Origin of the sequence: Halovivax sp., assembly GCA_007119345.1 — an archaeon.
In the GTDB taxonomy this organism is placed as follows: domain Archaea; phylum Halobacteriota; class Halobacteria; order Halobacteriales; family Natrialbaceae; genus Halovivax.
In genome coordinates this window covers 1-56416 of the sequence record SKPV01000010.1, presented here as the reverse complement: position 1 = coordinate 56416, position 56416 = coordinate 1, and the positions used below count along the sequence as shown (strand labels likewise).

The window sequence follows — 56416 nt, the reverse complement described above, 5'->3', positions numbered from 1 at the left end:
CGATCGCGTGGTTCTCGCGCTTGAGGTCGCTCACGCCCAGCGCTTTCGCCAGCGGCGCGCTCGGCCCCGTCGCGTCGACCGTGATCTCGCCCCTGACCTCCTCGCCGCCGTTGTACTCGACGCCGACGATCTCGCCGTCCTCCATCACGGGGCCGGTCACGCGCGCGTCGAAGCGGTACTCGGCACCCTCCTCGCGACCCGCCTCGACGAGCCAGCGCTTGAAGTCGGCGAACTCCAGGACTGCGCCGGGGTGATGGCGCGTATAGTGGTTGTTCGGGGACTCCAGGACGACCTTGTCGGTGAAGTTCATCACCACGTCGTCGGGCACGCCGAACGAGGTTATCATCGACGGGAACGTACCCGCGGTCGACTTGTTGCTGGTCTTCGGGAAGACGTCCTCTGATTCCGTCTCGAGGACGACCACGTCGTAGCCTCTGGTCGCCAGGTCACGCGCACACTGGGCACCCGCCGGCCCCGCGCCAGCGATGACCACGTCGTAGGTCTCGGTCATTGAACCGGTGTAGTTTCGGGAACGTTATGAGTGTTGATGTATGCGATCGCGTTTCGACCGAATTCGACGGTCAGATTCCTCCGTTCGAACGGACGTACGCCGTCGTTCGGCTTATCACTTGAGCAGGCGTTCGTCGAACGCGCCACCAGTCGACGGTCACCCGCTGGATCACCGGTCGACGCTCCCTCGCCGGATCACGGTAGGTTCGCGACCGGTCTCGCGACCCGTCACTCGAGCAATCGATCGCCGATCGTGTTCCGCAGGACTTCGCTGGTGCCCTCGTAGATCTCGTTGAGCTTCGCGTCGCGGTAGAACCGCTCGGCGGGGAAGTCCGTCGTGTAGCCGTAGCCGCCGTGGATCTGGATCCCCTCGTTGGCCACCTCGCGCGAGACCTCGCTCGCGTAGAGTTTCGCCTGTGCGGCCTCCGTGATGTAGTCTTCCCCGCGGATCTTGTTGTCGGCGGCTCTGTGCATCAGGAGCTTCGCGGCCTGGATCTCGGTGTCCATGTCCGCGAGCTTGTGCTTGATCGCCTGGAACTCGCCGATGGGCTGGCCGAACTGTTCTCGCTCTTTGGCGTAGTCGCGGGCGGCCTCGAACGCGGCTCGGGCGATGCCAACGCCGCGGGCGGCGATGGTGATCCGGCCGCCGTTAAGCGTCTTCAGCGCCTGGACGAAGCCGCGACCCTCCTCGCCGAGCCGGCGATCTTCGGGGATACGGAGGTCGGAAAACCGGAGTTCGGCAGTCGGACAGCCCTTGTCGCCGAGTTTGTGCTCGGTCCCCTCGACCGAGAAGCCGTCGTCCTCCCCGGGACGCACGACGAACGAGGAGATGCCGCGGTTGCCGGCCTCGGGGTCGGTCTTCGCGAAGACGATCACGGTCTCGGCGACCGAGCCGTTCGAGATCCAGAGCTTGTTTCCGTTCAGGACGTACTCGTCCCCGTCGCGCTCGGCGCGGGTGTCCATCGCGGGGACGTCGCTGCCGGCCTGGGGCTCCGAAAGAGCGAACGCGCCGACGTCCGTCCCCTCGGCCACCGGCGTCAGGTAGGTCTCCTTCTGGCTCTCGTCGCCGAACTCGTAGAGCATGTTCCCCGCCAGCGAGGTGTGGGCCGCGACGACGGTGCCGAGCCCGCCGGAACCCCGGGAGATCTCCTCCAGGCCGATCGCGTACGAGTGATAGTCGAGGCCGGCGCCGCCGTACTCCTCCGGGAACGGCATCCCCATCAGTCCGAGTTCGCCCATCTCGGCGACCAGGTCGCGGGGGAACTCGTCCTCGCGATCGATCTCGTCGGCGACGGGCACCACCTCCTCGTCGACGAATTCGGCGACCATCTCCCGAATCTGGCGCTGTTCGGGCGAGAGCGTGAAATCCATGCGCGGAAGAACGGTCGGTCGACCCTTTACTGTTCGCATTCGGAGACGTCTCCCGCCGCGGCGCCCCCTCGCTACCGTCGGCCGCGCCTTTTTTGTATCGGCCGCCGTACCCCCGGGTACTGGATGATGCCCTCGGAACCGACCGGCCCCCGCTCGGCCGACCTCGACTGGTGCCGGTCGGCGATGGCCGACGTGTCGCGCACCTTCGCGATCACGGTCGATCGTCTCGCCGAACCGATGGCGAGTCACGTCTGCGTCGGCTACCTCTGCTGTCGCGTCGCCGATACGATCGAGGACGCCGGCCACCTCTCGCTTTCTGAGCGCGCGGCCGCGCTAGCGCGCTACGACAGGGTCCTCGATCCGACGGACGGCTACGACGGTGCGGACTTTCTGACCGCGGTTTCTCCCCTGATTCCGACCGACCCCGACGGGAAGCGATCGCCCGACTGGGTTTCGGTGGCCGAGAGTCCGCGGGTGATCCGAACGTTCGAAGCGCTCGCCCGGGAACCGCGCGAGCGGATGCGGCCGCCGATTCGGGAACTCGTCGGCGGGATGGCGATGTTCGCGGATCGGTACGCGGACGACGGTTCCGTCAGGCTCCGCACGATCGCGGAGTTAGAAGAGTACTGCTGGTACGTCGCCGGGACCGTCGGCACGCTCGTGACCGAGCTGGTGACCCGCGACGTCGAGGAGTGGAGGGCGCGCGCACTCGCGGCGAACGCGCGCTCGTTCTCCATGCTCCTCCAGCTCGTCAACGTCGCGAAAGACGCCGCGTCCGATTACCGCGACAGGGGCGACGTCTACCTCCCGGCGGCGTGGCTCGCCGACGAAGGGATCGACCCGTCGGACATCGCCGCGGAGTCGAACCGCCTCGCCGTGGCGCGGGTCGTGCGCCGACTGGCCGACCACGCCGCCGACTACCTGGACGACGCCCAGCGGTACCTGGAACTGCTTCCCGAGCGTCACGGTAACCGGCTCGCGGCGTGGGCGATTCCGTACCTCCTGGCGGTCGGGACGATCCGCGAGCTGCGCCGCCGGCCGTCGGACGGAGTGCGCGACGGCGACCTCAAGGTCTCCCGGGAGGAGGTGTACGCGCTCATCCGGCGGTTCGACGAGGGCGTCGACCGGGCGGAGCTCGCCGACCTCCGCGCGGAGATGGCCGAACATCCGCTCCACCGCTGACCCGGCCGTTGGAGCGTCGACGGACGGTGGATGGCCCGACTCGACTCTCGAGCGCCCCGACCTCGGCCAACACGATCGAGACGCGTGCACAATCTGTCGCCCGCGCCGACCCGTCGAGTCGGTCGATGATCTCCGGGGACGTGAGCTCGAGTCGTGGGTCTATGATCTCCGGGGACGTGAGCTCGAGTCGTCGGTCGCCGAGTTCGGCACGGACGTCCCACTCGGCGGAATCTTTCATTTAGCGGTCGTGGATCTCGCGCCGTGATTCGCCGTCCGTGGCCGGTACGAGGCGTTCCGTGCGCGCGAGAACGGTATCGTCGCTCTCGACCGTCACCCCTAGCGTGACGGCCTCGGTCGACTCGTTGACGATCTCGAAGTGCCAGAACCGGCGGTTTTGGTGCCTCTCGTAGCGAGTCACGGCGTGGCCGCCGGCGAGGAGTGCCCCGGCGCTCCAGAGGACCCCGGCGACGATCTTGTATCGGTGATAGCGGAGGCGCACTGCTGGCGGACCGCCGAAATTGGCAAATAATCTATCACTCTACGTCCGGTCTGTGCCTCAATCGTGCTCGTAGAAGCCTTCGCCCGACTTCTTGCCGAGGTCGCCCGCCTCGACCTTCCGCTTGAGGAGGTAGGCGGGTTTGTACCGGTCGCCGAGCTCCTCGTGGAGCGTTTCGGAGGCGTGCAGACAGACGTCGAGTCCGATGTGGTCGGCCAGCGTGAGCGGGCCCATGGGGACGTTGGTCCCGAGCGTCATGCCGCGGTCGATGTCTTCCTTCGAGGCGACGCCTTCGTCGTATGCGCGGATTCCCTCGTTGATCCAGGGCATCAGGATCCGGTTGGTGACGAAGCCCGGCTTGTCGTCGGACTCCCAGGTGGTCTTGCCCAGCTCCTCGGCGAGGTCGTGGGCGAGCGCGACGACGTCGTCGGTCGTCTTCTCGCCGACGACGACCTCGACGCCCTCCATGATCGGGACCGGATTCATGAAGTGGAGGCCGACGACCCGCTCGGGACGGTCGAGGGGCGCGGCGATCGAGGTGATCGAGAGGGTGCTCGTGTTCGTCGCGAGGAGGACGTCGTCGTCACAGACGCGCTCGAGCTCCTGGAACACGTCCTTCTTCACGTCCAGGTTTTCGATCACCGCCTCGACGACCGCGTCGCAGTCGGCGAGGTCGTCGTAGTCGGTCGTGCCCGCGATCCGCTCGCGGATCGTCGCGGGATCGTCCTCCAGCGCGTCCTTCCCGGCGAATCGGTCGAGGCTGTCCTCGATCGAGTCGAAGCCGGACTCGACGAACGACTCCTCGACGTCCCGCATGACGACGTCGTAGCCGGCGGTGGCGGCGACCTGGGCGATGCCGGCGCCCATCGTGCCTGCGCCGACGACGCCGATCGTGTCGATATCGTCTCGTACCATGCGTCGGAGTTTCCGTGAGAGCGTCGTTAAGGTGGCGATCCGTGACGGATCGGTCGAGCGGGTTCGGGTTCCGTGACGCGGACTATGCGACGGCGTGAAATGCGTGTCGCGAAAAGCCGTCTCACGATTCTCGGAATCGGTACCGGGAGGGCAACGTTCAAGACGGCCGACTTCCACCTTCAGATAACTCAGGGTGATGGCGTGAGCGAGAAAGACGTCGTCGAAGAGGTGGGACAACCGGTCCGCGAGCTCGACTCGGACGAGCTGTCGGCCCTCGAGGAGGCCGAGGTGGATGCGGCGACCCTCGAGGACGCCGGGATCGACCCGGCGGGCGTCGTCGAGAAGGATTACTCCTACCGGATGCTGCTCGACGACGGGCTGGAGGAGTCCGTGGCCGACCGACTCAGGCGCCGATTCTCGCTGCCGTGGTCGTTCGACGCGGACGGCGATCTCGACCGCCGGTCGGCGACGGTCGCCGGTCTCGGCGACGCCGAGCGGGAGTGGATCGCCGCCAGCGCCGGCGAAGACTGGCAAGGCTTCGAGGCCGCTCGCGAACGTTCGAGCACGATCGGGCGAGACGAACCCGATGAGCGACCGTACCCGAAACCGACGCCGGTGACGGCCGTGACGGGCGTCAGCCGAGCGAACGCCGACCGACTCGCGGAGGCGGGGGTCGGTTCCGCAGAGCGGTTGGCGACGATCCACGCCGGCGAAGTCGCGTCGGTCCTCGATCTGAACGTCCTGCACGTCCGTACGTGGCGACACAACGCGCGCGAGCTCGTCGACGACTGAGTTGCCCTCGCTCGGTTCCGGCGACTACGTTTCCTTCACTCGGCTCCGACGTCTGAGCCGCCCTCACTCGGCTCCGACGACTGAGTTGCCCGTGCGTCTAGGAGAACCCGTCGCCCGCGTCGGCACGGATGCGGCGGTCGATCGGAACCGTCCCGGACCGACGACGATTAGTCGACGCGTCCGTGTCGTCTCACCATGATCACGCTCACGTCCGATTTCGGGTCGCCGTACCCCGCGGCGATGAAGGGCGTCATCCTGCAGCGGACGGACGCGAGGCTCGTCGACGTCGCGCACGACCTGCCTCGACAGGACGTTCGGGCGGCAGCCTTCTGGCTGCGGGAGGTGCTTCCGCACTTTCCGCCGGCGGTCCACCTCGTCGTGGTGGATCCGGGCGTCGGGACGGACCGCGACGCCCTGGTGGGCCGGTCGGGCGAGCACGTCCTCGTGGGGCCCGACAACGGGGTGTTGGGACCGGTGGGACGTTCGCTGTCCGGTGACGGTCCGGTCGAGTGGTTCGTCGTCGACGACGCCGACGCCGAGAGCGCGACGTTCCACGGCCGGGACGTCTTCGCGCCGACCGCGGCGCTCGTCCACGACGCCGATCGTGACGAGCTCGGGAACCTCGATCGGCTGACGCCGGCGGAAGAGCCGGTCGAATTGCGGCTCCCGAAGGCGGACGTCAGCGAGGACCGGGCTCGCGGGGAGGTACTGGTCGTCGACGCCTTCGGAAACGTGATCACGAACGTGCCGGGCTCGTTTCTCGCGGACCGCGAACGTGTTCGCGTCGACGGCGCGCGGGTCCCGGTCGGAGAGACGTTCGCGGCGGTCGAACCGGGCGAACGAGTGGTGGTGGTCGGCAGCCACGGCAACGTCGAACTCGCCGCCAACCGGGGACGAGGCGACGACGCGTTCGGCCTGGTCGCGGGAGATCCCGTGGTCTTCGAGGGACGCTGATCAATCGAACCGACCGGTCTCGGACGCGGGGTCGACCAGGACGTAGCCGTCGCCGCTCGCGGTAATCGTACGCTCCGCGTCGGCGAATGCGAGCAAACGCGGTCGTCGGCCTCCGACCGGCGTACACGGTGTGCTACCAGCGATTCCAGAGCGTCCGGATCGATCGTCGACGCGAGCGATTCCAGTCGGAACGGTTCGTCGCCGACGGCTGCCGCGACCGTCACCACGATCGTCGGCACCACCGCATCGTCGGTCGACGGTCCCCTCGGGTGTGGTACGTTCCCGTTTCGAAGGTAAGTATCCCGTTTCGAAGGTCAGTATCCCGTTTCGAGATTCAACATCGCCGCCCTGACGCCGGCGGTTTCGATTCGCCGCGTCCGGTCTCGCGTCCACTCGTTCGTCATCCCGGGACATATTGACACGTGTGAACAAATGGTACCGGTGACCGTCGGGGCTCCCCGGCGCGGCGAGCGGCTTCGGCGAGGTCGACCGCTCGAAACCGGGACGGTTCGGGAGGAACGGTGACGGACGGATCCGTCCTACTCGGCGGCGATGACGTCGTCGATGCGGGCGATCATCGTCGCGGCCTCGGCCGCGCTCTCGATCGCTTCGCGCTTGACGTCGGCGGGGTCGACGACGCCGAAGTCGACGGGATCGTCGATGGTGACGGTCTCGCCGTCGGTGATCAGACCGGCGCGACCCTCGGCCTCGTGGGCGGCGCGCAGGTCGACGAGCGCGTCGATCGGGTCGCGGCCGGTGTTTGCGGCGAGCGTGCGCGGGACGACGTCGATCGCGTCGGCGAAGGCGGTGACCGCGAGCTGCTTGCGGCCCTCGATGCCGGCGGCCTCGGCGCGGATCTTGTCCGCGATGGCGATCTCGCTGGCGCCGGCGCCGGGGACGACTTCGCCGGAGTCGCGGGCCGTGGCGACGACGTCCAGGGCGTCGCCGACCGCGCGCTCGAGTTCGTCGACGACGTGGTCGGTGCCGCCGCGGACGAAGACGGTGACGGCTTCGGCGGCCGCGCCGCCCTCGACGAACGCGAGTTCGTCGTCGCCGAAGGTATCGGTCCGCACGCGGTCGGCGTGACCGAAGTCGTCCGCGGTCAGGTCGGCGAGCGCGCCGACGCGCTTCGCCCCGGTCGCGGACGCGATCTTGCGGGCGTCCTTCTTCTTCAGGTCCGCGAAGACGAGGACGCCCTCGTTAGCGAGGAACGACGCGACGCGGTCGTCGACGTCGGCGGTGGTGAAGACGACGTCGGCGCCGGAGTCGACGATCTCCTCGGCGTAGCCCCGAAGCTCCTGCTCTTCGTGGTCGAGGGCGGCGTTGAGCTGGTCGATCGAGTCGATCGAGTACTCGGCGTCGATCTCGCCGGTGCGGACCTCGAGGGCGACGTCGAGAATCGCGATGTCCGCGTCCTCGACGGTCGACGGCATGGCCTCGTGGGCTGGCTCCTCGTCGATGACGATACCCTCGATCAGGTCGGTCGCGCTGGTGGAGGCGCCGATCTGCGTGTAGAGGGAGACGTCGTCCCGGCGCACGCCGTCGTCGTCGGCGACGTGGTCGATCGCCCTGACGACGGTCTCGGCGAGCTGGGCGGGGGTGAGACCGCCGGTGCCCTTCCCGGTCATGCTGGATTCTGCGACCTGACGGAGGAGCTCCTCGTCGACGTCAGCCTCGAGCACTTGCTCGTCGATCGCTTCGAGGGCGATGCGGGCGGCCTCGTGGTAGCCTTCGACGATCGTCGTCGCGTGGACGTCCTGATCGAGCAGGTCCTCGGCTTCGGCCAGAAGGTTCCCCGCGATGACCGCCGCCGTCGTCGTACCGTCGCCGACTTCTTCCTCCTGGGTGTCGGCGACCTCGACGATCATCTGGGCGGCGGGGTGCTCGATGTCCATCTCGTTGAGGATGGTCGCGCCGTCGTTGGTGATGACGACCTCGCCGCTGGAGTCGACGAGCATCTTGTCCATCCCGCGGGGACCGAGCGTCGTCCGTACGGCTTCGGCGACGGCCTTCCCGGCCATGATGTTCGACGACTGGGCGTCTCGGCCCTCGGTCCGCTGACTGTCCTCGCTGAGGATGAACATCGGCTGTCCACCCATGCGTCGCTGTTGTGCCATGATTGAATCCTCAGTAGATGTATCACCAGCACTTCTATATAACTGTTTCCCTAGGCGTTCGCTCCGTCTGGCGATTGCTAACCGTTAACGCACCGGGACGACCCCCTGCGGGCCCGACCGCCGGCGCTCGCTTCCGCATCGATCGCTGCGATTCCCGACGGTCGGTCGCTCGTCTCGGTGGCCATCCGCGGTCTCGAGTGACCCGTCCACGATCGATCGCCGACTCCCGATTCGCCGGCGCCTTCGCCGCCCGTCGGAGCGGACCCGCGGGCGGCGTCTATCGGGACGAGGCCGGTAGCACAATATGGGTCCGGTCGCTACGGGTGCACAGATGCTGGAGCTGGAACACGGGTTTCGGGTGGTGGACGTCAACGCGCGGTTGACGCCCGAAGAGGGGCCGGGAATCCGGGATCGCGGTCACCCGATCTCGCCCGAACGCCTCGAGCGGGAGATGCACCAGGCCGGGATCGTTCGCGCGGTCGTCAGCCCGGACCCCCTCCGGGAGACGAGCCACTTGCAGGCGAACAACGGCGTGGCGAGGCTGAGCGTCGACCGGCCGTTCGTCGCCTTCGCGCGCATAAACGGCCCGCGGTCGCTGGCAACCGGCCGCGCGAGCCGCGTTCGCAACGCCGTCTCTCGACGACGGGAGTGGCACACGACGCCGGCCGACGTCGAGCAATACGCCTACGACGACCGGTTTCACGGGTTCACGCTGGATCCCGCGATCGACGGCCTCCCCGACGAGGACGTGCTCGTCGCGCTCGAGGACGTCGACCTCCCGGTCATCGTCAGCGGCGGAGTCGACGCGCCCCCGTCCGTTCTGGCGGAGACCGTTCTCGAGCGTTCGTTTCCGGTCGTCGTGGGCCACTTCGGCGGCCACCCGCTGAACCGCGACCACATGGACGAGATGATCGACCTGCTCGAACGCTTCGACGACTGTTACCTCGACACCAGCTTCGTCCGGTACCGGGAACAACTCGAGCGCGCGCTGCTGGAGCATCCGGATCGCGTGTTCTTCGGGAGCGGGGCGCCCGCGAGTCACCCGAACGTCGCGGTCATGGAGATCCTCACCCTCGACGTCTCGGAAGACAAACTCTGGCGGGCGTTCTCGAAGAACGCCTGCCGCGTCATCGATGCGTTGGCCCGCGATTCGACGTGACCCGCACGAACCCGCGGGGGCGAACGCCGGCTCGCCGACGAATCGCTCCGGTCGTGCGTCCGGGAAATTCGTCGGTCGTTTCCCCGACGCAGGGGACTAAGTACCGGTAGCTGGAACGCATTCCCATGCAAACGGTCGGTAGCGGCCTGGCCAAGATCGATCGCGAGGGTCGACGGGCTGACGTCTACCTGTCGCGGCCGGGGAAACGAAACGCGATGACCGTCGACCTCATGAAGGACCTGACCGAGGCCTTCCGTCGACTCGACGCCGACGACGACATCTGGGCGATCACGCTGCTCGGCGAGGGGCCGGTGTTCTCCGCGGGGATGGACCTGGAGATGATGCGTAAACGGGTCGAGTCGACGAGTTTCGACGACGAGGCGTTCCCGACGCTGCTGTCGTCGATCGAGCGAGCGCGCCAGCCGGTCGTCGCCGGCATCAAGGGGGCGGCGCCGGCCGGCGCGTTCGAACTGACGCTACCGTGTGACCTCCGCGTCATCGGGAGCGACGCGAAGTACGGTCTGCTCGAGACCAGCCTCGGGACCTTTCCCCACGGCGGCGGGACCCAACGACTTCCGCGGTTGATCGGGCTATCGAAGGCCAAAGAACTCGTCCTGACCGCGGACTACGTCGATCCGGAGGAGGCCCACCGTATCGGTCTCGTCCACGAGGTCTGCGATCCCGAGGCGGTCGACGACCGGACGCGAGCCCTCGCCGATCGGCTCTGCGAGAACGCCCCGCTCGGGCTCCGAAACGGAAAGCGGGCGTTGAACGCGGCGCTCGACACGCCGCTGGAACGCGGGCTAGAGTACGAGCGGACGCTCGGACTGGAACTCGACGATACCGCCGATTACCGGGAGGGATTCGAGGCGCGACTCGAGGACCGTGATCCGGAGTTCGGCGGCGAGTGATCGATTCCGTCCGACGAATCGTCGATAACCGGGCTCGATCCGCCCGAGGTACCGTCCGCCGGCTTCCGTACCGCGAGCGTCCGTCAGCGGCGGTCGTATACCTGCACCGCCCGATCGTGCCGGCTCGAGACCCCGTTCGGATTCTTCCGACTCGACCGGTCTCGGTACCGGGCGACGACGCCATCTTTCAATCCGCCCAGCGAGTTGACGGCGACGTCGACGCCGTTGGCGAACCAGCTCGTCGGGGTCGTCCGGCCGCTGAGCAGCCCACGGGCGTCGCCGAGGCCGTCCGATAGGGCGCTGCCCGCGCTCCGGGCGAGCACGCTCGGGCGGGGGCCGTAGTTCTTCGCGAGTCGATAATTCAGCGATCGATACCGCCCGCCCCACTCGGGGTCGGCGCTCCCGCCGTCGGTGCCGACCTCGGATCGAACGGCCATGGCGCCGCTCCAGGTCACGTCGAAATCGAGTGCGGCGACCCGATGGGCGCAGTCGTCGGTGCTACCGGTCTCGAGGTACTCGTCGAACCCGTCGAGCGCCTCGATGACGTTCCGGTCGAACGCGACGTTGTCGCCCGCGAAGGTGGTGACCGATCGCCCGGCGATCCGCCGCGGTTCGGTCTCGGCGTCGCCCGACGGATGGTGTTTGACCGGGCCCGTCACGACGTCGGCGTCGGCCTCGACGGCGGCCTCGACCGCGTCGTACCAGGTGGGTTCGACCGCGTACTCGTCGCCGAGGAAGGCGATCGTCTCGCCCGTGGCGACCTCGATACCGGCGTTCCGGGAGACGCTCCGGTAGCGGTCGGAGATCTCGACCAGCACGTCAACCTCCGCTCGCTCCCGGACGGCGCCCGTCGTTCCGTCCGAGGACGGACCGTTGACCACGATCGTCTCCGTTTCGGACGGGAGTTGCTCGGCCAGCGCGTCGAGACAAGGCAGGAGTCGCTCCCGGTCGTTGAGCGTCGAGACCACCACCGAGAGCTTCATGTGCCGGAGTGTCGGCACGGAGCCGTATAAATTCGCCGTCCTTCCGTCACACTGCGTGTTCGTTGACACGACCCGCGGAGCGTCACTCGACCTGAGCGTTCCAGTACGAGACGGACGCGAGGTGATCGACCGCCGGGAGGCCGCCGACGGCCCGATCGACGCTGCGAAGCGGCGCCGCCAACGGGTTCGGCGTGATCCGATAGAGGCCGTACGGGAGCAGGAAGTCGTCTTCGACGTCGACGAGGGTCAGATCGGTCTTGGCGAGCAGAACCGACACCTCGCTCTTCGAGTACAACCGCGATCCCATCGGGAGCGCCCAGTTGTAGACGCTCCGCGTCGAGAACCGATTGAACGTATCGAAGACGATCCGTTCGCGGGCGACGCGTCGCATCTCCCGCAGGAACGACTCCGGATCGTCCGCCAGGTGGAAAAAGCGCATCGCGACGACGGTGTCGAAGTGATCGTCCGGAAACGGCAGCCGAGCGGCGTCGCCTCGAATGAACTCGAGGCGGTCTGAAACGCCGGCCCGACGGGCCTTCTCCCGGCCCCGCTGGAGCATGGCGGCCGAGATGTCGAGGCCGACGACGTCCGCTCCCTGCTCGGCGAGCATCACGGTGAATCGTCCGGTACCGCAGGCGATTTCCAGAACGCGTCGGTCGTCGACCGGCGATATGGCGTCGAGGACGGCCGCTTTCTCCCGGCGATCGATCAATTGTCCACCGCGAGAGAACCGCTTGTCGTCGTACTCGGCGGCGACGTCGTCGGCCTGATACCACTCCTGTCCCTTCACGCTACCCGATTGTACTTTCCCCCGGGGATAAAACAATACTGGACTCGAACGGCGTCCGCTCGTTCGAAACCGCCCTCGATAGGCGATCGACCGGAAGATGTCGTTGGTACCGTCGGTCCGGCCGAACGATATACGCAGGGATAGTCGAACGATGTCTCCGGGGACGGTCGAACGCTGTCTTCGGGGACGGTCGAACGATGCCCGCAGGGACGGTCGAACGACGATCGCGAGCCCCGACCCTCAATTTCCGACGACGCTGTCGGGCCGAATTCGAATGACGACGCGAGGGCCCCGCTCCTCGCCGTGGTGGGGATACTCCTCGACGTCCATGTACCGCCGCGCGAGCTCGTCGATGTGCTCGACGGCGCGGTCTTCGGTCACTTCGTGAACTTCGCCTCGGATGGACAGGTATCGGTACGGATCGGACGGATCGGTGATCGACAGGCCAACCCGGGGGTCCGCGCGGACGTTCCGCTCTTTCTGTCGACCGCGCGCCGTATTGACCAGTACGAACCCGTCCTCGTCCGCGTCGATCCACACCGGCGTGACCTGGGGCGTTCCGTCGGGCATCAGCGTCGCGAAGTGGGCGATCGTCTCGCGCTCGAAGAGGTCCCGGTATTCGTCGGGGATGGATTCCATGCGCCCTCTCTGCTCGCGATACGGTTATCCGCTCTGGTACGTCGCGACACGGTTATCCGCTCTGGTACGTCGCGACACGGTTATCCGCTCTGGTACGTCGCGACACGGTTATCCACGCCGGACACGTCGCGATACGGTTATCCGCTCCGGTACGACGGGAGTGCGGAACCGACCGTCTCGTCCGTCGATCGTTCGATCACCGCACGGCCGTGACCGAGTGAGATAATATGCCATTATATTCCTTCTATTAACTGGATTGTTTGTACGCCCATATAGGGAAGCTTTACCACCTTCGTCCGCCCCGTGGCATGCATGAGCACGAGTACCACCGACGAACCGTCCGCGCTCCCCGAGGAACCCCTCTCGGAAGCCGAGTACCGCGACCGCCTGCGCGACTTACCGCCCAGCGCGAAGCTGGTCGCCAAGGTGCTCGAATCCGACTCCCCGCTCTCGCAGGGACAGCTGGCCGAGGAGTCGCTCCTGCCCGACCGGACGGTCCGGTACGCGTTGAACCGCCTCCAGGAGGTCGACCTCGTCGGTTCGCGCTACAGCTTCCGCGACGCGCGCAAGCAGGTGTACTTCCTCAATCACTGATCGCGAGACGACACGCACTTTTTCCATCGGCGGATTGATCCGACATGGACGTCGTCAGACGCGCGCTGTCGACGGAGACGAGCGCTCCCCACGGCACCACGAACGCGTACGTCGTCGGTCGAGATCCGGCGCTGCTCGTCGACCCCGCCGCGCGAACGGACCAGCTAGACGAACTCGTTAGGGCCAGGGGCGTCGAACACATCCTCGTTACCCACACTCACCCCGACCACGTCGGCGCCGTGGCCGCCTACCGCGACGAGCTGGACGCGACGTGCTGGGCGCTTCGGAGCCACACCGACCGGTTCGAAGCGGCGACCGGGTTCGAACCGGACGACGCGTTCGGCGACGGCGATCGGCTCGAACTCGGGACCGGACGGGTACGGATCCTGGCGCTCCCCGGTCACGCCCCCGACCACCTCGGGGTGGACGTCGGCGGCGGTCCGGTCTGCTGTGGCGACTGTGCGGTTCGGGAGGGGAGCGTCGTCGTCGGCGGTCCGAACGCCGACATGCGCGCGTACCTGAACGCGCTCCGTCGCCTTCGCTCGCTGGACCCGCCGACTCTGCTGCCCGGCCACGGGCCGCCGATCGAGCGGCCGGCCGCGGTTCTCGACCGACTTATCGAACACCGTGAGCGTCGCGAACGCCGCGTCTACGAGGCGGTCGCGAGCGGCGCCCGCGCCCCGGACGAGATCGTCGATCGCGCCTACGAGAAGGATCTCTCGGGCGTCGAGGATCTCGCCCGGGCGACGGTGATCGCCCACCTCCGGAAGCTGGCCGCGGACGACCGGATCGAGTGGGACGGCGAGCGCGCTCGTCCGCGGTGACCGTCCGGATCGGTACGCTCCAGTTCGGGCCGAGAGCGGCGGGCTTTTCACCGCGGAGGCGTAGGACGATTCGTGAAGTCCCTCGAGGCGGAACTCGAACGCGCACGCGCGCTCGATCCGACCGATCTCGCCGACGCGATCGAGTCGATCGGATTCGAGTGCACGCGCTGCGGTGCGTGCTGTCGGGCCGATCCGGGATGCGGTGGCGGGGACGACGCGATCGAGTCGACCGAGCGACCGGATCGTGAGGATCACACCGCGACTGTCTTTCCGGACGAGGTTCGACGCCTCCGCGATGCGAGCGGGTCGGACGATTGGCGGGACGTCGCCCGACCGATGCCGTACGGACTGGCGTCGGACGAGGACGAAACTGTCGAGGGAGAGACGTTCGAGTGGGCCCTCCAGACGGACGCGTGCGGCGACTGCGTCTTCTACGAGGAGCGCGCCGGTACCGGCGCCTGCACGGTCCACCCCGACCGTCCGCTCATCTGTCGAACCTATCCGTTCAGCGTCGCCCTCGACGGGACGAGTCAACCCATGGGCGACGCGGTGGACGAAGCTGGGGTCGTCCGGGCTCACGAGTGTGAGGGATTGGGACGGGAGATTTCGCGGCTCAACGCCGAGTCGCTGGCCGAAACGCTGAAAGAACGGGCCGTCCGCGAACTCGCGGAGGCGATCGCGGTCAGAGACGCGTACGAGCCGGTCGAGCGTTCGCCCGGCGAGATCGTCGTCCACGACTCCGAGGGCGCGAAGCGACCCGACGGCACCGCCCGGGGGTCGGGCGCCGACCGGTCCGGTGACGGCGAGTGAGCCGCGACGTGGGCGGTTGATCAGTCTCGGACCGGTCCGGTGACGGCGAGTGAGCCTCGACGAGAGCGGACCGTCGGTCTCGGATCGGTGCGAGGAGCGATCCGAGACGCGGGCGGTACGTCGGTGTCGGTCCCGTTCCGATGTGGGATCGCCGATCCGAACGGCCCGTCCGGTACCTGTTATCCGGCCGCGGGACGTCTTCGACGTCCGTCGGGCGACCGGATCCGTCGACCGAACCCGATCTCAGAAGGTCTCTTCGATGATCTCGCCGACCGCGAAGTTCGACTTGACCTCGCTGACTTCGATCTTTACCCGTTCGCCGACTTCGGCGCCCGGGACGATGATCACGTAGCCGCGTTCGACGCGGGCGATGCCGTCACCCTGTTTGCCGATGTCTTCGATCTCGACGTACCGGGTTTCGCCGACCTCGACCGGCGGCTGGGGCTCCGACGGCCGCGTGCTCCGGCCCGCGGAGTCGTTCGAGGACTCCGTCTCCTCGCGTGCGATGAGTGCGACCCGATAGATGTTTCCGGGGTCGATGTCGCCGGTCTCGACTTCGCGTCGGGGCACCTCGATGACGTACCGGTCCTCCTCTTCGGTGACGTTCGTGCTGAACAGACACAGCAATTTCTCAGATATTTCCACAGTCAGACCCTCAATTCCCTGCATGCGGCCGAACCATAATAGAACTACCGACACGATCCGGATCTCCACCCGTTTTCGCGACGAGATCGCGGTCGGGTCTTCACCTCCGTCGATCCGTGAGACGTCGCGAGTTCGAGGGCGGGTCGGCGTCTCGCCGGGTCCCGGTCATCGGGACGGTTTCGAGGGCGGGTCGGCGGCTCGCCGTGCCGTCGCGATCGCGGCGAGGTCGAGGTCAGCCGACGGCTCCACGTCGACTTCGGCGACCGACTCGTAGGGTCGGTCGACGACGATGTCCCCCGCGCGGGACGTCCCGATGCCTGGCACCGCCGTGAGCTCGTCGATCGAGGCCTCGTTCACGTCGAGCGGGTACGGGACGCCGGTGACCGACCGGTATCCGTGGTCGACGACGGCGACGTCGATCGTCCGGCCGAGTTCGCGCTCGCCGGGCACCGCCACGAGCAGCGCGTAGGTGCCGAGCTGGCGGCCGAAGGTTTTGCCGTCCTGGTGGTACTCGAGGTGAACGTTCGGGAGCACGGTCACCGGCGGCGCGACCCGCTCGAGCATCGGATTGTCGATTTCTTCGCGGACCTCCCGCTTGTACCGTTTGAACAGCTTCTTGTGGTCGCGAGCGATCTCGGCCCCCGTGTCCGACATCTCGGTGCCGGCGAAGGCCATCACCTGTCGGATGTTGATCCGCCGGAGCATCAGCCCCTCGTCGTAGACGCGCTCGAGGAACGCCTTGTTGTGCTCGAAAGTCTCGCGGCGCTCGCCGTTCAGTCCGTGGACGAGGTTGATCCCGGGCAGTAGCTTCGGAAGCCGGTTCGCGGCCGATCGACCGAACGTCGGGGCGTCCTCGCGGTCCTCGCCGGGTCGCCAGCCGCCCTCCTCGTTGACGATTCGGACGGCCTCGAGACACTCCTCGGTGGAGACGGCGAGGCTGTTCGCTTCCTGGACGACCGGATCGGCCGATTCGAGGCCGAACGCGGCGGTGTCTCCGGCCGTGTTGTGCGCAGCGATGATTCGAATCCCCTCACGCGCCGCCTCCGGCCACTTCGCGATCGTGACCGGATTCATGTTGTCGAGGTGGAGCGTCTCCAGGTCGGGTGCGACCTCGCGGATGCCGCCGTACAGCTCCCGGAGGGCGTCCGGATTGGGCGCCTCGCCGTCGCCGCCGTAGGCGAGGATGTCGGCTTGGCGGCCGAGTCGAAAGTGAGCCACGCCGCGGTCGGCGAGCGCGTCGACCTCGTCGACGACGCTCTCGGGCGGCCGGAAGGACGGGTTGCCGTACAGCGGCTCGGTGCAGAACGAACAGCGGTAGGCACACCCCCGCGAGGTCTCGAGTTCGCAGATCAGGTACTCGGGGTGGTTCGGATGCTGTTCGACGACGAACGCGCCCCTCCGGGCCCACCGGGTCACTTCGGGGACGTCTCGCATTCGGTCGCCGAACCCCTCGAGGCCGCTCTCGACGAGATCGAAGGCGGCCGCCTCGACGTCGCCCTTCGCCACGAAGTCGAAGTCCAGGTCCTGACGCTCGGTCTCGATCGCCCCGGCGTTCTCGTCCCCGACGCCGAACTTGACCGGACCGCCCATCAGCGACGTCCCGCTCGCCGTCCAGGCGAGCTTTCGTACTTCGTCGGGCTCCGCGGGCGTCCCGCCGACGTACTTTCCCGGGACGGTCATCCCTCCGAGGTAGATCAGGAGGTCGGCCTCGTCGACGTCCCGCCACCGACCGGGTTCCTCGCGCAGCGCGTCGATCGTGTGGTAGGTGATCCGCTCCGGCGGGACACCCGCGTCGACCAGGGCGCCGGCCGTGTACCGCGGGTACGTCGAGAGGTACGGCGGAACCCCGAAGTGGGCGGGCTCGTCGACGTAGCCGTCGACGAGGGTCACCGATAGCGATTCGGGGTCTCTCATGCTCGCTCGTAGCCGCCCGACGCTGAAAACCCTGACTGACCGATCCCGTCGAACTCCCGCACCGATCGCGCCCGCGATCGTCGTTCGGTACGCCCTTCCGGTGCCCCAGCGTTCAAGGCGCCCGGTCGCTTCCTCATGCCCATGCCACCGACCGAAGAGCTCGAATGCACCGACGACGACTGCTACCTGGACATGTTCGAAAACCATTACACGTACGACGTGCCGGAAGATCACGGCGTCGAGGACCTCACCTGTCCGGTCTGTGGGGGGACCGACTGTCTCGAGCCGATCGAGCTCTGAGGAACCCGGGCGTCGAGGCACAAGGGCCCTCGGTGCGGCCCGCGCGGTGACCGACCTGCCGTTCGCGCGGTCCGTGCGGTGACCGATTGGCCGCCCCGTGCGGCCCTTGCGGTCATCGACCAGCCGTTCACGCCGTCCGATGTGAGGCTAACCGATCTCTTCGCACGAACCGACCGTGGGCTGGCGGGCGGCTACGTGCTTCGGGGGGAGTTGCGGACTACCCGTACCGGGATCCCGTCGTTCGTTCCCCATAGATCGCTTGAGAACTTTCGGGAGATGGTCGTCTCGGCGTGCGTGCGGGCCGAATAGGTTCGGCCGTCGGACCTCCGTCCGACGATTATTTTTACCGGTCAAAAGAGATATGAACGACCTCGTCGTATCCTGTTTTAGAATGGCGTACGTACTTTCTCGACCGCGCCCCGTGGCCTCCCCTCCGGCCCGGAATCGAGGTGCCGCCCCGTGAGCTTCCGCGGCGTCCGCGACGCGGTCGGCCGGCGTCTCTTCAGAGGTCTCGGGCGGACGAACGGACACATCCAGAAGACAAAGCCGGTGCCCGCGGACGTCCTCGAGAACGGTTCGGCGTATCTGGTGATCTTCGACACGCCGGGAACGGAACCGGACGACCTCGAGATCAGGTACCTGAACGGACGCGTCAAAATTCGCATCGATCGCTTTCGCGCGTACTACGATGGATTCGAGATGCGGTTTCCCGGACGGAGCACGGAGCTCGACGGGGCGGTGGAGCTCCCGGCCGACGCCATCGTCGACCCGGAGGCGGCGACGGCGCGGCTCAGCGAGGTCGGCACCGTCAAGATCGAAATTCCGAAGGAGTCGTCGGCGCCGATCGACGAATCGAACGGCGACGAACCCGAATCGGAAGCGGAAGAGATCCCGATCGACGACTAGTCCGCCGACCGCTCCGCCGACGCATATCGATTCGATGCCGTTCCGCAGTTGAACGTCCGACTCCGGTCGGACCGTCGCTTGTCCGTTTCTCCGATCCGTACTCGTCCGGACCGACGATCACCCGTCCGGATCGATCGTCATCCCCGCCTCGATCTCGAACGGTTCGTCGCCGTCGAACCTCGTCGGATCGAACGCCGCGATCCCGTCGCCCCCGACGACCTGTTCGGCCAGCCGGTCGCCGATCGCGGGCGCTCGCATGAAGCCGTGACCCTGGAACCCTGTCGCGACGAAGACGCCGTCGGCCACCTCCCCGACGAGCGGGTCTCGGTCGGGCGTCGCGGTGCACAACCCGGCCCACTCGCGATCGACGGTCGGCGAGAGCGAGGGGAACCGGTGGACGACGGCCTCCCGAAGGTCCGCCGCGAATCCGTCGTTCGCGGCGCGCTTCCAGTCGTCCGGGTCGGCTTCGACCCGTTCGGTCCCGTCGCCGGCGAGGAGCCCGTCGGGGTGCGGTCGGACGTAGCAGTCGGCGGTCGCGTCGAAGCACATCGGCTCGTCGTACGCGGCGTCGGCGACGAGGGCTTGCACGCGGTAGGGTTTCATCGCGATATCGATCCCCGCGTCGGCCAGCAGCGCCTTCGTGTGCGCGCCGGCGGTGACGACGACGGCGTCGACCTCGCGACGCTCCCCGCCGTCGCGTTCGACGATCATCGGCGGATCGACGCGCACGTCGACGGGCGTCTCCGGGCGGAGCGTCGCGCCCGCTCCGTTCGCCGCCGCGGCGAGGCAGGCCGCGTACCGCGCGGGTTCGGTGTAGCCGGCCGCGCCCGCGATGCCCGCGGCGGCGACGTCGTCGGTCCGCAGGGTGGGAAAGCGGTCGGCCAGCGCGTTCGGCTCCATCTCGGCGGCGACGACGCCGATTCGCTGCATCTCGACGACGTCCTCGCGGATCCGTTCCGCGCGGCGGTCGTCGCCCTCCCGGGCGAGCCAGACGTACGGGCATTCGACGAACGGGAACGTGTCGTCGCCCGAGAACCGCCTGAGTCGCTCGATCGCTTCCCGGCCGATCTCGGCGTCCAGCTCGCCGGCGAACGCGTCGTAGCAGACGCCCGCCGCCCGCCCGGTCGAGCCGCTGGCCACCGATCCCCGGTCGTACAGCGTCACCTCGGCGCCGCGGCGCGCGAGGTCGTAGGCGGTGGTCGCGCCGATCGCGCCCGCGCCGATCACCGCCACATTCAGTCCCGCGCCCGCGTCAACGAACGCGTCCGCACCGACGGCCAGCTCCGGTTCCCCATCCACCGTCGGCTCGTCGCCCGTCATCGGTGCGCTCGCGGCCAGCAGTCGGCCACCGGGCGCGCCGCCAGCCACTCGACGAGCGCGTCGAGCTCCTCGCGGCCCCGTTCGAACAGACGCTCGCCCTTCGCCGGATCGGCCTGGGTCGGCTTCCCGACCGCGCCGCTGTCGGTGAAGTCGATCGTGTCGAACCCGACGCTGGCTCCGTGAACCGATCGGCCCCAGGCGTCGCTCCCGCGCGTTTCGGCGTCGGCGAGCGCGTCCGGGTCGACCAGCTCCTCGTGGAGGTACCAGACGAGACTCGACTCGGCCGCGTCGGCGTGGCCGCCGACCTCCTCGAACAGTTCCTCGGCCAGGTCGTCGACCGCGTCCCACCAGTTCCAGGTCGGCGCGAACGCCGTCCGGGCGTCCCGCAAATCCCGCGCGGCCCGCCGGAGCGCCCCGGCGTTGCCGCCGTGACCGTTCACGACGACGGCTTTCCGCACGCCGTGTTCGGCGAGGCTCCCGATCGTCTCGCGGACGTAGGCCTCGAACGTCTCCGGCGAGACGGTGAGACTCCCGTCGAACTGCATGTGGTGCGGACTGACGCCGACGGGGATCGTCGGCAGGACGACCGTATCCTCGCGATCGGCGGTCGATCGAGCGAACGCCTCGGCCGCGAAGTGGTCCATCCCGAGCGGGAGCGCCGGTCCGTGTTGTTCGGTGCTCCCGGTCGGCACCACCGCTACCTCGGTCGTCTCGAGCGCGTCAGCGGCCGTCTCGGTCGTCAGGTTGGCGAGCTGCGTCATGGCTGGCACTGTGGCCGGGATCTACTTACGTGTAGGTGGTCCGCGATTGGAAGGCGAGCCGGCGACAGTTGACCCAGAAAGCCGTCTAGGCCCGGCGACAGTTGACCCAGAAAGCCGTCTAGGCCCGGCGACAGTTGACCCAGAAAGCCGTCTAGGCCCGGCGACGGTTAGCCCAGAAAGTCGCCCAGGCCCGCCGCCGGATAGCCGACGACCGCCGTCGCCCCGGCCTCGCGCAGTGCGCCGACTCGTTCCCGAACGGTCTCCGCACTCCCGACGAGCGCGTAGTCCTCGGCGGCCGCGAGCAGGGTCGTCCTGGCGGTTCCCTGTGCCGTCGCGTCCGTGGCCGCCCCCTCGGGGAGCGCGTCGGCGACCGGCCGGCGTCGGGCGACGTATCCGCCCACGGCGTCGAGGATCGCGTCGTGGTCGTCGGTGAGGACGGCTGGGGCGTAGACGGCGATATCGGCGTCGAAACCGGCCGCGCGCAGCGCCCTGAGCTCCCGTTCGGTACGTCCCGACAGCAGTTCGAACTGGGTGGCGCCGGTCGCCATCGCGATGCGTTCGACGCTCTCGGTGCCGACCCAGGCGTCGGGCGCCGCCTCGAGCGCGGCGCCGAGTCTGGGCGCGACGGCTCGCTTTCGCTCGCCGCTCGTCAGGTACGCGGGGTGGCCGGCGACGAGCACGCGGCCGACGTCCGCGGGGATGTCCTCGGCGAGCGAGTCGTCTCCGAGCGGGTCGAAGCCGTCCGCCCGTACGGGCGTCGTCACTCGGAGCGTCGCCCGGGAGGCGAGGTCGGCGAGGACGTCCCGGGCGGGGACGTGCTCGCGACCCTCGTAGTCGATCGCGACGGTGTCGACCGGGAGGTCGGCGATCGCGGCGACGTCGCACTCGGTCGGCTTGAGGGCGATGCCGTCGAGGTCGGCGCGCGAGACGGGGCGGTCGCTGGCGGAGAGGTCGCTGTCGGTTAACATTTGAGATCACCTCGCGCGACGACGGTGTGGCTAGAAACGGTGCGGAACTCGATCCATCGTCTGCGAGACCATGTAACTGTCACGAGTCCCCCGGTATACAAAAGGGTGACGTTCGTGGCTCCGTTCGCCTGACGGGGTCGTCGGGTTCGCGAAGGGACGTCGGGTCGGCTCGCTGGCTTCGACGCGTTCCCGCCGCGACTCAGTACTCCGACCGGTCCAGTCGAACCGGCGGCTGGAACGGCGTGGTCAGTTCGAGCAACTGGACCAGGATCCGTCCCGTCGCCCCCCAGACGGTGTAGCCGTTCACGTGGAAGTAGTGGATCACGACCTCGCCGTAGTAGGGGTGCGAGCGCGTCTCGTACTCGTAGTTGCTCGGCTCGAGCAGGTCTGCGACCGGGAGGACGGCGATCTCGGCGACCTCGCGGTCGTCGGGTTCGTACGTGCGATCGGGGACGCGCGCGACGAACGGCGTCACCGCGTACTCGGTGATGGTGCGGATGTCGTCGAGCCGGCCGACGACGTCGGCCTCGCTCGGATCGAGATCGATCTCCTCGCTGGCCTCCCGCAGCGCCGTCGCGCGGAGCGTCTCGTCCTCGGGTTCGGCGCCGCCGCCCGGGAAGCTCATCTGGCCCGGGTGTTCTCCCAGGTGATCCGCGCGCTTGGTGAAGAGCAGCGCGTGCGCGCCGTTTCGCTCGATCACCGGGGCGAGGACGGCGGCGTCGTTCGGCTGGTCGTCGATCACCTCGGGGTCGTGGTGCGAGACGGGATCGAGGTGCAGTCGGGTCATCGGCTCACCCGAGCAGGTCGTCGAGCCGCGATCGTTCGTCCGCCAGTTCCACCGGTCCCCACGCCTCCGCGTCGTAGCTCACGTCGATGAGCTCGCGGGCGCGCTCGCGATCGTCCGCCGCGACGGCCCGCTCGACGGACGCCGCGAAGCGGTCGGCAACTCGCCCGCCGAGCGTCTCGCGGTCGAACGATCTCTTCGGGACGTCCATGATGTGGGGCAGGTCCTCGCCGTGGTCGGGGAGTTCCGGAAACGCCGTCGGTCCGGGCACGTAGACCGCCTCGCCGTCGATCTCGAGATCGACGAGCGCGAACCCGTCGACCGCTCGTGCGAGGGCGTCGTCGACGGCGCGCTCCTCGACCGTCGCTCCGTCGGTCCGAGCGGCGAGCTCTCCCAGCGCGCGCTCGAGCTCCTCGCGGCGGAGACCGCCGAAGAGGTCGACCACGCCGGCCAGCTCGTCCGACGTCGCGTCCATGGCCGTGGTTTGGGGTGGATGACGATTAGGTGTTCCGACGTGGTTTCGGTCGCGGGCGAGTGATCCGAGGCCGTCGCAAACGCGCGACGGTCGCCGACGTCGCTGCGACGGATCGCTGGTTACGAAGCGTCGGACGCGTCCCCGCTGCCCCACGTCTCCTGAGTGTCGGACGCGTCCTCTCGGCCCAACGTCCCCCGAGTGTCGGACGCGTCCCCGCGGCTCATCGTCCCCTGGGTGCGCGTCTGGCACGCGGTCGCTATCGAACGGTTCCGGGGGAAGGGCTCGTCACCGACTCCGCCCGATCACTCCGGTCGCGCCGAGGCGGCCGAGAGGACGGATCCGGGATCCAGGTCGATCGCGTCCCAGGCCGGGAGCCGCCGATCCTCGCCGGGCGGAGCGATCGCGCTCGCGTACCGGTCGACCTGCTCGCGCTCGCTCGCGGCGTCGTACGTGAGGTCGTTGAACGTCGCGTCGGCGCGGTACTGCTCGACGAGCTCTCGCCCGGCCGCCCGGTACCGATCGGCCAGGCGGTCGTACTCGATCCGGAGGCCGTGGTCGACCAGCACGTGAAAGAGCGTGGCGGCGACCTCGCGACTCATTCCCTCGAGGCCCGTCTCGCCCGCCACCGCGCGGTGGTCGTGTTCGTGGCGTCCGAGGTCGACCTGTGCGGTGCCCGCGAACCCCGCTTGGGCGAACGCGTCGCCGAGCGTTCCGACTTCCAGGCCCCACGATCGCGGCGCCCGTATTCGCCTCGCCAGTCGGGCCGTCATCGCGAACTCGCCGGCGAGGGCGTACCGGAACGCCCCGAGGTAGGAGACGATCGGCTCGCGGCGGGTCTCATCGAGCGCTCGCACGAGCGGCTCGTAGAACAACCGGCAGAGGCGCCCGTACAGCCGGTCGTTCTCCACGCGGGCGTAGTAGCCCTTCGAGAACTCGTAGCCCATCGAGAGCGGCGCCAGCAACCTGGCGACGTGGCCGGCCTCGTAGCTGCTCGCGTCCGCGTCGTGGACGACGATCCGCGAACACGTCTCGGCCGCGGGGCCGAGCGCGAGCCAGACGTCCCGCCCCTTCCCGAAGCCGCCGTCGAGCCCGGCGTCGGCGAGCAGCCGCTCGACGGCGGGCGCGTTACACCACACGACCCGCAGCGAGAGGTCGAACGACCTCACCCACCGTCGGAACGGCTCGATCCGGTCGGGGGGCGCCCTGACGGGGACGTACACCGCCGCCGGATCGACGGCCTCGAGCGCCGAGAGGACCCGCTCGGCCGCGAGGCTCGCGTGCTCGCGGTCGGTCATCGGAACGACGACCGCCGTCTCCGCGAACGCGTCTGCCGCCGCGGGCGGCCCCGCGTCGGTGAGGTCGTGGAGCGTGGCGATCCGTTCCTGTACGTACTCCATCGGTGGTCGATTGGAGTCGACCGTCAAAAGGGACACGACTCCGTCGACGGCTGCCGACTCCGGCCGGTCGGACGAGCCCCGGTCGAGGAGGCGTTCGGCGAGCGGGGGATCAGTCGGGCGGCGCGAAGTCTTCCGGCTCGTGCCCGTCGCACCCGTGCATCGATCGCAGGAAGTAGTGACGCTCGCGTTCGTCGGGATCGTCGATCGAGTCCCGATCGATCCGTTCGATCACCTCGTAGACGTTCACCTGCGTCAACTCCACCCCGCGCTCGTCGGCCCACGTCTCGCAGATGTGTTCGACGAGGTACTCCGGGGCGGCCCCGTCGTCGCCGGCGCGGCGGATGCTGTTCATGTAGAACCGCTCGCGGTAGGCGTCGTGTTGCTTCTGGAGTTCGTCGTACGGGCGGTCGTACGTCAACTCGCGGTCGTTGAAGACGTCGTACATCTCGCCGTCGGCCGTTCGCGCGGGGAAGACGTAGTAGCGATCGGTGGTTCGCGGCGTTGGCGCGAAGATGCTCCACTCCGGCTGCTCGACGCCGAAGCGGTCCTGGTACTCCTGAATCTCGTCCGTCGGTCCGACGGAGTCGTCCGCGACGCCCGCGAACTGAACCCCCGCCGAGAGGGTGAGCAGTACCATCGAGCCGGCGACGATCACGATGGCGGCTTTGTATCCGATCGCTCTCGCCAGTTGCTGGCGGGACGAATCGAACACTACCGAAGGAAGGACGGACGCGATCCGTCGGCCGACGCGTTCAACGCCGTTCCCTGCGGTCTCGACGTGGTCCTGCAGGTTCGCCGCCCGCACCAGGGTGGCTGCGTCGCGCCAGAATTGCGGCTGGAGGAAGAGGATCAGTCCGGCGATAGCCACGTAGGCGAACGCGCCGATCCGGACGGTGAGCGCGAACGACGCGTGGCCGCCGACGAACATGAACGTCAGCAACATCCGGGGACGTCCCCACAGGAGGATGAGCAGCGGAGACGCGATGAGCATGTAGTACCAGGTGAGTCCACCGTACTCCAGCATCGTCGGAATGTGCCGGAAGTAATCGCCCAGCAGGAACGTCATCTCGTCGAGGCCGAAGATCTTCGGCGTCGCGCCGCCGCTCTGCCAGAGCTCCGAGTCGTCGTTGTACTTGTGGTAGCCGTTCTGGGCGTACATGGTGACCATCTGGGCGAGCGCGAGCGCGGAGGCTGCCCCCACGAACGTCCACCTGGGTGCGCGATCACGGTGGAGGGCGTCGATCGACCACCGCTCCCCGAGGGGCAGGAAGATCGCCCAGAACAGCAGGAGCCGGAAGAGCGTGTCGGCGTAGCTCAACACCAGCGGATTGTGGTGATCGAGCGAGACGACGAGCAGGAACGAGACGGCCATCGCGATCCGGGTTTTGTAGCCCACCAGGAGCTGGATCGCGAACAGCGCCTGGACGACGAACAGCGCCGCGATCAGCGTCGGGTCCGACGTCCAGTAGTAGACGGAGAAGGCGTTTTCGCCCGCGTGGACCATCGCGAGCGACTGCGGGACGACGCCGTCGTCGGTGTAGTAGAACGAGAAGTTTCGCGACCGCAGGAGGAGGTCGGCGAGGATGAGCAGCGCGACGACGATGCGAAAGACGGCCAGCGACCGCGTGTCGACGCGGACGCAATCGGCGAGGTTCAGGAACGCCCGCCAGCCCCGGGAGCTCTTGGCAGCGACGATCCGCTGGCGCACCGGAGGCGGCGCGCGTCTCCACAGGGCCGATCGGAGGGGAGACTCCATCTGTATATGTACGTCACCGGCCGTGGTATATTCATTGTGGTGTTCTTCACCGCTCGTCGGACGATTGATTAGCACGACACCAGCCGGTTCGGTCGTTCTCTCGCGTCGCGTCGATCATCCGTTCGTGCCGGCGGGAAGTCGACCGACCGCGGCGAGGACGGCCAGGCAGGCGGTGAGCGCGGCGACTGCCAGGGCCAGTCCGACGAACACTCGATCGTAACCGAAGCCGGCGTCGACCAATCCCCCGACGAGCACGCTCCCGACCGCCTGTATCGGCATCATCGTCCCGCTGAAGACGGCGTAGCCGCTGCCTCGGTACCGCTCCGGGAGCGAGGTGAGCAGGTACGTGTCCGTCACGGGGAAGAGACAGTGGATCACGAAGCCGAGCACCGCGGAGACGATCAGTACGGCCGCGAAGCCCTCGACGACGACCAGGGCGAGTAGCGAGGCGACGTACGTCCCGAGGACGGCGAGCAAGAGGGGGACGAACGACAGGCGGTCGGCGAGGCGGCCGCCGAACCAGAACGCGGGGACGCCGGCCGCGAACACCACCGTCAGGACGGTCCGCGATCGGCCGCCGCCGAACCCCTTCGTCTCGATCAGGTACGTGACGTAGAAGTTGAAGACGCCGATCCAGACCATCCCGGCGAGCCCTATCACGGCGATTCCGGTCAGGATCAATCGCCACTGGGACCGAAACGCCGCCCGCAGCTCGAGGTCCAGCGGGGTGGAGGCCTCCAGGTCGGTGCGCTTTGCCGCGAGCCAGAACAGGACGGACGAACCGAGCGCGACCGCGGCCAGTAACAGGAACACGACCCGCCACGGCGCGACCGGCCAGATCGCGACCGCCAGCACGACGGCGACGATTCCCGGGGCCACGACGGCGGCGATCTGGCTGGCGGTGCCGTGGATCCCGATCGCCCGCCCGACCCGCGACGGATACAGCTGCCCGATCAGGGGGTGGGCGGAGACGTAGTAGACGCCGCTGCCGACGCCGACCAGCACCGTCGCGACGTACAGCGCCCGTAGCGTCGGCGCTGCGGCCGCGACCGCCGAGGAGGCGGCGAGGACGAGCCCGGAGGCGAGCACGATCCGGTGTCGGGGGTACTTCGTCAGCAGGTAGCCGGTCGGGAACCGCGGCGCGGCGCTGCCGATCCACACGAGCGTCGCCAGCAGCCCGACGGCGCCCGCGCTCGCGCCGAACGTCGTCCGAAACGGCTCCAGCAGCGGCGCGTACACCACCCGGCCGAAGTTCACCAGGAACACCAGCCCGCAGAGCGTACCGAACACGCCCGTCCGCGTCCCGATCCGTCCCCGTCGCGCGTTGGTCACGTCTCGGCGGTGGGGGCCGACCGAATCAAAGGTTTCGAATCGAAATGGCAACCGCCTGACCCCGGTCTTTTTCTCCCCCTCCTTCGTAACGCCGGAACATGAAATCGATCCGGAAGGCACTGCGCGAGGGCGAATTGGTCAAAGACACCTACGAGCGGATCACCTGCGCGGACTGCGAGAAATCGCTGAAGACGGAGAACGATCCCGACTCGATCACGACGATCAGGCGCTGTCCGGACTGCGGCAAAGAGTGGAAGGAGATCCGCTGAGCGGTCTCGCGTTCCGAACGCGAGCGCGGCGAGAGTTCGGCCCGTTCGCGCGTCCGGCCACTCGCCCCGTCGAGCGTCTCCTCGTCCGTTCACCGCTCGCCCGATAGCGAAGAGAACAGTCGGGCTTCGAAATCGCTCTTGCTGATCCCGTCGGACGGGCCGATTCCGTTCATGTGTTCGACCGAGAGCTGACCGCCTCCCATGCGCGCGTGTCCGCCGGCAGACGCCATCGGAATGTCGCTCACCGCGTGTCGGAGCGTTTCCCCCATGTGGACCCGATCGTCGCGGGACCGCCCAGAGAGGTGCAGCGTTCCGTCGTGCTCGCCGAAGACGACGACGGCGGTGACGCCTTCCAGGTGCATCAGCTCGTCCGCCGCCTGCGGGATGGCGTCGACGTTTCCCGTCTCGCCGACGTCGCAGATGGCGAACGAGCCGTCGACCCGCTTGTTCAGGATGGCCTCCGCTTTCGTCTGGAGCACTTCGTCCGAAACCTGCGGATTGGCGATCCGGTCGAGGAGATCCTCGTCGATCCCCCGGAACAGGAACGCGGCGGCGTCGAACTCGGCCTCGGTGCACCCTTTGGTCAGCTGATTGGTGTCGGACTGGATGCCGTAGAGCAATCCCGTCGCGAGCGCCTCGGAGACGAGCGGGCCGTCAGCGCCTCCCTCTTCGACCTCCGCCTCGAGGGTCGCGCCGATCTCCCGGAGGTACTCGGCGAAGATCGTGGAAGCGGCGCCGTACTCGGATCGGACGTCGGTGAACTCCGTGCCGGCACCGTTCCCGGGGTGGTGATCGATAACGGCGATCGGCTCGACCGATTGCGCGCCGGTGAATCCCCGGGCCGTGTTGTGATCGACGAGGACGACGTCATCGGCCGCGAGTTCCGATTTTGACTCGATCTGTTCCAGGTCGAGGTCGAGCACCGTCCGGAAGGCTCGGTTCTCCTGGTGGCGAATTTGGCCCGGATACTGGAGCGTCGTCTCCGTATCCACCGTCTCTGCGACGCGCGCGACGCCCATGGCACACGCCATCGCGTCCGGATCCGGATTCGGATGCATCAGGATCGCGACCTCGTCGCGGCCGGCCAGTACCCGCTGGAGGCGTACGCCGGGGGGCCGACGAAGCCACCGGACGAGCCACCAGCCGGCGATGGTGATCAGCGCGACCCCGAGCACCCCGGCAGAGAGCAAGAGCGGATCCACGGCCCCGAGGGTCTCCGTGGCCGTCTCGACCGCCGGTACCTGCCGACCGGCCGGATCGTCGACGGTCGAACCCGCGAACCGTACGTCCATATCTGACTCTCCGAGTCACCGACCATGAAAGTTCCCCCGTTCGACGGATCGGCCGTCCCCCGCCCGCGTCCGTCGCGAACTCGTCGCCGTCCGTCGGATTTTCGATAATTTCTCGACGACTCGCTCGGATTTTGCCCGGTAAGTGACGATCTACCAGCTCATTCGGAGTCCGCCCGGTAGCCGTCGACCGCCGCTCGGTATCCTTCGCGGTAGGTGGGGAACGCGAACTCGTAGCCGAGCGACCGAAGGAACTCGTTCGAGCAGCGTTTGCTCGTTCGAATGCGGCGCTCGGCGGCCTCGGAGAGGTCGTCTTCGGCCAGGCGCTCGGCCTTCGTCCGCTTGGGGGGCGATTCTCGGCCGCAGCGGTCGGCGAGCCAGTCCGCGAACGTCCACTTGTCGACGGGCTCGTCGTCGACCACCTGGACCACCGCTCCACGGACGAGGGCCTCCTCGAGCAGGTAGCGGACCGAGCCGGCGGCGTCCTCGCGGTGGACCATGTTCAGGTACCCGTCCGTGACCGGGCCGTCCAGGTACCGCCCCAGGCGATACCGACCCGGACCGTACAACCCTGCGTACCGTGCGACGGTGCCGTCCACGCCGAACTCGGGCGCGCGCTCCAGGGCGATCCGCTCTGCCTCGGCGAGCACCTCGGTCTTGGGCGTCGTCGGCTCGATGGGCGTCTCCTCGTCGACCCAGTCCCCGTCGTGATCGCCGTGGACGCCGGTCGACGAGGTGTAGATCAGCCGATCCGGGTGGTTCGACCGCTCGCCGAAGTGCTCGATCGCCGTCCGGAGGCCGTCGACGTAGACCCGTCGGGCCGTCTCGGCGCCTCGACCGCCGCTGCTGGCGGCGAAAACGACGGCGTCCGCGTCCGGCACTCCCTCCAGCGAGTCCGGGTCCGTCGCGTCGGCTCGAACCGCCGCGAACCCGGCGTCCTCGATCGCCGCGAGGCCGTCCTTCGACCGTCGGACGCCGATCGCTTCGTGACCCCGCGCTTCGAGCTGTCGGCCGAGTTCGAGACCCACGTACCCGCACCCGAGTATGACGACGCGCATACGTGATCTGTGGACCGGGCGGCCAAAACGGCACCGCTCGCGGCTTCGGAGGCGACGAACGCGAAGGGTTCCAAAACGGGAAGCGGTCGGCTACGCAGCCGACTCTTCGGTCAGCAGCCGGCGCAGCACCATGTGGAGGACCCCGCCGTGCTCGACGTACTCGACGGCGGAGGGCGTTGCCACCTGCGCCGTGACGTCGAACTCGACCGCCTCGCCGTCTCCGGTCTCCGCGGTGACGGTCAGCACCTGGTTGGGTTCGAGTCCGTCCTCGAGACCCTCGATGGCGAAGACCTCGGTGCCGTCGAGGCCGAGTTCCTCCCAGCCCTCGCCGTCTTCGAACTGCAGCGGAAGGACGCCCATCCCGATCAGGTTGTCGCGGTAGATGCGCTCGTAGCTCTTCGCGATCGTGGCTCGGATTCCGAGCAGGTCGGTGCCCTTCGCCGCCCAGTCGCGGCTGGACCCGGTGCCGAACTCCTCGCCCGAGAGGACGACGAGCGGCGTCTCTTCTTCCTGATAGCGCATGCTCGCGTCGTAGACGGTCGTCTGCTCGCCCGTCGGGTGGTGGATCGTGTAGCCACCCTCCACGCCGTCGAGCATCTCGTTCTCGATGCGGACGTTCGCGAACGTGCCACGCATCATCACCTCGTGGTTGCCCCGGCGTGAGCCGTAGGTGTTGAACTCGTACGGTTCGACCCCGCGCTCTTTCAGCCATCGGCCCGCGGGCAGGTCCTCGCCGAACGGGCCAGCGGGGCTGATGTGGTCGGTGGTGACCGTGTCGCCGAGCGTCAGCAGGCAGCGAGCGTCCGCGACGTTCTCGACGCCGGGCTTCTCCAGCGGGAAGTCCTGGAAGAACGGCGGCTCGCGTATGTACGTGGACTCGTCGTCCCACTCGTAGACGGCACCGGCGGGTGCGGCAAGCTCCTCCCAGCGTTCGTCGCCCTCGAAGACGCTCGCGTACTTCTCCTCGAACAGCTCGGGGGAGACGCTCTCGTGGATCGTCTCGCGAACTTCCTCCGGGTCGGGCCAGACGTCCTCGAGGTAGACCTCCTCGCCGTCGTCGCCGGTACCGAGCGGCTCGCTCTCGAGGTCGACGTCCATCTTACCGGCCAGGCCGTACGCGACCACCAGCGGCGGGCTCGCGAGGTAGTTCGCGCGGATCTTCGGGTGAATACGCGCCTCGAAGTTGCGGTTGCCTGAGAGGACGCTCGTCGTCCACAGGTCGTGCTCGTCGATCGCGGCTTCGATCGGCTCGGCCAGTGGACCGGCGTTTCCGATGCAGGTCGTACAGCCGTAGCCGACGACGTGGTACCCGAGCTCCTCGAGGTCGTCGAGCAGGTCGGCGCGGTCGAGGTACTCCGTGACGACGCGGCTGCCGGGTGCGAGGCTCGTCTTGACGTACTCCGGAACCTCGAGACCCTTCTCGGCCGCGTTGCGGGCGAGCAGGCCCGCGGCGACCATCACCGACGGGTTCGAGGTGTTCGTACAGCTCGTGATCGCGCTGACGAGGACGCTCCCGTGTCCGATCTCGACTTCGGTACCGTCTTCGAGTTCGACCGGTACCTTCGCGTCCAGGTCGATCTCGCGTTCGACCAGCACCGATCCGTCGCCGCCGACGTCGCCCGTGGCGCCGACGCCCGTGACGCCCTCCTCCTCGAGCAGGGCCGGAAAGTGCTCGTCCATGTCCCCCATCGGGATGCGGGCGTGTGGTTTCTTGTGGCCCGCCAGACTCGGCTCGACGTCGCCGAGGTCGAACTCGACGACCTCGGTGTACTCGGGGTCCTGCTCGCCGAACAGGCCCTGGGCTTCGAGGTACTCGCGGACGAGGTCGACGTGTTCGGGCTCGCGGCCCGTGAGCTCGAGGTACTCGAGGGTCTTCTCGTCGACGGGGAACATGCTGATGGTCGAGCCCTGTTCCGGGGCCATGTTCGAGATGGTCGCCCGGTCGGCGACCGAGAGCTGGGAGACGCCCGGTCCGAAGAACTCGACGAACTTGTCGACCACGCCGACTTCGCGGAGGCGCTCGGTGATGTGAAGAACGAGGTCCGTGGCCGTCGCGCCCTCGGGGAGCTCGCCGGACAGTCGGACGCCGACGACCTCGGGCAACGACATGGTGATCGGCTGGCCGAGCAGCGCTGCCTCGGCCTCGATGCCGCCGACGCCCCAGCCGACGACGCCGATTCCCCCGATCATCGGGGTGTGGCTGTCGGTGCCGACCAGGGTGTCGGGCAGCAGCCAGCGTTCGCCGTCGATCTCCCGGTCGTGGACCACCCGCCCCAGGTGCTCTAAGTTCACCTGGTGGACGATTCCGGTTCCCGGGGGTACGACGTTGAAGTTCTCGAACGCGCCCTCGGCCCACTTGATCGCCCGGTAGCGCTCCTCGTTGCGCTCGTACTCGAGTTCGACGTTCTTCTCGTAGGCGTCGCCGCTGCCGAAGTAGTCGACCTGGACGCTGTGGTCGATCACGAGGTCACATGGGACCTCCGGTTCGACGACGGTCGGGTCGACGTCCTTGCGCTCCGCGGCGGATCGGAGCGCGGCCAGATCCACGACCGCGGGCACGCCGGTGAGGTCCTGCAACACGACCCGCGAGACCGTGAACGGGACCTCAGCGTCGGGGACGTCCGGTTTCCATGAGGCCGCGTTCTTCACATCGTCGAGATCGATGGCGTCGCCGTCGGCGTTTCTGAGGACGGACTCGAGCATCACCCGGATGCTCACCGGGAGCCGGTCGAGTTCGCAGAGCCCCGCCTCCTCGAGAACGGTGAGATCGGCGATCTTGTACTCCGTTCCGTCGTGTTCGAACGTCCGAATGGCGTCCGAAACGTCGTCTACTGCCATTAGGAATCTTAGCCAGCGGCCACATTTCAATCCACCCATATCCGTCGAAGCCCCGATGTACGCCCCCTGTGTTACGGGACCAGGCGCTTCGGCGGGTCGAATAGAGGCGGCCGGTCGACGGTTACAGCGGTCGGCCGACGGTTACAGCGGTCGGTCGACGGCTTTCGGCGGCCGATCGGCGATCGCGTGCTGCTCTTACGGCGCCCGATCGGCGATCGCGTGCTGCAGGTGGACGTACTCGTCGAACGACATCGGCGCGCGCCGTTCGATCTTCTGTTGGATCTCTTTCGGATCGAGGTCGAGAGCGACGTGGCTCGCCAGCGTTTCGACGTCGAGGACCGCCGTCGACATGCCGAGGAGGAGGTGCTCGCACGCCTCCACGACGATCGTCTCGCCGTCCGGTTCGCCGTCCTGCAGCGCGAGTATCTCCGCCGCCTCCCGTACCGAGAGCGGCGGCGATTCGCCCGCGGCGAGCGACTCGAGTGTCTCCGAATCGACATCCGTTCCGGATTCGGCGGCCGTGACGCCGACCTCGCGGACGACGCTCGCCAGCGCATCGTCGTACTCCGCGCGGAGGTCCACCGGCGTTTCGGGGACCGACATGCGTTGCTCGTAGAACATACCCAGAGTGTGGTGAGCGGGGTGGAAAGGCGTTGTTATCGCGACCGAGGTGTGAGGGGACGGCAGTCCCCGGGCGACGGTCGATCGCGCGCCGGCGGGATGCGATACCCGCAAACGATGCCCTCGAACCGTCAGCCCCGATCGACCGTCGGAACAGCTATCTGGTCGGCGTTCACTCGTTGTGATGATGGCTGGCAAGTGGAGTGGCGGCGTCGTCGAGTCCACGGACGACGAGGCGCCGCCGTCGGTCGCGGAGTGGGAGCCCGTCACGGTGCCCGGGCGATCGAGCCAGTTCGTCGACGCGGCCGCGCCGATCGCCTACCGTCGACGATTTCCGGACCCTCGTCGGGTCGGGACCGAGCGAGCGATCGTCGAATTTCGGGGAGTACGTGGCCACGCGCGCGTGTGGATCAACGACGAATACCTCGGCGACCACGACTGCCCGTTCACGCCGGCGCGATTCGAGTTCGACCCGCGCGAGGAGAACGAGCTCGTGATCGTCTGCGAACCGTCTGCGGCCACGGCGGCGATCGAATCGACCGCCGCGGTTGCCGACGCCGCCGTCCCTGGCATCCGTGGCGGCGTGTCGGTCTCGCGGCGACCGCCGTCGTTCCTGCGTGATCTCCGCGTCCGGCCTCGACTGACGGACGACCGTGCGGTACTCGACGCGACGCTCGTGGTGGACGCGGGCGAATCGATCGCCGACAGCGTGACGTTCTCGCTCCGGCCGGAGGGCTTTCGCGGCGGGGGTTCGATGGCGCGCGCGACGGTCGAGGGCGCGGCCGGCGAGCGGGTGCGCGTCGAAAAACGCATCGAGGTACGAGATCCGTCGCTGTGGTGGCCGGGCAAACTCGGTCCGCAGCACCGATACACCCTGCGGGCGAAGTTCGGCGACGACTCGATCGAACGATCCGTCGGATTCCGACGTATCGAGCGGGACGAGGGCGGGTTCGTCGTCAACGGTCATCGCCTGCGCGCCCGCGGACTGACCGTTCTTCCGGACACCGCCGATCAGGAACTGGTCGACCGGGCGGCCGAGGCGAACGCGAACCTGCTTCGATTCCCGGCGCACGTCCCGCCGTCCGCCGTCTACGACGCGTGCGACGAAGCGGGTCTGCTCGTCTGGCAGGGACTGCCCGAACCGAGCGACGGGGACCAGGAGCGCGCCGCGGCGACCGGCGAGCGTATGGTCGAGCACTTCGACCGCCACCCGAGTTTCGCGACGCTCGGAATCCGGGAGATCGGACCCGATCCCTTCGATTCGCCGCTGGGTTCGGGCTTGCGAGCGAAACTCGCGATCAGATGGCGGGCCTGGCGAGCGGACGCCGCCGGATCGTGGGTGGCGGTCGAGTCGACGCTCCCGCCCCACGTCGACGCGATACCCGTGACCGGTCCGCCGGGGACCGACGCGGACGCGTGGGCGATCTCCCCCGGCTGGGGTTACCTCGATCCGTCTGACGTCGAGTGGCTGCTGGAACGCTACCCGGCGATCGCACGCGCCGCCGTCGGATTCGGCGCGGCGACGGTACGGGACGACGCGGGAGTCGACGACGACGCGGGAATCGGCGAACTCGACGCGCGAGTGCTTCGCGCACGCGGCCTCAACGCCGAATCGTCGCGCACCCACCAGGTCGCGGTACTGAAGACGGTTGCCGAGTCGTTGCGCCGACGTGGTTGCGGGATCGTCGTCGCCGACGCGCTCGCGGACGCGTCGTCCGACGGCGGTCGGGGCGTGATCGACGCAGAAGGAACGGCGAAACCGGCGTACGAAGCCCTCGCCGAGTCTTTCGAACCGATCCAGACGGTCGTCGATGGACGTCCGACGGCGGGCGAAACCGCAACGTTGCACCTGGTCAACGATACGGCCGCGGCCGTCGAGGCCGCGGTCCGGTGGCACGCCGGCGACCGCGACGGCTCCCTGGCTGCCTCCGCGGACGCGTATGCCAGGACGGAAGTCGGAACGGTGTCGGCGCCGCGCGACGCGGACGAGCTGCTCGTGGAACTCGTCGTCGGCGACCGTCGGATCCGTAACCGATATCCGTTATAAGCTCCCGCCCCCGACGCCGTCGGCGGGCGGGAGGCGCGTCGAGCCCCTTGCTAACGGTTTTCACAGGGTGCTATACCGGTAGCTTTAAATTGCGAGCGACGGTACCTTGGGATACCAGAGCGCCACCGGCTGGGCGCGTATCGCTCGACGATCGATGACAGGGACTCTTATTCACCGAAGTCTCGCCCGATGCGAGCGGACGCCGTCCCCGGTGCGGGTTTGGCACAGAGGTACGAACACATGGTAGACGAATCGAAGAACATCGAACTGACGGAGGACGACCTCGAAAACAAATCGAAGGGGCAGCTTATCAAGAAGGCCGGTCAACTGCGAGACCGGCGAAACGAGCTGAACCAGATGGCTTCCGAACGCGCCTCGAAGCGCGACGACCTCAACGCGAAGACGCGCGAGAAGGTCGACGAAGCCCAAGAGCACCGCGAGAAGCGCGACGAGCTCAACGAACAGGTCCAGGAGCACAAAGAACGGCGTAACGAACTCAACGCGAAGGCCAACGAGCTCTTCGACAAGGTCGACAACCTCAAATCCGACATGGAGCTCGACGAGGGGAAAGACCTCGACGAGCTCAAAGAGGACATCGAGCAACTCGAGTTCAAGCAGCAGACCGAGGTCCTCTCCAGCGAGGAGGAACGCGAACTCATCGAGAAGATCGAGGCCAAGCGAGAGGAGTACGCCGACCGCAAGGAAAAGCTCGAGGGTAGCTCCGAACTCGAGGACCTCCGCCGGGAAGCCGAGGAAGTCCGATCTGACGCCTCCCAGCACCACCAGAAGGTGACCGAGCTGGCGGACCAGGCCCAGGAGCACCACAACCAGATGATCGAGGCCTACCGCGAGGCCGACGACATCCGCGACGACGCCGACGACATGCACGAGAAGTTCGTCGAGGCCCAGGAGGCCGCCGACCAGCACCACGAGGACTTCGTGCGCGTCCAGAAGCGTCTCCGCGAGATGGACAAGCAGGAAGAAGAGCAGCGCAAGTCCGCTCGCGACAAAAAGAAGGAGGCGGCCAAGGAGGAAGCCGAGGAGATCTACCAGAAGTTCAAGGAGGGCGAGACCCTCGACACCGAGGACCTGATGAAGCTCCAGAAGACGGGGCTGCTCTGATCGCGGAATAGTCAGTAGGTCGTTTTCCGAATTCGCCGACGAGCGGCGCGTCTCCGTTCGCACCGTCCGTTTCTCCGCCGAGCGACGGGTCTCGACCGATGCGATCTATTACGCCGCCGAGCGACGGGTCTCGACCGATGCGATCTATTACGCCGCCGAGCGACGGGTCTCGACCGATGCGATCTATTACGCCGCCGAGCGACGGGTCTCGAGCGGCACGAACTAATCTATCGCCGAGCGTCGTGTCTCGAGTGGCGTCATCCTTCTTTCGGGCACGGTGATGAACGGGCCGATCGGTCCGGTACTGTGCAGGTCGACCAGCCGATCTCGAGGTCGGCGTCGGCATCGCGGCTGGAGCGAGGGCGGATCGACCGTCGTCGATGGTCGGTTCACTCGAGTCGGCGCACGATGACGGTTCCGTCGCCGTAGACGGTCACGCCGTATTCGTCGAGGGAGAACCAGAGGTGTCCGCCGTTGCGGACGCCGCCGCGTCGACTCGGCGCGAACAGCGCTTCCAGGCTGTCGGGGTCGATCCGTTCGTAGAGCTGGGGCACGTCCTCCGGTTCGGTACCCGCGAGGCGGGCGATCGCGGAGACGATCGTGACGGCGAGCGAATCGTCTTCGTCCCAGTCGTGTCGGATCGTCGTCGCGGTCCTCGGCTTCGGTTTCGCTCCGTGGGAGTTACCGTTTGTGGCGTTCATGATTTCGTCCCCCGATCACTGACTGTCTCGTCGCGTGACAGGGAGAAGTACCGTATGCGAGGGATCGGCATAAAACCCTGTCAGACAATTTTCTACCCGTTGTCGTACAAAATAATCGTTGGTCGGTCACGGGGTGCGGTTCCGCACCGAGCGGTGTCTTACGGAACGTCGGCCGCGCGGCGTCGCCGCGGACCGTGGGAGCGAATCGTCGGCGGCGCGGACGACCTGGGGATCAACAGTCCGAACGCTTCGGATGCGACGGCCGTCGACTCTCGACTGTTGCAGGTCCGTACGGTGCCCACCGATCGGCGGCTCGCGGCCGGAACGGCAGTCATTAACACCTTGGGCCCCCCAGCCATTCGTATGTTCCGAGGTGCCGACCGTGGATAACCTCCGTCGATTGAGCCGGCTCGCGGTGGTGCTGGTGGGCGTGACGATCGTCGCCGTCGCCGCCCTGGCGCTGTTCGTCGTCTGGCCGGAGACGCTCACGGACCTGTTCGGCGTCGTGATCACGCTCGTCGTCGTGATCGCCGGCATCAGGGTCGCCGGTGGCATCGCCCGTTCGATCGTTCCGTCGTACGACGTCGCGGAGGTCGCCGTCGAGGGTCCGATCACGCGCGACGGCGGCGGGGGCGGACCGCTACCCAGTCGTCCGAACTCGGCCAGCGCGGACGATCTCGTCGAGCAGATCGACCGGGCGAACGACGACGGCTCCGTCGACGCGCTGCTGGTGAAGCTCAACACGCCGGGCGGGGAGGTCGTCCCGTCCGACGACATCAGGCTGGCCGCCGACCGCTTCGACGGCCCGACGATCGCCTACACGACCGACACCTGCGCCAGCGGGGGCTACTGGATCGCGAGCGGCTGCGACGAACTCTGGGCCCGAGAGGGATCGATCGTCGGATCGATCGGGGTCATCGGCTCGCGGCTCAACGCGAGCGAACTCGCCGACCGGATCGGCCTCGACTACGAGCAGTTCACCGCCGGCGAGTACAAGGACGCCGGCCTGCCGTTGAAGGAACTCGACGACGACGATCGTGCGTACCTGCAGGGAATCGTCGACGAATACTACGACCACTTCGTCGACCGAGTTAGCGAGGGGCGCGATCTCGATCCCGACGCCGTTCGCGAGACGGAAGCGAGGATCTACCTCGGCGCACGCGCACACGACCTCGGGCTCGTCGACGAGCTCGGGACCCGCGAGGACGTCGAAGCCGCGATCGCCGACCGCCTGGGTCGGGACGAGGTGACGGTCGAAGCGTTCGAACCGGACCGGCCGCTGGTCCAGCGGATGGGTGCGAGCGCCGAGCGCGTGGCGTACGCGCTGGGTGCGGGGATCGCCGGCGTCGCCGACGAACGGGAGTTTCGCCTGCGGACGGAACGCCCGTAACGATGACGGCGGGCGCTGGCCGTATCGACCGGGGGTTAGCGAGCCGTCTCGACGATGGGGGCTATCGAGCCGTCTCGACGATGGGGGTGAGGGAGCCGTCCCGGTGGAGAGGAGTGGCGGGTCGTCCCGACGATGGGGGGCTGTCTCTCGTGGACGCTGTGAGAGGCGGCGGGCGCACCGCCGACGATGGTCCGATGGCTGCGTCCTCGACGCACGTGGCGGTGGATCATCGGACCGACGGCGTCGCCCGACCGCGGGCAGACACGTATCGGCGGGACTGACGGTCGGGCGGGAGGTAAAGGATTTTACCTACGCGGGGGCATGGGTCAGCACAGTGACCACCCTGGTCGTGTGCTTGGATCGAAGCGACGACGTCGGTCGCCGGACCGGGCTCGCCACGCCGGTCGTCGGCTGGGAGGCGGTCCGCGCGCTCGTGACGGACGTCGGACTCGCGGATCCCGAAGACTCGGGGGTGAACGCCCTGCTGGAGACGCTTCGGGTCGCCCAGCAGCTGCGCGACGACGACGAGGCCGTCGTCGTCGCCGTCGTCTCGGGGGACCGTGAGTCGATGGTGAGCGCGGATCGCGCGGTCGCCCGCCAGCTCGACGATCTCGTCGACGAGCACGATCCCGATTCGGCCGTGGTCGTCATCGACAGCGCGGACGACGAGCGGCTGGTGCCGATCGTCGAGAGCCGCGTCCGCGTCGACTCCGTCGACCGGGTCGTGGTCAGACAGGCCAGGGACATCGAGTCGACGTACTACCTGCTGAAGCAGTTTCTCGGCGACGAGGAACTTCGCCAGACCATCCTCGTTCCCATCGGCCTGACGCTGCTCGTGTTCCCGATGCTCGCGACCGTCGTCGGACCGGCCGAGGGAGCCGCGGCCATCACCACGGTAATCGGCCTCTTCTTGCTCTACAAGGGCTTCAGCGTCGACGAGATCCTCACCGCGTTCGCGATCCGGGCCCGGGAGTCGCTTTACTCCGGGCAGGTGTCGGTCGTCACGTACGTCGTCGCGGCCGGATTGACCCTCGTCGGCCTGTTCGCCGGCGGTCTGGGCGTCTCCGGCCTCGGTGACACGCACGGGATCGTCATCCCCGCGATGCAGTTCGCGTTCGACAGCGTGCCGTGGCTGGCGATGGCGGCCCTCGTCGCCAGCGCGGGTCGGCTGCTCGACGAGCTGATCCGCGACGAACCGCTGCGGCGGTCGTACCTGAACCTCCCGTTCGTCGTCGTCTCGGTCGGGCTCGTGATCCGCGGCTTCTCGGCGTTCTTCCTCGAGCAACAGGGCGTCATCGAGCCGCTCGTCGTGCCGACCATCGAGTTCGGCGTCGTCGAGATTTCGAGCTTCGCCGTCTCCGCGAGCGAGCGCCTGGCCTTCTACGTCGCGGTCGCGTTCGTCCTGAGTATCGTGGGCGTCCGCTTCGCGTCGTACCTGACCGGACCGTCCATCGACGAACCGGAACTCGCCGACGGCCCTGATTCCGATTGATCGACGGCGGAGGCGGTCCGTGCGCCGAGGACTCCGTGATCGGCCTGCCGCATAACGTCACTCCTTTGCTCGTCCGAGCGAATCGGTTCGTATGACCGAGGAGACCGGCGGGTGGGTCGCGCTCTTCTCCGGCGGGAAGGACTCTTCCTGGGCGCTCTATTGTGCGCTCGAGCGCGGGCTCGACGTCGAACGCCTGGTAACCGTCCACCCCGACGGAGACTCGTACATGTACCACGTCCCGGCGACCGAACTGGCGACGCTCGCCGCAGAGAGTATCGGCATCCCGACGGTCGCCGTCGAGCCGTCGGATTTCGAGGCCGAGTCGGCGGTCGAGTCCGGCAGGCAGGGGGACGCCGAAGTGGTGCCCCTGGAGTCCGCGCTTCGGAACCTGGACGAGGATCTGCCCGGTGGAATTCGAGGCCTCGTGGCCGGCGCCGTCGAGAGCGAGTACCAGACGAGTCGGATCGAAGGCGTTTGCGACCGGCTCGGCTGCGACCTCCTCGCCCCGCTCTGGCGGGAGGATCCGCGCTCCCTCGCCGAGGACATGCTGGAAGCGGGATTCGAGATCGTGATCGTGCAGGTGGCCGCGGCCGGCCTCGACGAGACCTGGCTGGGCCGAACGATCGACGCGGCGGCGCTCGCCGAGCTCGAGACCCTCGGCGAGGAGTACGGAGTCCACCTCCTGGGCGAGGGCGGCGAGTACGAGACGATGGTCGTCGACGGGCCCCACATGGACCGCCGGATCGATCTAACCTACGAGACCGAGTGGGACGGATCGCGCGGCTCGATCAGGGTGACCGAGGCACGGCTGGGGTGAGCCTGCCGGCTTTCTTGCCCCCGTGGTCGGAATCGTCGGTTCGCGTCGTTCGCCACATCGTCGGTTCGCGTCGTTCGCCACATCGTCGGTTCGCGTCACCACCGGATTGCGGGTTCACGCGGACTCGTCGCGGACCCCCGCCCGCTCGGTTTCGTCCGCGTACGTCCACCAGGCGATCCGGTCGATCTCTATCGGTCGGTAGGAACTCTCCACGGCCAGCCACTCGCAGGAGGCGATCGCCCGGAGCGGTTCCGAGGCGTCGAGGGGCGAGTCGGCCAGTTCCGCGTCGACGGCCTCTACCAGCCGCGTCACGTCCGGATCCGGCCTTGCCGCGTCGACGCCCGCGAGCATCCGGAGGTACTGGAAGCTGGACGGGCCGACGCCGGATATCGAGCCGATCGGATCCTCCCGATATCGATACGGGTCGGCCCCAGCGGCCCACCCCGTCAACGCGTCGAGATCGTCCGCTTCCTTCCGGTCGTCCAGTCTCGCGGCACCTTCGACGAGGACGCGGCGCTTTCGCTGGGCACCGAAGGCCTCGACCAGTGCCTCGTCGTCCGGCTCGATCGCGGCCAGGTCGGCGAACGAACTAACGCGTCCGTTCTCGACGAACGCGTCGCGAAAGCGCCCCACTGCTGGCTTGACGCCCGTTTCGAATCGCTGACCGGTCGTCGCGGCGGCGGTCTCGGCGAGGAGCAACACCGGATCGTCTCCCGTCCATCGATCGAGTTCGAGGAACGCGCGCGCGAGCTCGGCGTACGGCGTTCCGTCTGCGTACCGATCGAGGACGTCTTGGGCGGACGCCATTTCGTGAATCGATCTATCACAGACCGACCCCAAAGGTGTATCGCCCGGACCGTCGCGGCCGGCCTCCCCTCCGGCCGATGAGCGAGTCGCCGGCGTTCGCTCACTCGTTCGTCGAGATCTGCGTGTGAGCGCCGATCAGCGCCCCCGCCAGATCGATGTCTTCGAGGAGCGTGTCCTCGTCGATGATCGAGCGACGAATGTCGACGTTTCTGAGTGTCACGTTCGAGAAGACGATCGCGTGATCGAGGTTCGTGTTCACGATCTCGGCGTCGCCCATCACGTGGACGTTCTCGCCGATGGACGCCCCCTCGAGTGTCGCGCTCTCGTCGACCAGCGACTCGCCGTCGAGGTGCCAGGCGACGGCGTCGAGGTAGCTCTCGGGCGTGCCGATGTCGAACCACGCCTCCTCGAAGGGGTAGGCGTAGGTCGGTTCGCGTTCCTGGAGCCACTGGACGAACCAGCCCGGCTCGTCCGGGTTGTTCCCCTCCGAGAGGTACATCGAGAGCAACGAGAGGGTATCACGCGGGAAGGCGTAACAGGCGATGGAGACGAGGGTGCTCTTCGGATCGTCCGGTTTCTCCTGGAAGTCGACGACCCGGTCCCCCTCGAGTTCGACGAGCCCGTACGCCTTCGCTTTCTCCCGGGACCCGACGTCGTAGGCGGCGAGCGTCGGCGCCTCGCGCGATTCGAAGTAGTCGAGGAAGTCGGCGACCGCGAAGCTGATGAGGTTGTCGCCGGCGATCACGAGGAGGTCGTCGTCGACGCCCTCCCGGTCGATCAACTGGGCCAGCGCTCCGACGACGCCGAACTTGTCGTCCTCCCCGGTCGTCTCCTCGACCGAGAGCCGCGGTTTCTCGTAGTCGGCCTCGGCGAGGTGCGCCTCGAAGTCGGGAGCGAACCGCTCGTTGGTGCTGACGAACACCTCGTCGATGCGGTCGTCCCGCTCTAGCTCCGCGAAGATCCGGTCGACGACGGTCGATTCGCCCACCGGGAGGAACATCTTCGGCCGATGCTTCGTGATCGGCCACAACCGCGTCGCGTACCCGCCGGCGAGCACGACGGCTTTCATGTCACCCCGCTTCACTCCGGTGGAGTAAGTCTCTTGCCCTTGCTTTCGGGCTCGCCGCGGCGACGTCGGGCGATCAGCGTTCGGTCGACGCCGCCTCGAGGCCCTCGGCCAGGACCTCGATCGGGGTCGGCGGCGAGTCCCCCGTCGGTCGCGTCTCGAGCTGCGTCCGACAGGAGGCACCCGGTGCGACGACCCGCTCGCCGGCACTCTCGCTCACCTGCTCGAAGAGGACGGACGCGATCGCGTCGCTCATCGAGGCGTGTTCGGCCTCGTAGCCGAAGCTGCCGGCCATCCCGCAGCAGCCGGAGTCGAGTCGGTCGACCTCGTAGCCCGCCCGTCGGAGTACCGCGACCGCGTGACCGTCGGCCTTGCCGGCCTTCTGGTGGCAGTGGCCGTGGTAGGTCAGCGCCGTCGGCGCGGCCGGTTCGACGGCGACTTCGCGATCGAGGTCGAAACGGTCGAGGTACTCGCAGACGGCGTAGGTGGCGTCGGCGAGTCGATCCGTCTCCTCGCCCGGGAACAGGTCGCGATAGTCGGACTGCAACATGACGGCGTCGGAGGGCTCGATCACCACGACGTCCCACCCGTCCTCGACGAGCGGCGCGAGCGTCCGGACGTTTTCGCGGGCCCGGTCGCGTGCCAGGTCGAGAAATCCCTTCGAGAACGCCGGTCGGCCGGTGTCGCCGAGCGCGGGCGGTACCGCCAGGCGGACGCCCGCGGCTTCGAGGACCCGAACGGCCGCCCGGCCGGCGTCGGGGTTCGAGTAGTTCGTGAACGTGTCGGGGTAGAGGATCGCCTTCCGGCCCCAGTCGGGAGACGCGACCCGCCGCGGTCGATCCTCGAACCAGGTTCGGAACGTCCGGCGGTGAAACGTCGGGAGCGGTCGGTCGGCGGCGATCCCGACGGTTCGCTCGAGCACCCATCTCGACCCGGGAATCCTCGGCAGGGCGTTCGAGAGGGGGGCGAGTCGGCTTCCCCACTTCGAGAGCTCGTGCACGCGGGCGAAGAGGTGGTCCCGCACCGAGGCGCCGTTGCGCCGATGGTACTCGTGGGTGACCTCCGCCTTGAGCTTCGCCATGTCGACCTCGCTCGGGCAGTCCACGGCGCAACCCTTGCAGCCGATGCAGAGGTCCATCACCTCCCGGACGAACTCGTCGGAAAAGGCCTCCTCGGACGGCAGCTCGCCGCTCATCGCCCGCCGGAGCGCGTTCGCGCGGCCGCGCGTGCTCGTGATCTCCTCCCGGCTCGCGCGGAACGTCGGACACATCACGCCGCCCGTGGTGGACTGCTCGCCCCGACACCCGCCGCAGCCGTGACAGAGCTCGACCATCCCCTGAAAGCCGTTATCGTTCTCCCAGGCCAGTTCCGGCCTGAAGCCGCTTTCGAACTCGTAGTCCGGGTCGAATCGAAGGTCCTCACGCAATTCGACCGTCGCCCCCCGGGCCGGTCCGCCGTCGGGAATGTCCGCGGCGTCGAGCCCGCACACCTGACCGGGGTTGAGCAGCCATTCGGGGTCGAACGCCGTCTTCAGGCCCAGGAATGTCTCCCAGACGCGCTCGCCGTACAGTTTCCGATTCCACATCGTTCGCGCTCGCCCGTCGCCGTGCTCGCCCGAGACCGCCCCGCCCATCTCGACGACGAGATCCGTCACCTCGTCGGCGATCCCGTGGAGTTGGTCGAGGCCGAACTCGGTCTTCGTGTTCACCAGCGGGCGAACGTGCAGGACGCCCGGTCCGGCGTGCGCGTAGAAGGTGGCGTAGGTGTCGTAGGACTCGAGGATGGATTCGAACGCCTCGACGAACTCGGGGAGTCGATCCGGCGGGACCGCCGTGTCCTCGATGAACGAGATGTGCTTCTCGTCGGTCGTCCGGGAGAGCAAGATCGGCAGGCCGGACTTTCGGAGCTTCCACAGCGACGTCCGGTCGGCCCGTTCGTAGGCTTCGAGCGCGTCGATCGCCGTCGCCGCCGCGGAGGATTCGGGCGCCCCGCCGGGTGGCGACGCCACCGGCTTCACGGTCGGACAGCGGTCGGCGAGCAGCCCGGCGACCTTCGCCCGTCGTTCGGCGTCGTCCTCGGCGTAGAACTCCACGAGCAGCGTCGCGTTCGTCCCCTCGGGCAGTCGCGCCGCGACGGGGCCGAACTCGGCGGTTCCGCGGGCGAGGTCGAGCAGTACGTCGTCGAGCACCTCGACGGCCGCGGGATCGTGGTCGAGGATCGGCGCGACGTCCGCCATCGCGTCGTGCAGGTCCCGGTAGCACAGCAGCGCGACCGACTTCGTCTCGGGGATCGGCTCGAGCGAGACGGTCGCTTCGGTGACGATCGCGAGGGTCCCCTCGCTGCCGGCGAGCAGTCGGGCGAGGTTGATCCTTCCCGCCTCGCCGGTCGCTTCCCCGCCCGGGAGTCGTTCGCCACGGGCCTCGGCCACGAGCCGGTCGAGGTTGTACCCGGAGACGTTGCGCTTCAAATCCGGGTAGGCCTCGTCGATGGCGTCGGCGTCTTCCTCGAGGATCCGCGCGACTTCTGCGTAGATCCGCGCTTCGAGGTCGCCGTCGGGATCGCCCCGGTCTTCCAGTTCCGACACCTCGATATCGCCGAATCGGGTCACGGTGCCGTCCGCCAGCACCACCTCGCACTCCTCGACGTACGCGTCGGTCTTCCCGTACTGCAGCGAGTGGGCGCCCGTCGAGTTGTTGCCGATCGCGCCGCCGATCGCGCTCTTGTCGCCCCAGGCGGGATCCGGTGCGAACTTGAGTCCGTGGGGTGCGAGTCGTTCGTTGAGGGTTCCCAGGATCGTCCCCGACTGGACGGTGGCGGTCCGCGCGTCGGGATCGACGTCGATCACGTCGTTCATGTGGCGGCTGAAGTCGAGGACGACGGCGCGATTGACCGTCTGCCCGGCCAGGCTCGTCCCGCCCCCGCGCGGGAGGACGGGGATCTCTCGCTCCCCACAGTAGTCCATTACGGCGGCGACGTCTCCGCCCGATCGCGGGAAGACCACGCCGATCGGCGTCACCTCGTAGGGGCTCGCGTCGGTCGCATACAGCGAGCGCGAGTAACTGTCCATCCGAACCTCCCCGTCCACGCGCGCCGCGAGGTCGGCGGCCAGTCCGGGCCGCTCGCCGTCGTCGCTCGCGTAATCGTACGTCGCTCTGGCGTCCTCCGCCGGGCCACCCTCCGTCGCCATGTTCCGTCCCTGTGTCGTGGACACAATTAAACGTGCGGACGGTTCGGGGCGGATTCGACGGTGCGTGCGACAGCAGACCATATCGGAACTGACATTCCTGCCATTTATACCGGGAAACGCGGCCAGGCCACGCCATGCGGGACGAAATCCACACGACCCGTCGAACCGTCTGCAAGACGATCGCGTCGCTCGGCCTCGCCGGTGCGGCGCTCACCGGCGCCGCTGCTGCGTCGGCGGTCGATTCCGAAGAGAAGCGAACCGCTCTCGAGACCGTCGATCGGGACGCGCTCGAAGCGGCCGTCGACCGACGCGGAAGCCGGGATCCCGAGGAGGTGGCGGTCGCGCTTCCCGACCGCTTCGAACTCCACGAGGGCGTCGTCGACCGGATCGTCGACGGCCGCCACGTCGTGATACTCCTGCAGGACGAGGACGGCGTCTACGACGAGCTGGTCGAACCGCGAGAGGAGCTGCCGGACGTGGAGGAAGGCGACAGGCTGCTGGTGGTTCTGGAGGACGACGAGCTGGCGTTCGTCGTTCGGTGTCCGTCGAGCGACGGAGCCGGTCGGTGATCGGGGCCTGCTTCGTTAGCGAGTCGGTGCAGGTCCGCCCCGAGAGTAGCGAGTCGACGCGCCGACTGCCCCGAGACCGACGACGCTGGGAAGATCTTCGACGTCCCATCCGGGCGGAACCGGTCGGCGAATTAATCCGAGGCGGGTTCGCCGGGCCCTGCGGCCGTCGGAACCGGTCGGCTTCGCTTGCGGTGGACGTAGAGCCCGGCCGACAGCGATCCGAGCCCGAGCAGGAGGATCACGAAGTTGGCCAATCCGCCCACCCAGGGGAGTTGCGCGAGCACCGATCCGACGAGCAAGCCGACGAACAGCGCCAGCCACCGGTTCTCGACGTCGGCGTACGACAGCAACCACGAACCGACCGCGAACCGACCGTAGACGAGGGCGATCCAGACGACGATGGCGAACGCCAGCGCGCCGACGATCGTGACGGGGATGCCGATCACGGTGATCGCGAGCGCGATCAGCAGGATCGGCACGCCGACGAGCACGGCCAGCCCGATAGCCCCGGTCCTCACCGGATCGGCCGCGACTCGGTCGCCGACCGCCGTGGAGAACCGCGGGAACAGCGCCAACAGGAGCGCTCCGAGGAGGAGATTGAGCGCGAACGCGTAGACGGCGAAGAGCCACGACGCCAGCGGCTGGACGTCGCCGACGAGTCCGACACCGAGCGTCGAATCGTGAGTGACGTCGCCGGCAACCGCGTCAGTGTTGCCCTCGAGCGAGCCGTCGTAGGTCAACGAACCGCCGAGCGCGGCGTCGTCACCGAGGCGGATCGTGTCCGCCCCGACCGTGGCGTCGCCGTCGATGCTGCCGTCGATCAGGACGTTCGCTGCGCCGACGTCGAAGGTGCCGCCCACTTCCCCACCGTCCTCGACGTGGACGTTCCCGGCCCCGGTCGAGACGTCGCCGTCGACCGTACCGGCGATGCGGACGTTGCCGGCGGCGACGTCGAGGTCGCCCTCCACCGTTCCGTCGACGTGGACGTTCCCGGCGAGCGCGGAGACGTCCCCCGTGACGGTCCCCTCGACGATCACGCTCCCGGCGACGGCGCTTACCTCGGAGACGGTTTCTCCCTCTTCCACGACGACAGTCCCGCCCACGCCGGTCTCGGCGATCGCAACTCCCGGCACGAGTGCGAGAGCGAGGGTAACGACGAGGATCCACACCGCGAAGCGGTGAGCGTGTGGCGATCTCATACGCCCAGTAGTCCGCGGAGCGGCTTATACTGTTCACAGAATTACAACAAAGCGGAGGGTCTCGAGGGCGGTGACGGCGGTCACTCCGCGGACTCGGACCGGTAACCCGAACGGAAGCGATCGCTTGCAGCTCTCCAGTTTCGTGTATCCTGAGGCGGTCCCGATGCCTACGAACCGGATTCACCGGTGTACGCGCGGTTTGGGCGGCCGATGCGTCGCTACGTGTCGTCGATCCACTCGGTCGCCCACCGCTCGATGTCTTCCAGTACCGGGCAGAGCGCCTCGCCCTTCTCGGTGAGGCTGTAGTAGCTGGCGATCGGCTGCTCTTCGACTCGACGCGAGACGAGTCCGGTTTCGCCGAGATCGTCGAGCACTCGCGACAGCGTCCGGGAGTTGGCGCCCGTCGATCGCTTGATCTCGTTGAACCGCTTCTCGCCGTCCTGGAGGTCGTGGAGGACCAGCAGTCGCCACTGGGATCCGATCTGTTCGACCGCCTCGACCACCGGACAGGCTTCCGGATTGCGCTCCTCGACGCTCGTCTCAGCCGCGGTAGAGTTCCGTGACATGGCCGTTACGTGGTGGCTCCCTTGTCGCCGAGCAGATATATAGATTCCGTGCCGAACCTGGTAACGCAATGAAACCAAATGTGCGCCGCGGGACGGTCTCGCTCGGAACCCGATCGGACGGCTCGACCGAGGGGTGGGCGTGATGACGGCGACGACCGTTCTCGTCGCGGGGGCGACCGGCAACCAGGGTGGGGCAGCGATCGACCACCTTCTCGCTCGCGAGGAGTCTTTCGACGTGCGGGGGCTCACGCGTGATAGTGGAAGCGACGCGGCGAGCGCGCTGACCGACCGCGGCGTGACGATGGTCGAGGGCGATCTGAACGAACCCGACTCCCTGCGGCCGCACGTCGCCGACGCCGACGCCGTCTTCGCGGTGACGAACTTCTGGACGCAGGGGTACGAGCGACAGGTCCAGCAGGGGACGAATCTCGCCGACGTGGCGGCCGAGGAGGGCGTCGAACAGTTCGTCTTCAGCGGGGTCGGGAGTCATCACCGGGACACCGGGGTTCCCCACTTCGACTCGGCTCGGGAGATCGAGCGCCACGCCCGCGACCGCGACCTCCCGATGACCGTACTCCAACCGGTGTTCTTCTTCCAGAACCTCGAGGCGTTCGCCGAGGATATTCTGGACGGGACGATCGCCCTTCCGCTCGAGGCGGGCGTTTCACTCCAGATGGTCGACGTCGACGACGTCGGTCGCGCCGCCGCAGTGGCCGTCGCGAATCCCGGGGACTTCGTCGGCGAGCGGTTCGATACTCGCGGGGGACGAGCTGACGCTGGCGGAGACGGCTGACGCGCTCTCGACGGTTACGGGTGTCGACGTCGAGCCGTACCACGTCCCCGTCGAGGACGCCTTCGACGATTTCGGCGAGGAGTTCGCCGTCATGTGCGAGTGGTTCAACGAGGTCGGCTACGACGGGGACCCCGAGGCGCTCGAGGAGCGGTTCGGCTTCGAATTCACGGAGCTCGACGGGTACCTCCGCGCGCACGGCTGGGAGGACAAAGATGGGATGGCGGCCACGCCCGGCTGGGTGAAGGCGATGTCGTAAGTCGGTCCGACAGGTCCGTCGGCCCGGACGTCCGGGCGACGGTTCGACGGGATCCGACGCACACGCTTTTTACGGGGGTCGTGGAACGCCCGCTCATGAGCGACGTACTCGTCGTCGGCGGCGGTCCCGCCGGCCTCACCGCTGCACTGTTCACGGCGAAGAACGGTCTCGAGACGACCGTCTTCGACGCCGACGGGACGTGGATGCACAAGGCCCACCTCTTCAACTATCCGGGAATCGGGTCCGTCGACGGGTCGGTCTTTCTGGAGATTCTCCGGAACCAGGTCGATACCTTCGACGTCGACCGGCACCAGGGCGAGACGGTCGAGGCCGTCGACCGAGGCGAGGGCGGGACGACCGTTCGGACCGACGACGGCGAGTACGAGGCGCCGTACGTCGTCCTCGCGACGGGCGCGGATCGGTCGCTCGCGGAGTCGCTCGGCTGTCGGTTCACCGACGACGAGGTGGTCGACGTCGACGTGACGATGGAGACGTCGGTCGAGAACGTCTACGCGACCGGCGCCATGGTGCGAGCCGAGGAGTGGCAGGCGGTCATCTCCGCGGGGGACGGTGCCGCGGCGGCGCTCAACGTGCTGACGAAAGCGCGCGGCGACAACTTCCACGACTTCGACACCCCGGCCGACGCGGAGAACGTCTACGCGAGCCTCGTCGACGCCGGGTGATCGACGCTCCCGGACGCCGCCGGTCTATTTCGCCGCGTCGCCGAGTACGCGGGAGGACGCGGGGACCGGATTCGATCAGGTCGGCGCGACGACGTCCTCGCACTCGGGACACTCGGCGTAGACGCCGGGTCCGGCGTCGGTTTCGTACTCGATGATGACGCGCGATCGAGGGACGGCCGCCCGACAGTGCGGACAGTCGCCTGCCACGGATTGCTCGCTGGACATGGGTGAACGGGGATCGTGTGGATACCCGTCCCGATCGGGCAAAAGGGCGATCCAACCGGATCGAAAGTGAAACTAGAAGAGCTCGACGGCGATCCCGTCGGCCGCGAGCTCCTCGCGGAACGCTTCGGCGTCGGTCTCGATGGCCTCGAAGGTGTCGTAGTGGACCGGGAGCACGAGGTCGGCGTCGACGGCGCGCGCGAAGTCGGCGGCCTCGTGACGATCCATCGTGTAATGGCCGCCGATCGGTGGGAGGAAGACGTCCGCGTCGACGTCCCCGTGGTGATCGAGGAAGTCCGTGTCGGACGGGTAATAGACGTCGGTTCCGTCGACGGTCAGAACCAGCCCGACCACCTCGCCCTCGTCGTGGAACGGATCGCCGTCGTCGTCGACGTGGTCGCCCGACGGGTCGTTGTGCGCTGGAATCGATCGAACGCCGACACCGTCGACCGTCCGCTCGCCCTCGTGCGGGAGCTCGACGACGTCGAACGCGAGCTCGCTCGCGTCCACCGCTTCGTAGACGGCGACCGTGGCGTCATCGCGCGCGATCGCTCCGATGCCGTCCGGGTCGTAGTGATCGAAGTCGTCGTGGGTGACGAAGACGAGGTCCCCGTCGTCGGGTGCGCCGTCCAGGACCTCGCTCCACGGGTCGAGGTAGATGACGGTACCGTCGCCCGTCTCGATGCGGACACTCGCGTGCCCGAGTCGCTCGAATCGGAGTTCGCCGTGCTCGACTACCATGATCGCCGGTCGCTACCACGGCGAATGAAATAAGGGGAGAGGGGGACGTCCGGGAGTGCGATCCGCGGCGTACGTCCGTGCGGCCCCGGGACAATAATGATCGCTCCCCGCGTAGGCGGTGGCATGCGTCACCGTCTCTCGGCGCTCCTCCGGCGGTCGACGGACCCCAGCCCGGCCGAGTCGGCGGCGAGCACCTCGTTCGTCTCGACGCCGAACCTGGCCGTCGAGCGGGGAGGTACGGTCGACGCCCTCCGTGCGATGGAAGCCGCGACGGTCGATCGCTTCGCCCTCGCCCTCTGGGAGGCGCTGGGCTGGGAGACGGAACCGATCGAACCGCTCGGGGACGACGATCCGACCGGAGTCGCGAGGACCGGTGGATCCGACGATCGATCCGCGCTTTTGGTCACCGCACCGTACGGCGAACACGCGACGCTCGACGCCGAGACGGTCCGCCGAATCTCCTCCGTCGCGGAGGTCTCCGTCGAGATCGACGAGCCGATCCTCCTCACGACGGGTCACGTCCCGGGTCGAAGCCGGCGACTCGCTGACGAGCTGGGCGTGACGATCCTCGACGCGCAGGCACTCGCCGACCTGATCGCGGACGCGGAACTCGTCGAACTGCTCGCGTCGTACGCTCCGGTGACGATCGACGACGGGCCGACTTGCGAAGGACCGGACGCTGCCCGTTCTCGACGCCGATCCGAGAACTCGATCGTGCACGCCCGGTTCGACCGGCGCCACGACGTCGCGGACGACGACGCCCGGTCCGTCCCCGACCGGTGGCACCGTCTGATCCTCGCGAGCGTCGGGGGCTGGATCGCCCTCGTGGTCGGCGTGAACGTCCTCTCCGATCCCGCCCCGGCGCTCGTCTTTCTCGCGGCGTGGCCCGCGCTTCCGCTGGCCATTTACATGGACGCCGCGGCCGTCTCCGAGCGGGTCACCTGGCCGGAGAACGCGTGGCTGTACGTGGTTCCGTCGCTCGTCGGTATCTTCGCGATCGTCCCCGGGGCGGTGTACCTATACCGGCGTCGACGCCGACTTCGCGAGCGCGAGCGCGATCGCGGGATGGACGGGAATTCGATCGGCGGGTCTTCCAGGCGGCCGCCCGGAGAGCGATCCCGGTCGAACGCGACGACGGGAAATCCCGGTCATCCGCCGACCATCGCGTCGTCGACCGGGATCGCGGAGCGCGAGGATCCGCCGACCATCGCGTCGTCGTCGAGGGCAATCACAGAGCGCGAAGAACCGTCGAGCGGGCGGGTCGTCCACGGCGAGCGCGGGCCGACGGTTCGCACGATCGAGTACGAGGGTCGGCTCTACCGCTGTGCCGTCGCGCGTTCGCCGAACGACCGGTGGCGACTGGCCGTTGGTCGTCCGCTCGAATCCGGTGACCCTCGGCCGCTCGACGCCGACGGCTCCCGATCGCGATCGTCCGACGGCGGGAGATATCGCCACCGCGACAGATCACCGGAGCGAGTGTTCGTTCACGAGGACGGCGAGTTCCACCGGACGGTGCCGGTCGAGGCCGTCGAGAACGGCGCGATCGCGAATTCGGGTGACGCCGTTCTCGTCGCCCGCGCCGGTGGGTCCGGTGAGTCGACGCACCTTCACGTGGACGTCGCGGACGGGGAAGAGAACTTCCGGCGGACCGTCGCGGCGATCGTCGGGCCCTGTGCGATCTCGGCCGACGGGCGGTACGTCGCCGCGTCGACGTTCGCGCCGGATCGCCGGACCGTCGTCTACGACGTCGATCGCGGCGAACGGACGGCGAACCACGAAAACCGCCTCGGCAACGTCCAATCCCTGGAGTTCGTCACCCGCGACGGCGGCTGGCACCTGCGACTCGGTGACGGGGCCGACCCGCGCTACGTCATCGCAACGAACGGACGGGTCGTCAGAAAGCACGACCGCGCCCGGTGGGAGGAGCGGCTGGCGTCGCTTCGAAACGATGGCGATATCGACGAACTTCGCGGGGTGCTCCGCGAGCTGTGGCTGCTGTACGAGGAGGCGGAGCGACCTCGCGAACGGCGACGCCTGGCGAACGCCCAGGCCGACACGCACCTGCGACTCGCGTCGCTGCTGGCGGACCGATCGACGGAGCGAGCGGTCGTCCAGCGACACCTTCGACGAGCGACGGCGCGCTATTACGAGGTCCTCCCGTGGCCGGCCGGCAAGCGTGGCGCGGCGAGCGCTCTCCACGCCGCGGCGTCGGAACGCCTCGACGCCGGCGAGTACAACGGCGCGATCGCCCGGTTGGAGGCGATCCGTCGCCTGGAATCGGGCTACGATGAGACCCTGCTTCCGTCGGACGCGCGGCGGATCGACGACGTCGTCGACTGACGCGGACGCGCCGTCGACTGGCTCGCCGATTCCGTCGACTGACCCGCAGACGCTGGCGACAGACTGGGCGACGCCGGCGACTGGCTCGGCGATCCCGTGGACTGACTCGCAGACGCAGGCGACCGAACCGACGGCTCTTCGCGGGAGTGCGGGTATCGAATCGGTCGTCTACTCCAGGTAGACTTCGGGGTCGACCGTCGAGCCGTCGACGTCGCCGCGGTCGAAGAAGGTCACGTCGGTCACGTCGCCGTAGACGAGAAACCGCTGGACGTCGGCGTCGACGGCACCCTGGACGGCGGCGCCGGAGACGATCGTGGCCTCCTCGAGGGGATTGGCCGCGTCCATCTCGATTCGACCGTCGACCGTGATCTCGAAGCCCGCGGGCGTCCCCTGGCCTTCGATCGTAAGGATCTTTGCGTCGGTCCGTCCGTTCGTGTCGTCCAAATTCGTTCGTGGAGGTCGTTCGGATTCCATACTCCTCGGAACTCAGTGGGGTAGGTATAAGCTTTCCTGTCCAAAAAAATTCACTATATCTCGACTATCTCCGAAGAGAATTCGTTTACCGCCGTTCGGACTGGCCTCCCCCGACGGATCCACCCTTCTGGTTGCCCTCGGCGGCGTTGCTCTGGGCCCGTTTGCTCGTGGCCCTCGGCGCCGTCGCTCTGCGCTCGTTTGCTCGCCAGACGATCGGCGGGTCGACTCGGATCCGAGCCAACTGGATACGGTTTCGCCCGCTCCGCTTGCGGGCGGTGGCCGTCAGTCACTCGAATCCGGGCCGCGTTCGGTACGCTCGGCTCGTGGAGTTGCTCGCCGAGAGAATATGGGCTAACTCGGAAATGAGTCAGTAAGAATATTGATTCGTTCGGGAACTGAACGCTACTGGTTGCCCCATCGCTGTCGGGGGTTTTGGTCCATCGGAACTCCGTGGTTAATCATGGAAGACCACAGATCACTCGACCTCGATCCGATTGGCCCGAGTATGCCCAGCCGCTGTATCTCGACCGCAAAGCGAGGTGCTCGATGGAAAAGACGGTTGACGGTCATCGACACCGAACGTTTCACTTCGCACGGTGGTGTGATGAGAAAGACATCGACAATCTGAACAGCCTCAGGACGGTATCTCCACGAGTACCGACCCCAGTGCAAGGTGGATGGCGACCGCAGCGCCGTATCACTACAGACGAAGAAGAGTACTATCTGAGTCTTCATCCGCTGGTGTGGGGCTATCGAAGCCGTTGATCCGAATTCCTACAACTTCAGCCGTGATGCCACAGTTTCCGCCGGAGGAACAACAGCGTGCTGAGTTATTGGAATAATGTCGTAAAAGGAAAAATCTCAGGCAGACGGTTTACGCGCTCCGAGGACGCAGAGTCCCAGGATTGCGACGACAGCGAGGACGACCCCGAATCCAGGGATTTCGTCGCCATCGGCTTCGTCGTCTGCTACCCCGTCGTCCTCATCGTCATCGGCTTCGTTGCCCGCTGCTTCATCGTTCTCCTCGTCATCTGCTTCGTCGCCCGAAGGCTCATCGTCGTCGGATTCGCCGTTCTCGACTTCGAAATCCACCACCGAGAGGACGGTGCTATCCTCGTCGACGAGTTGGAGTTCGTACACCCCCGTCTCGAGGTCCCCGGGATCGACTTCGACGTCGACGGTGGTCGTCTCCCCGCCTTCGAGATCAACGGACGTCGATGCTAGCTCTTCGCCATCCAATCGGACCATCACGGTCTCGGAGCCGTCACCGTCGCCCTCGTTTGTGAGGACGATATCGAGGGAAACGGTGTCGCCAACGTCGACACGCTCGGTGTCGATGGTCACGTTCGTCACCGAAATGTCGGCTGACGGCGAGGGTGCTGGAGGCAGTGATGGCGAGGATTCAGCAACGATCTCGACCGAATAGGTATCGTTGACCGACGGATCGTCGATATCCCACGCTTCAAGTTTCGAAAACTCCTCGGTCTCGAGCGTGTCAGTTTCGTCGCCATCGAGGAGCTCGAACGTCGTCAGTGCTTCCCCGTCCTCGAACTCTAGCGCAACCCGGCGTGGGTCGTCATCGAGGGGATTCTCGATATCGATGTTGGTCATGGAGTCGTCGCCGGTGGTGTAGGGCTCACCGTCGATGTCGGTTGCGTTCACAACTTCAAGTTCGAGTGGCTCACCCTGTACAACCGGGTCGTCGATTGGCTGTACTTTGAAGGAGGCGAGACGAGAGGCGACAATATCGACTGAATAGGTGTCGTTGACCGAGGAGTCATCGATATCCCAGGCTTCTAACCCAGACACTTCACCGAGACTGAGGTCCTCAGTTTCGTCCTCGTCGAGGAGTTCGAAGGTCGAACGCGCCTCCCCATCTTCGAATTCCAGGGCGACCCGTCGTGGGTCATCGTCGAGCGGGTTCTCTATATCGATGTTCGTCAGGGAATCGTCACCGGTGGTGTACGGCTCTCCGTCAATGTCGGTCGCGTTGACGAACTCGAGTTCGAGCGGTTCACCCTGCACGATCGGTTCGTCGACTGGCTGGACCTCGAACGAGGCGAGTCGGGAGGCAACGATTTCGACGGAGTAGGTGTCGTTGACCGAGGGGTCGTCGATATCCCAGGCCTCGAGTTCTGCATACTCCTCGAGATCGAGATCCGCCGTCTCGTCCTCGTCGAGCAACTCAAACGTTGCCAGTGCCTCTCCGTCCTCGAACTCGAGGGCGATCCGTCGTGGATCGTCGTCGAGCGGGTTCTCGATAT

53 protein-coding genes and 1 pseudogene (1 of these 54 cut by a window edge) are annotated in these 56416 nt (G+C 67.6%); 21 read left to right on the top strand and 33 right to left on the bottom strand.

What is annotated here, in order from left to right; translation table 11 throughout:
* Together QZT59_RS00880 and QZT59_RS00875 are read right to left on the bottom strand one after the other, a co-directional pair.
* Window positions 1-511 carry the beginning of a digeranylgeranylglycerophospholipid reductase gene (locus QZT59_RS00880; protein WP_290810107.1) on the bottom strand. Its footprint begins 794 nt before the window's first position, so 511 of the gene's 1305 nt are visible here — the first part of the coding sequence; it begins with the start codon at window positions 509-511; its stop codon lies beyond the left edge, outside the window.
* A gap of 227 nt (window positions 512-738) precedes the next feature.
* Window positions 739-1881, bottom strand: coding sequence for an acyl-CoA dehydrogenase (locus QZT59_RS00875; protein WP_290810105.1), 1143 nt, complete (start codon window positions 1879-1881; stop codon window positions 739-741).
* Window positions 1882-2004: 123 nt separating this feature from the next.
* Here QZT59_RS00875 and QZT59_RS00870 point away from each other — a divergent pair, with 123 nt between their 5' ends.
* Window positions 2005-3063, top strand: coding sequence for a phytoene/squalene synthase family protein (locus tag QZT59_RS00870; RefSeq protein WP_290810103.1), 1059 nt, complete (start codon window positions 2005-2007; stop codon window positions 3061-3063).
* Window positions 3064-3301: 238 nt separating this feature from the next.
* Here the strand turns inward: QZT59_RS00870 and QZT59_RS00865 are convergent, their stop codons facing one another.
* Together QZT59_RS00865 and QZT59_RS00860 are read right to left on the bottom strand one after the other, a co-directional pair.
* Window positions 3302-3562 (bottom strand): hypothetical protein, encoded by a 261-nt coding sequence (locus QZT59_RS00865; protein WP_290810102.1) that lies wholly within the window; start codon window positions 3560-3562, stop codon window positions 3302-3304.
* Between the two features lie 57 nt (window positions 3563-3619).
* Window positions 3620-4474, bottom strand: coding sequence for a 3-hydroxyacyl-CoA dehydrogenase family protein (locus tag QZT59_RS00860; RefSeq protein WP_290810100.1), 855 nt, complete (start codon window positions 4472-4474; stop codon window positions 3620-3622).
* 84 nt (window positions 4475-4558) lie between these two features.
* On the opposite strand from QZT59_RS00860, the gene QZT59_RS00855 reads away from it, so the two are divergent.
* Window positions 4559-5266: a hypothetical protein gene (locus QZT59_RS00855; protein WP_394348628.1), complete on the top strand. Its 708-nt coding sequence runs from the start codon at window positions 4559-4561 to the stop codon at window positions 5264-5266.
* 195 nt (window positions 5267-5461) lie between these two features.
* Window positions 5462-6220 carry an S-adenosyl-l-methionine hydroxide adenosyltransferase family protein gene (locus QZT59_RS00850; protein ID WP_290810096.1) on the top strand — a complete coding sequence of 253 codons (759 nt, stop codon included), beginning with the start codon at window positions 5462-5464 and terminating at the stop codon, window positions 6218-6220.
* 113 nt (window positions 6221-6333) lie between these two features.
* Here the strand turns inward: QZT59_RS00850 and QZT59_RS19170 are convergent.
* Together QZT59_RS19170 and thsA are read right to left on the bottom strand one after the other, a co-directional pair.
* Window positions 6334-6459, bottom strand: a pseudogene (locus tag QZT59_RS19170) (HalOD1 output domain-containing protein); the annotation flags it as partial.
* A 300-nt stretch (window positions 6460-6759) separates the two neighbouring features.
* The gene (thsA, locus tag QZT59_RS00845; RefSeq protein WP_290810154.1) at window positions 6760-8304 is read right to left on the bottom strand and encodes a thermosome subunit alpha; all 1545 of its coding nucleotides are present in this window, start codon (window positions 8302-8304) and stop codon (window positions 6760-6762) included.
* Between the two features lie 364 nt (window positions 8305-8668).
* Between thsA and QZT59_RS00840 the strand changes: the two genes are divergently transcribed.
* Together QZT59_RS00840 and QZT59_RS00835 are read left to right on the top strand one after the other, a co-directional pair.
* The gene (locus QZT59_RS00840; RefSeq protein WP_290810095.1) at window positions 8669-9496 is read left to right on the top strand and encodes an amidohydrolase family protein; all 828 of its coding nucleotides are present in this window, start codon (window positions 8669-8671) and stop codon (window positions 9494-9496) included.
* Between the two features lie 125 nt (window positions 9497-9621).
* Window positions 9622-10407 (top strand): enoyl-CoA hydratase/isomerase family protein, encoded by a 786-nt coding sequence (locus QZT59_RS00835; protein WP_290810093.1) that lies wholly within the window; start codon window positions 9622-9624, stop codon window positions 10405-10407.
* Window positions 10408-10490: 83 nt separating this feature from the next.
* Here the strand turns inward: QZT59_RS00835 and QZT59_RS00830 are convergent, their stop codons facing one another.
* From QZT59_RS00830 to QZT59_RS00820, 3 genes are all read right to left on the bottom strand, one after another.
* Window positions 10491-11390 carry a glycosyltransferase family 2 protein gene (locus tag QZT59_RS00830; RefSeq protein WP_290810091.1) on the bottom strand — a complete coding sequence of 300 codons (900 nt, stop codon included), beginning with the start codon at window positions 11388-11390 and terminating at the stop codon, window positions 10491-10493.
* An 82-nt stretch (window positions 11391-11472) separates the two neighbouring features.
* Window positions 11473-12180 (bottom strand): class I SAM-dependent methyltransferase, encoded by a 708-nt coding sequence (locus tag QZT59_RS00825; RefSeq protein ID WP_290810089.1) that lies wholly within the window; start codon window positions 12178-12180, stop codon window positions 11473-11475.
* 240 nt (window positions 12181-12420) lie between these two features.
* Complete coding sequence (locus QZT59_RS00820) at window positions 12421-12819, bottom strand: PPOX class F420-dependent oxidoreductase (RefSeq protein ID WP_290810088.1); 399 nt, start codon at window positions 12817-12819, stop codon at window positions 12421-12423.
* A 312-nt stretch (window positions 12820-13131) separates the two neighbouring features.
* On the opposite strand from QZT59_RS00820, the gene QZT59_RS00815 reads away from it, so the two are divergent.
* The 3 genes from QZT59_RS00815 (at window position 13132) to QZT59_RS00805 (ending at window position 15047) form a co-directional block, all read left to right on the top strand.
* Window positions 13132-13413, top strand: a complete 282-nt coding sequence (locus QZT59_RS00815) for a helix-turn-helix domain-containing protein (RefSeq protein WP_290810086.1) — start codon at window positions 13132-13134, stop codon at window positions 13411-13413.
* Window positions 13414-13457: 44 nt separating this feature from the next.
* Window positions 13458-14237, top strand: a complete 780-nt coding sequence (locus QZT59_RS00810) for an MBL fold metallo-hydrolase (RefSeq protein ID WP_290810084.1) — start codon at window positions 13458-13460, stop codon at window positions 14235-14237.
* A 72-nt stretch (window positions 14238-14309) separates the two neighbouring features.
* A complete protein-coding gene (locus QZT59_RS00805; protein WP_290810082.1) occupies window positions 14310-15047 on the top strand; it encodes a YkgJ family cysteine cluster protein in 738 nt (245 codons plus the stop codon).
* A 243-nt stretch (window positions 15048-15290) separates the two neighbouring features.
* Here the strand turns inward: QZT59_RS00805 and QZT59_RS00800 are convergent, their stop codons facing one another.
* Together QZT59_RS00800 and QZT59_RS00795 are read right to left on the bottom strand one after the other, a co-directional pair.
* Complete coding sequence (locus tag QZT59_RS00800) at window positions 15291-15692, bottom strand: TRAM domain-containing protein (RefSeq protein ID WP_290810152.1); 402 nt, start codon at window positions 15690-15692, stop codon at window positions 15291-15293.
* A gap of 165 nt (window positions 15693-15857) precedes the next feature.
* On the bottom strand, window positions 15858-17606 hold the full coding sequence (locus QZT59_RS00795; protein WP_290810080.1) for a radical SAM protein: 1749 nt from the start codon (window positions 17604-17606) through the stop codon (window positions 15858-15860).
* Window positions 17607-17747: 141 nt separating this feature from the next.
* Here QZT59_RS00795 and QZT59_RS00790 point away from each other — a divergent pair, with 141 nt between their 5' ends.
* Together QZT59_RS00790 and QZT59_RS00785 are read left to right on the top strand one after the other, a co-directional pair.
* On the top strand, window positions 17748-17906 hold the full coding sequence (locus QZT59_RS00790; RefSeq protein WP_290810078.1) for a hypothetical protein: 159 nt from the start codon (window positions 17748-17750) through the stop codon (window positions 17904-17906).
* A 459-nt stretch (window positions 17907-18365) separates the two neighbouring features.
* A complete protein-coding gene (locus QZT59_RS00785; RefSeq protein WP_290810076.1) occupies window positions 18366-18812 on the top strand; it encodes an Hsp20/alpha crystallin family protein in 447 nt (148 codons plus the stop codon).
* 117 nt (window positions 18813-18929) lie between these two features.
* Here the strand turns inward: QZT59_RS00785 and QZT59_RS00780 are convergent, their stop codons facing one another.
* The 8 genes from QZT59_RS00780 to QZT59_RS00745 form a co-directional block, all read right to left on the bottom strand.
* Window positions 18930-20132, bottom strand: a complete 1203-nt coding sequence (locus QZT59_RS00780; protein WP_290810074.1) for an FAD-binding oxidoreductase — start codon at window positions 20130-20132, stop codon at window positions 18930-18932.
* Window positions 20129-20893 (bottom strand): creatininase family protein, encoded by a 765-nt coding sequence (locus tag QZT59_RS00775; protein WP_290810072.1) that lies wholly within the window; start codon window positions 20891-20893, stop codon window positions 20129-20131. The genes QZT59_RS00780 and QZT59_RS00775 overlap by 4 nt, the downstream gene beginning before the upstream one ends.
* Window positions 20894-21060: 167 nt before the next feature.
* Window positions 21061-21861, bottom strand: a complete 801-nt coding sequence (locus QZT59_RS00770) for a luciferase (protein ID WP_290810070.1) — start codon at window positions 21859-21861, stop codon at window positions 21061-21063.
* Window positions 21862-22060: 199 nt separating this feature from the next.
* Window positions 22061-22648 (bottom strand): CoA pyrophosphatase, encoded by a 588-nt coding sequence (locus QZT59_RS00765; RefSeq protein ID WP_290810068.1) that lies wholly within the window; start codon window positions 22646-22648, stop codon window positions 22061-22063.
* Window positions 22649-22652: 4 nt separating this feature from the next.
* A complete protein-coding gene (locus QZT59_RS00760; RefSeq protein WP_290810066.1) occupies window positions 22653-23120 on the bottom strand; it encodes a hypothetical protein in 468 nt (155 codons plus the stop codon).
* 302 nt (window positions 23121-23422) lie between these two features.
* Window positions 23423-24517 (bottom strand): glycosyl transferase family 2, encoded by a 1095-nt coding sequence (locus QZT59_RS00755; protein ID WP_290810064.1) that lies wholly within the window; start codon window positions 24515-24517, stop codon window positions 23423-23425.
* A gap of 109 nt (window positions 24518-24626) precedes the next feature.
* Window positions 24627-26273 carry an HTTM domain-containing protein gene (locus QZT59_RS00750; RefSeq protein WP_290810062.1) on the bottom strand — a complete coding sequence of 549 codons (1647 nt, stop codon included), beginning with the start codon at window positions 26271-26273 and terminating at the stop codon, window positions 24627-24629.
* A 114-nt stretch (window positions 26274-26387) separates the two neighbouring features.
* Window positions 26388-27605 carry an MFS transporter gene (locus tag QZT59_RS00745; protein WP_290810060.1) on the bottom strand — a complete coding sequence of 406 codons (1218 nt, stop codon included), beginning with the start codon at window positions 27603-27605 and terminating at the stop codon, window positions 26388-26390.
* A 98-nt stretch (window positions 27606-27703) separates the two neighbouring features.
* On the opposite strand from QZT59_RS00745, the gene QZT59_RS00740 reads away from it, so the two are divergent.
* Window positions 27704-27874 carry an HVO_0758 family zinc finger protein gene (locus QZT59_RS00740; protein WP_290810058.1) on the top strand — a complete coding sequence of 57 codons (171 nt, stop codon included), beginning with the start codon at window positions 27704-27706 and terminating at the stop codon, window positions 27872-27874.
* A gap of 89 nt (window positions 27875-27963) precedes the next feature.
* Here the strand turns inward: QZT59_RS00740 and QZT59_RS00735 are convergent, their stop codons facing one another.
* From QZT59_RS00735 to QZT59_RS00720, 4 genes are all read right to left on the bottom strand, one after another.
* A complete protein-coding gene (locus QZT59_RS00735) occupies window positions 27964-29166 on the bottom strand; it encodes a bifunctional oligoribonuclease/PAP phosphatase NrnA (RefSeq protein WP_290810056.1) in 1203 nt (400 codons plus the stop codon).
* A 158-nt stretch (window positions 29167-29324) separates the two neighbouring features.
* Window positions 29325-30221 (bottom strand): SDR family oxidoreductase, encoded by an 897-nt coding sequence (locus QZT59_RS00730; protein ID WP_290810054.1) that lies wholly within the window; start codon window positions 30219-30221, stop codon window positions 29325-29327.
* 90 nt (window positions 30222-30311) lie between these two features.
* Window positions 30312-33059 (bottom strand): aconitate hydratase AcnA, encoded by a 2748-nt coding sequence (gene acnA / locus QZT59_RS00725; protein ID WP_290810052.1) that lies wholly within the window; start codon window positions 33057-33059, stop codon window positions 30312-30314.
* 195 nt (window positions 33060-33254) lie between these two features.
* Window positions 33255-33680 (bottom strand): DUF5791 family protein, encoded by a 426-nt coding sequence (locus QZT59_RS00720; RefSeq protein WP_290810050.1) that lies wholly within the window; start codon window positions 33678-33680, stop codon window positions 33255-33257.
* A 187-nt stretch (window positions 33681-33867) separates the two neighbouring features.
* Between QZT59_RS00720 and QZT59_RS00715 the strand changes: the two genes are divergently transcribed.
* A complete protein-coding gene (locus QZT59_RS00715) occupies window positions 33868-35727 on the top strand; it encodes a glycoside hydrolase family 2 (RefSeq protein WP_290810048.1) in 1860 nt (619 codons plus the stop codon).
* Between the two features lie 240 nt (window positions 35728-35967).
* Window positions 35968-36849 (top strand): coiled-coil protein, encoded by an 882-nt coding sequence (locus QZT59_RS00710; protein WP_290810046.1) that lies wholly within the window; start codon window positions 35968-35970, stop codon window positions 36847-36849.
* Window positions 36850-37238: 389 nt separating this feature from the next.
* Here the strand turns inward: QZT59_RS00710 and QZT59_RS00705 are convergent, their stop codons facing one another.
* Window positions 37239-37550 carry a HalOD1 output domain-containing protein gene (locus tag QZT59_RS00705; protein ID WP_290810044.1) on the bottom strand — a complete coding sequence of 104 codons (312 nt, stop codon included), beginning with the start codon at window positions 37548-37550 and terminating at the stop codon, window positions 37239-37241.
* A 382-nt stretch (window positions 37551-37932) separates the two neighbouring features.
* Here QZT59_RS00705 and sppA point away from each other — a divergent pair, with 382 nt between their 5' ends.
* The 3 genes from sppA to QZT59_RS00690 all read left to right on the top strand — a co-directional run bounded on the left by sppA (window position 37933) and on the right by QZT59_RS00690 (window position 41249).
* Entirely contained in the window at window positions 37933-38940 is a 1008-nt protein-coding gene (gene sppA / locus QZT59_RS00700) for a signal peptide peptidase SppA (protein WP_290810150.1), read from the top strand.
* 334 nt (window positions 38941-39274) lie between these two features.
* Complete coding sequence (locus QZT59_RS00695; RefSeq protein WP_290810042.1) at window positions 39275-40432, top strand: DUF373 family protein; 1158 nt, start codon at window positions 39275-39277, stop codon at window positions 40430-40432.
* A 91-nt stretch (window positions 40433-40523) separates the two neighbouring features.
* The gene (locus QZT59_RS00690) at window positions 40524-41249 is read left to right on the top strand and encodes a diphthine--ammonia ligase (RefSeq protein ID WP_290810040.1); all 726 of its coding nucleotides are present in this window, start codon (window positions 40524-40526) and stop codon (window positions 41247-41249) included.
* A 114-nt stretch (window positions 41250-41363) separates the two neighbouring features.
* On the opposite strand, the gene QZT59_RS00685 is transcribed toward QZT59_RS00690, so the two are convergent.
* From QZT59_RS00685 to QZT59_RS00675, 3 genes are all read right to left on the bottom strand, one after another.
* Window positions 41364-42056, bottom strand: coding sequence for a hypothetical protein (locus tag QZT59_RS00685; protein WP_290810038.1), 693 nt, complete (start codon window positions 42054-42056; stop codon window positions 41364-41366).
* 100 nt (window positions 42057-42156) lie between these two features.
* Window positions 42157-43125: an NDP-sugar synthase gene (locus tag QZT59_RS00680; protein ID WP_290810036.1), complete on the bottom strand. Its 969-nt coding sequence runs from the start codon at window positions 43123-43125 to the stop codon at window positions 42157-42159.
* Window positions 43126-43198: 73 nt separating this feature from the next.
* Complete coding sequence (locus QZT59_RS00675) at window positions 43199-46309, bottom strand: FAD-binding and (Fe-S)-binding domain-containing protein (protein WP_290810034.1); 3111 nt, start codon at window positions 46307-46309, stop codon at window positions 43199-43201.
* 134 nt (window positions 46310-46443) lie between these two features.
* On the opposite strand from QZT59_RS00675, the gene QZT59_RS00670 reads away from it, so the two are divergent.
* Window positions 46444-46878 (top strand): hypothetical protein, encoded by a 435-nt coding sequence (locus QZT59_RS00670; RefSeq protein ID WP_290810032.1) that lies wholly within the window; start codon window positions 46444-46446, stop codon window positions 46876-46878.
* A gap of 131 nt (window positions 46879-47009) precedes the next feature.
* Here QZT59_RS00670 and QZT59_RS00665 read toward each other — a convergent pair whose 3' ends face one another.
* Window positions 47010-48077, bottom strand: coding sequence for a polymer-forming cytoskeletal protein (locus tag QZT59_RS00665; protein WP_290810030.1), 1068 nt, complete (start codon window positions 48075-48077; stop codon window positions 47010-47012).
* Window positions 48078-48295: 218 nt separating this feature from the next.
* Window positions 48296-48643: a helix-turn-helix domain-containing protein gene (locus tag QZT59_RS00660; RefSeq protein ID WP_290810028.1), complete on the bottom strand. Its 348-nt coding sequence runs from the start codon at window positions 48641-48643 to the stop codon at window positions 48296-48298.
* Between the two features lie 142 nt (window positions 48644-48785).
* Between QZT59_RS00660 and QZT59_RS00655 the strand changes: the two genes are divergently transcribed.
* From QZT59_RS00655 to QZT59_RS00645, 3 genes are all read left to right on the top strand, one after another.
* Window positions 48786-49436, top strand: a complete 651-nt coding sequence (locus tag QZT59_RS00655; RefSeq protein ID WP_290810026.1) for an NmrA/HSCARG family protein — start codon at window positions 48786-48788, stop codon at window positions 49434-49436.
* A 91-nt stretch (window positions 49437-49527) separates the two neighbouring features.
* On the top strand, window positions 49528-49692 hold the full coding sequence (locus QZT59_RS00650) for a hypothetical protein (RefSeq protein WP_290810024.1): 165 nt from the start codon (window positions 49528-49530) through the stop codon (window positions 49690-49692).
* A gap of 95 nt (window positions 49693-49787) precedes the next feature.
* Window positions 49788-50375, top strand: a complete 588-nt coding sequence (locus QZT59_RS00645) for an NAD(P)/FAD-dependent oxidoreductase (RefSeq protein ID WP_290810022.1) — start codon at window positions 49788-49790, stop codon at window positions 50373-50375.
* Between the two features lie 75 nt (window positions 50376-50450).
* Here the strand turns inward: QZT59_RS00645 and QZT59_RS00640 are convergent, their stop codons facing one another.
* Together QZT59_RS00640 and QZT59_RS00635 are read right to left on the bottom strand one after the other, a co-directional pair.
* A complete protein-coding gene (locus QZT59_RS00640; protein ID WP_290810020.1) occupies window positions 50451-50600 on the bottom strand; it encodes a hypothetical protein in 150 nt (49 codons plus the stop codon).
* Between the two features lie 72 nt (window positions 50601-50672).
* Window positions 50673-51338: an MBL fold metallo-hydrolase gene (locus QZT59_RS00635; protein WP_290810018.1), complete on the bottom strand. Its 666-nt coding sequence runs from the start codon at window positions 51336-51338 to the stop codon at window positions 50673-50675.
* Window positions 51339-51461: 123 nt separating this feature from the next.
* Between QZT59_RS00635 and QZT59_RS00630 the strand changes: the two genes are divergently transcribed.
* Window positions 51462-53678 carry a restriction endonuclease gene (locus QZT59_RS00630; RefSeq protein ID WP_290810016.1) on the top strand — a complete coding sequence of 739 codons (2217 nt, stop codon included), beginning with the start codon at window positions 51462-51464 and terminating at the stop codon, window positions 53676-53678.
* A 168-nt stretch (window positions 53679-53846) separates the two neighbouring features.
* On the opposite strand, the gene QZT59_RS00625 is transcribed toward QZT59_RS00630, so the two are convergent.
* Window positions 53847-54152, bottom strand: a complete 306-nt coding sequence (locus QZT59_RS00625; protein ID WP_290810014.1) for a hypothetical protein — start codon at window positions 54150-54152, stop codon at window positions 53847-53849.
* 861 nt (window positions 54153-55013) lie between these two features.
* Window positions 55014-56416 (bottom strand): PGF-CTERM sorting domain-containing protein (locus QZT59_RS00620; RefSeq protein ID WP_290810012.1); only part of this gene is annotated, 1403 nt, incomplete at its 5' end.

Excerpts from the sequence above, each read along its gene's own strand:
- QZT59_RS00625 (WP_290810014.1), bottom strand. The coding sequence starts at position 54,152 with ATGGAATCCGAACGACCTCCACGAACGAATTTGGACGACACGAACGGA.
- QZT59_RS00740 (WP_290810058.1), top strand. The coding sequence starts at position 27,704 with ATGAAATCGATCCGGAAGGCACTGCGCGAGGGCGAATTGGTCAAAGAC.
- QZT59_RS00815 (WP_290810086.1), top strand. The coding sequence starts at position 13,132 with ATGAGCACGAGTACCACCGACGAACCGTCCGCGCTCCCCGAGGAACCC.
- QZT59_RS00810 (WP_290810084.1), top strand. The coding sequence starts at position 13,458 with ATGGACGTCGTCAGACGCGCGCTGTCGACGGAGACGAGCGCTCCCCAC.
- QZT59_RS00875 (WP_290810105.1), bottom strand. The coding sequence starts at position 1,881 with ATGGATTTCACGCTCTCGCCCGAACAGCGCCAGATTCGGGAGATGGTC.
- QZT59_RS00770 (WP_290810070.1), bottom strand. The coding sequence starts at position 21,861 with ATGTTAACCGACAGCGACCTCTCCGCCAGCGACCGCCCCGTCTCGCGC.
- thsA (WP_290810154.1), bottom strand. The coding sequence starts at position 8,304 with ATGTTCATCCTCAGCGAGGACAGTCAGCGGACCGAGGGCCGAGACGCC.
- QZT59_RS00650 (WP_290810024.1), top strand. The coding sequence starts at position 49,528 with ATGTGCGAGTGGTTCAACGAGGTCGGCTACGACGGGGACCCCGAGGCG.
- QZT59_RS00680 (WP_290810036.1), bottom strand. The coding sequence starts at position 43,125 with ATGAAAGCCGTCGTGCTCGCCGGCGGGTACGCGACGCGGTTGTGGCCG.
- QZT59_RS00690 (WP_290810040.1), top strand. The coding sequence starts at position 40,524 with ATGACCGAGGAGACCGGCGGGTGGGTCGCGCTCTTCTCCGGCGGGAAG.
- QZT59_RS00860 (WP_290810100.1), bottom strand. The coding sequence starts at position 4,474 with ATGGTACGAGACGATATCGACACGATCGGCGTCGTCGGCGCAGGCACG.
- QZT59_RS00665 (WP_290810030.1), bottom strand. The coding sequence starts at position 48,077 with ATGAGATCGCCACACGCTCACCGCTTCGCGGTGTGGATCCTCGTCGTT.
- QZT59_RS00720 (WP_290810050.1), bottom strand. The coding sequence starts at position 33,680 with ATGTTCTACGAGCAACGCATGTCGGTCCCCGAAACGCCGGTGGACCTC.
- QZT59_RS00645 (WP_290810022.1), top strand. The coding sequence starts at position 49,788 with ATGAGCGACGTACTCGTCGTCGGCGGCGGTCCCGCCGGCCTCACCGCT.
- QZT59_RS00730 (WP_290810054.1), bottom strand. The coding sequence starts at position 30,221 with ATGCGCGTCGTCATACTCGGGTGCGGGTACGTGGGTCTCGAACTCGGC.
- QZT59_RS00855 (WP_394348628.1), top strand. The coding sequence starts at position 4,559 with ATGCGACGGCGTGAAATGCGTGTCGCGAAAAGCCGTCTCACGATTCTC.
- QZT59_RS00735 (WP_290810056.1), bottom strand. The coding sequence starts at position 29,166 with ATGGACGTACGGTTCGCGGGTTCGACCGTCGACGATCCGGCCGGTCGG.
- QZT59_RS00670 (WP_290810032.1), top strand. The coding sequence starts at position 46,444 with ATGCGGGACGAAATCCACACGACCCGTCGAACCGTCTGCAAGACGATC.
- QZT59_RS00630 (WP_290810016.1), top strand. The coding sequence starts at position 51,462 with ATGCGTCACCGTCTCTCGGCGCTCCTCCGGCGGTCGACGGACCCCAGC.
- QZT59_RS00760 (WP_290810066.1), bottom strand. The coding sequence starts at position 23,120 with ATGGACGCGACGTCGGACGAGCTGGCCGGCGTGGTCGACCTCTTCGGC.
- QZT59_RS00675 (WP_290810034.1), bottom strand. The coding sequence starts at position 46,309 with ATGGCGACGGAGGGTGGCCCGGCGGAGGACGCCAGAGCGACGTACGAT.
- QZT59_RS00840 (WP_290810095.1), top strand. The coding sequence starts at position 8,669 with ATGCTGGAGCTGGAACACGGGTTTCGGGTGGTGGACGTCAACGCGCGG.
- QZT59_RS00715 (WP_290810048.1), top strand. The coding sequence starts at position 33,868 with ATGGCTGGCAAGTGGAGTGGCGGCGTCGTCGAGTCCACGGACGACGAG.
- QZT59_RS00640 (WP_290810020.1), bottom strand. The coding sequence starts at position 50,600 with ATGTCCAGCGAGCAATCCGTGGCAGGCGACTGTCCGCACTGTCGGGCG.
- QZT59_RS00710 (WP_290810046.1), top strand. The coding sequence starts at position 35,968 with ATGGTAGACGAATCGAAGAACATCGAACTGACGGAGGACGACCTCGAA.
- QZT59_RS00755 (WP_290810064.1), bottom strand. The coding sequence starts at position 24,517 with ATGGAGTACGTACAGGAACGGATCGCCACGCTCCACGACCTCACCGAC.
- QZT59_RS00780 (WP_290810074.1), bottom strand. The coding sequence starts at position 20,132 with ATGACGGGCGACGAGCCGACGGTGGATGGGGAACCGGAGCTGGCCGTC.
- QZT59_RS00655 (WP_290810026.1), top strand. The coding sequence starts at position 48,786 with ATGACGGCGACGACCGTTCTCGTCGCGGGGGCGACCGGCAACCAGGGT.
- QZT59_RS00750 (WP_290810062.1), bottom strand. The coding sequence starts at position 26,273 with ATGGAGTCTCCCCTCCGATCGGCCCTGTGGAGACGCGCGCCGCCTCCG.
- QZT59_RS00685 (WP_290810038.1), bottom strand. The coding sequence starts at position 42,056 with ATGGCGTCCGCCCAAGACGTCCTCGATCGGTACGCAGACGGAACGCCG.
- QZT59_RS00850 (WP_290810096.1), top strand. The coding sequence starts at position 5,462 with ATGATCACGCTCACGTCCGATTTCGGGTCGCCGTACCCCGCGGCGATG.
- QZT59_RS00790 (WP_290810078.1), top strand. The coding sequence starts at position 17,748 with ATGCCACCGACCGAAGAGCTCGAATGCACCGACGACGACTGCTACCTG.
- QZT59_RS00835 (WP_290810093.1), top strand. The coding sequence starts at position 9,622 with ATGCAAACGGTCGGTAGCGGCCTGGCCAAGATCGATCGCGAGGGTCGA.
- QZT59_RS00870 (WP_290810103.1), top strand. The coding sequence starts at position 2,005 with ATGATGCCCTCGGAACCGACCGGCCCCCGCTCGGCCGACCTCGACTGG.
- QZT59_RS00820 (WP_290810088.1), bottom strand. The coding sequence starts at position 12,819 with ATGGAATCCATCCCCGACGAATACCGGGACCTCTTCGAGCGCGAGACG.
- QZT59_RS00660 (WP_290810028.1), bottom strand. The coding sequence starts at position 48,643 with ATGTCACGGAACTCTACCGCGGCTGAGACGAGCGTCGAGGAGCGCAAT.
- QZT59_RS00795 (WP_290810080.1), bottom strand. The coding sequence starts at position 17,606 with ATGAGAGACCCCGAATCGCTATCGGTGACCCTCGTCGACGGCTACGTC.
- acnA (WP_290810052.1), bottom strand. The coding sequence starts at position 33,059 with ATGGCAGTAGACGACGTTTCGGACGCCATTCGGACGTTCGAACACGAC.
- QZT59_RS00830 (WP_290810091.1), bottom strand. The coding sequence starts at position 11,390 with ATGAAGCTCTCGGTGGTGGTCTCGACGCTCAACGACCGGGAGCGACTC.
- QZT59_RS00775 (WP_290810072.1), bottom strand. The coding sequence starts at position 20,893 with ATGACGCAGCTCGCCAACCTGACGACCGAGACGGCCGCTGACGCGCTC.
- QZT59_RS00635 (WP_290810018.1), bottom strand. The coding sequence starts at position 51,338 with ATGGTAGTCGAGCACGGCGAACTCCGATTCGAGCGACTCGGGCACGCG.
- QZT59_RS00705 (WP_290810044.1), bottom strand. The coding sequence starts at position 37,550 with ATGAACGCCACAAACGGTAACTCCCACGGAGCGAAACCGAAGCCGAGG.
- QZT59_RS00765 (WP_290810068.1), bottom strand. The coding sequence starts at position 22,648 with ATGACCCGACTGCACCTCGATCCCGTCTCGCACCACGACCCCGAGGTG.